Origin of the sequence: Cognatundibacterium curvum, assembly GCF_014284235.1 — a bacterium.
GTDB classification, from domain to species: domain Bacteria; phylum Pseudomonadota; class Gammaproteobacteria; order Burkholderiales; family Burkholderiaceae_D; genus Undibacterium; species Undibacterium curvum.
On sequence record NZ_JACOGD010000001.1, the window covers coordinates 1 to 57,671 of the forward strand.

52 protein-coding genes and 3 tRNA genes (1 of these 55 running past the window's edge) are annotated in these 57,671 nt (G+C 51.5%); 33 read left to right on the forward strand and 22 right to left on the reverse strand.

The window, feature by feature from the left end; all coding sequences use genetic code 11:
- Positions 1–518 (forward strand): hypothetical protein (locus H8K43_RS00005; protein ID WP_186901960.1); only part of this gene is annotated, 518 nt, incomplete at its 5' end.
- A 182-nt stretch (positions 519–700) separates the two neighbouring features.
- Here the strand turns inward: H8K43_RS00005 and pepF are convergent.
- The gene (gene pepF, locus H8K43_RS00010; RefSeq protein ID WP_186901961.1) at positions 701–2,569 is read right to left on the reverse strand and encodes an oligoendopeptidase F; all 1,869 of its coding nucleotides are present in this window, start codon (positions 2,567–2,569) and stop codon (positions 701–703) included.
- A 271-nt stretch (positions 2,570–2,840) separates the two neighbouring features.
- Between pepF and H8K43_RS00015 the strand changes: the two genes are divergently transcribed.
- Positions 2,841–3,806: a bile acid:sodium symporter family protein gene (locus H8K43_RS00015; protein WP_186901962.1), complete on the forward strand. Its 966-nt coding sequence runs from the start codon at positions 2,841–2,843 to the stop codon at positions 3,804–3,806.
- A gap of 47 nt (positions 3,807–3,853) precedes the next feature.
- On the forward strand, positions 3,854–4,651 hold the full coding sequence (gene otnI, locus H8K43_RS00020; RefSeq protein ID WP_186901963.1) for a 2-oxo-tetronate isomerase: 798 nt from the start codon (positions 3,854–3,856) through the stop codon (positions 4,649–4,651).
- Positions 4,652–4,726: 75 nt separating this feature from the next.
- Here the strand turns inward: otnI and H8K43_RS00025 are convergent, their stop codons facing one another.
- On the reverse strand, positions 4,727–7,324 hold the full coding sequence (locus H8K43_RS00025) for a collagenase (RefSeq protein WP_222610915.1): 2,598 nt from the start codon (positions 7,322–7,324) through the stop codon (positions 4,727–4,729).
- A 645-nt stretch (positions 7,325–7,969) separates the two neighbouring features.
- Positions 7,970–8,995 carry an NADP-dependent oxidoreductase gene (locus H8K43_RS00030; RefSeq protein WP_186901965.1) on the reverse strand — a complete coding sequence of 342 codons (1,026 nt, stop codon included), beginning with the start codon at positions 8,993–8,995 and terminating at the stop codon, positions 7,970–7,972.
- A gap of 283 nt (positions 8,996–9,278) precedes the next feature.
- Between H8K43_RS00030 and purU the strand changes: the two genes are divergently transcribed.
- Genes purU through H8K43_RS00045 form a run of 3 tightly spaced genes read left to right on the forward strand, consistent with a single transcriptional unit; the run spans position 9,279 to position 11,333 of the window.
- Positions 9,279–10,151: a formyltetrahydrofolate deformylase gene (gene purU, locus H8K43_RS00035; protein WP_186901966.1), complete on the forward strand. Its 873-nt coding sequence runs from the start codon at positions 9,279–9,281 to the stop codon at positions 10,149–10,151.
- Positions 10,151–10,693, forward strand: coding sequence for a YaeQ family protein (locus H8K43_RS00040; protein WP_186901967.1), 543 nt, complete (start codon positions 10,151–10,153; stop codon positions 10,691–10,693). Before purU ends, H8K43_RS00040 begins: the two co-directional genes overlap by 1 nt.
- Positions 10,694–10,697: 4 nt before the next feature.
- Positions 10,698–11,333, forward strand: a complete 636-nt coding sequence (locus H8K43_RS00045; protein ID WP_186901968.1) for a hypothetical protein — start codon at positions 10,698–10,700, stop codon at positions 11,331–11,333.
- On the opposite strand, the gene H8K43_RS00050 is transcribed toward H8K43_RS00045, so the two are convergent.
- From H8K43_RS00050 to yjgA, 4 genes are all read right to left on the reverse strand, one after another.
- On the reverse strand, positions 11,316–12,008 hold the full coding sequence (locus H8K43_RS00050; RefSeq protein WP_186901969.1) for a phytanoyl-CoA dioxygenase family protein: 693 nt from the start codon (positions 12,006–12,008) through the stop codon (positions 11,316–11,318). The two genes, H8K43_RS00045 and H8K43_RS00050, sit on opposite strands and share 18 nt — an antisense overlap.
- A gap of 93 nt (positions 12,009–12,101) precedes the next feature.
- On the reverse strand, positions 12,102–12,773 hold the full coding sequence (locus H8K43_RS00055) for an alpha/beta hydrolase (protein ID WP_186901970.1): 672 nt from the start codon (positions 12,771–12,773) through the stop codon (positions 12,102–12,104).
- Positions 12,774–12,841: 68 nt separating this feature from the next.
- A complete protein-coding gene (gene mog / locus H8K43_RS00060) occupies positions 12,842–13,459 on the reverse strand; it encodes a molybdopterin adenylyltransferase (protein ID WP_186901971.1) in 618 nt (205 codons plus the stop codon).
- Positions 13,452–14,054 carry a ribosome biogenesis factor YjgA gene (yjgA, locus tag H8K43_RS00065; protein WP_186901972.1) on the reverse strand — a complete coding sequence of 201 codons (603 nt, stop codon included), beginning with the start codon at positions 14,052–14,054 and terminating at the stop codon, positions 13,452–13,454. The genes mog and yjgA overlap by 8 nt, the downstream gene beginning before the upstream one ends.
- Positions 14,055–14,258: 204 nt before the next feature.
- Here yjgA and pmbA point away from each other — a divergent pair, with 204 nt between their 5' ends.
- Positions 14,259–15,611 carry a metalloprotease PmbA gene (pmbA, locus tag H8K43_RS00070; protein WP_186901973.1) on the forward strand — a complete coding sequence of 451 codons (1,353 nt, stop codon included), beginning with the start codon at positions 14,259–14,261 and terminating at the stop codon, positions 15,609–15,611.
- Positions 15,612–15,750: 139 nt separating this feature from the next.
- Here the strand turns inward: pmbA and H8K43_RS00075 are convergent, their stop codons facing one another.
- Together H8K43_RS00075 and argH are read right to left on the reverse strand one after the other, a co-directional pair.
- The gene (locus tag H8K43_RS00075) at positions 15,751–16,896 is read right to left on the reverse strand and encodes an ABC transporter substrate-binding protein (protein WP_186901974.1); all 1,146 of its coding nucleotides are present in this window, start codon (positions 16,894–16,896) and stop codon (positions 15,751–15,753) included.
- A gap of 139 nt (positions 16,897–17,035) precedes the next feature.
- Positions 17,036–18,430 (reverse strand): argininosuccinate lyase, encoded by a 1,395-nt coding sequence (gene argH / locus H8K43_RS00080; protein WP_186901975.1) that lies wholly within the window; start codon positions 18,428–18,430, stop codon positions 17,036–17,038.
- Between the two features lie 91 nt (positions 18,431–18,521).
- On the opposite strand from argH, the gene H8K43_RS00085 reads away from it, so the two are divergent.
- Together H8K43_RS00085 and H8K43_RS00090 are read left to right on the forward strand one after the other, a co-directional pair.
- Complete coding sequence (locus H8K43_RS00085) at positions 18,522–19,559, forward strand: sensor histidine kinase (RefSeq protein WP_186901976.1); 1,038 nt, start codon at positions 18,522–18,524, stop codon at positions 19,557–19,559.
- Positions 19,560–19,564: 5 nt separating this feature from the next.
- Positions 19,565–20,356: a LytR/AlgR family response regulator transcription factor gene (locus tag H8K43_RS00090; RefSeq protein WP_186901977.1), complete on the forward strand. Its 792-nt coding sequence runs from the start codon at positions 19,565–19,567 to the stop codon at positions 20,354–20,356.
- 15 nt (positions 20,357–20,371) lie between these two features.
- On the opposite strand, the gene H8K43_RS00095 is transcribed toward H8K43_RS00090, so the two are convergent.
- Together H8K43_RS00095 and H8K43_RS00100 are read right to left on the reverse strand one after the other, a co-directional pair.
- Complete coding sequence (locus H8K43_RS00095) at positions 20,372–20,599, reverse strand: hypothetical protein (RefSeq protein ID WP_186901978.1); 228 nt, start codon at positions 20,597–20,599, stop codon at positions 20,372–20,374.
- Positions 20,600–20,777: 178 nt separating this feature from the next.
- Positions 20,778–20,854: transfer RNA gene (locus H8K43_RS00100), tRNA-Met, on the reverse strand.
- A 252-nt stretch (positions 20,855–21,106) separates the two neighbouring features.
- Here H8K43_RS00100 and ppnN point away from each other — a divergent pair.
- The 3 genes from ppnN to H8K43_RS00115 all read left to right on the forward strand — a co-directional run bounded on the left by ppnN (position 21,107) and on the right by H8K43_RS00115 (position 24,481).
- Positions 21,107–22,483 carry a nucleotide 5'-monophosphate nucleosidase PpnN gene (ppnN, locus tag H8K43_RS00105; RefSeq protein ID WP_186901979.1) on the forward strand — a complete coding sequence of 459 codons (1,377 nt, stop codon included), beginning with the start codon at positions 21,107–21,109 and terminating at the stop codon, positions 22,481–22,483.
- Positions 22,484–22,760: 277 nt separating this feature from the next.
- Positions 22,761–23,717 (forward strand): chemotaxis protein, encoded by a 957-nt coding sequence (locus tag H8K43_RS00110; RefSeq protein ID WP_186901980.1) that lies wholly within the window; start codon positions 22,761–22,763, stop codon positions 23,715–23,717.
- Positions 23,718–23,809: 92 nt separating this feature from the next.
- Positions 23,810–24,481 (forward strand): hypothetical protein, encoded by a 672-nt coding sequence (locus H8K43_RS00115; RefSeq protein WP_186901981.1) that lies wholly within the window; start codon positions 23,810–23,812, stop codon positions 24,479–24,481.
- Between the two features lie 64 nt (positions 24,482–24,545).
- On the opposite strand, the gene H8K43_RS00120 is transcribed toward H8K43_RS00115, so the two are convergent.
- Positions 24,546–24,983 carry a hypothetical protein gene (locus H8K43_RS00120; protein ID WP_186901982.1) on the reverse strand — a complete coding sequence of 146 codons (438 nt, stop codon included), beginning with the start codon at positions 24,981–24,983 and terminating at the stop codon, positions 24,546–24,548.
- Between the two features lie 297 nt (positions 24,984–25,280).
- Between H8K43_RS00120 and H8K43_RS00125 the strand changes: the two genes are divergently transcribed.
- The 8 genes from H8K43_RS00125 (at position 25,281) to H8K43_RS00160 (ending at position 35,091) form a co-directional block, all read left to right on the forward strand.
- On the forward strand, positions 25,281–27,326 hold the full coding sequence (locus H8K43_RS00125) for a CocE/NonD family hydrolase (RefSeq protein WP_186901983.1): 2,046 nt from the start codon (positions 25,281–25,283) through the stop codon (positions 27,324–27,326).
- A 46-nt stretch (positions 27,327–27,372) separates the two neighbouring features.
- Positions 27,373–29,442, forward strand: coding sequence for a M13 family metallopeptidase (locus H8K43_RS00130; RefSeq protein WP_186901984.1), 2,070 nt, complete (start codon positions 27,373–27,375; stop codon positions 29,440–29,442).
- A 165-nt stretch (positions 29,443–29,607) separates the two neighbouring features.
- A complete protein-coding gene (nadA, locus tag H8K43_RS00135; protein ID WP_186901985.1) occupies positions 29,608–30,744 on the forward strand; it encodes a quinolinate synthase NadA in 1,137 nt (378 codons plus the stop codon).
- A 77-nt stretch (positions 30,745–30,821) separates the two neighbouring features.
- On the forward strand, positions 30,822–31,691 hold the full coding sequence (gene nadC / locus H8K43_RS00140) for a carboxylating nicotinate-nucleotide diphosphorylase (protein ID WP_186901986.1): 870 nt from the start codon (positions 30,822–30,824) through the stop codon (positions 31,689–31,691).
- A 212-nt stretch (positions 31,692–31,903) separates the two neighbouring features.
- Entirely contained in the window at positions 31,904–32,218 is a 315-nt protein-coding gene (locus H8K43_RS00145; protein WP_186901987.1) for a hypothetical protein, read from the forward strand.
- Between the two features lie 4 nt (positions 32,219–32,222).
- Positions 32,223–33,104, forward strand: coding sequence for a sensor histidine kinase (locus H8K43_RS00150; RefSeq protein ID WP_230403595.1), 882 nt, complete (start codon positions 32,223–32,225; stop codon positions 33,102–33,104).
- Positions 33,105–33,134: 30 nt separating this feature from the next.
- Positions 33,135–33,959 (forward strand): LytR/AlgR family response regulator transcription factor, encoded by an 825-nt coding sequence (locus H8K43_RS00155; RefSeq protein ID WP_186901989.1) that lies wholly within the window; start codon positions 33,135–33,137, stop codon positions 33,957–33,959.
- A gap of 37 nt (positions 33,960–33,996) precedes the next feature.
- Positions 33,997–35,091 (forward strand): RelA/SpoT domain-containing protein, encoded by a 1,095-nt coding sequence (locus H8K43_RS00160; RefSeq protein WP_186901990.1) that lies wholly within the window; start codon positions 33,997–33,999, stop codon positions 35,089–35,091.
- Positions 35,092–35,204: 113 nt separating this feature from the next.
- Here the strand turns inward: H8K43_RS00160 and H8K43_RS00165 are convergent, their stop codons facing one another.
- The 5 genes from H8K43_RS00165 to nadB form a co-directional block, all read right to left on the reverse strand.
- A complete protein-coding gene (locus H8K43_RS00165) occupies positions 35,205–36,437 on the reverse strand; it encodes an ABC transporter permease (protein WP_186901991.1) in 1,233 nt (410 codons plus the stop codon).
- On the reverse strand, positions 36,434–37,693 hold the full coding sequence (locus H8K43_RS00170; RefSeq protein WP_186901992.1) for an efflux RND transporter periplasmic adaptor subunit: 1,260 nt from the start codon (positions 37,691–37,693) through the stop codon (positions 36,434–36,436). Before H8K43_RS00170 ends, H8K43_RS00165 begins: the two co-directional genes overlap by 4 nt.
- The gene (locus H8K43_RS00175) at positions 37,690–39,642 is read right to left on the reverse strand and encodes an HlyD family secretion protein (protein ID WP_186901993.1); all 1,953 of its coding nucleotides are present in this window, start codon (positions 39,640–39,642) and stop codon (positions 37,690–37,692) included. The genes H8K43_RS00170 and H8K43_RS00175 overlap by 4 nt, the downstream gene beginning before the upstream one ends.
- The gene (locus H8K43_RS00180) at positions 39,639–40,313 is read right to left on the reverse strand and encodes an ABC transporter ATP-binding protein (RefSeq protein WP_186901994.1); all 675 of its coding nucleotides are present in this window, start codon (positions 40,311–40,313) and stop codon (positions 39,639–39,641) included. Before H8K43_RS00180 ends, H8K43_RS00175 begins: the two co-directional genes overlap by 4 nt.
- 186 nt (positions 40,314–40,499) lie before the next feature.
- The gene (nadB, locus tag H8K43_RS00185) at positions 40,500–42,107 is read right to left on the reverse strand and encodes an L-aspartate oxidase (RefSeq protein WP_186901995.1); all 1,608 of its coding nucleotides are present in this window, start codon (positions 42,105–42,107) and stop codon (positions 40,500–40,502) included.
- Positions 42,108–42,426: 319 nt separating this feature from the next.
- Between nadB and H8K43_RS00190 the strand changes: the two genes are divergently transcribed.
- The 13 genes from H8K43_RS00190 to H8K43_RS00250 all read left to right on the forward strand — a co-directional run bounded on the left by H8K43_RS00190 (position 42,427) and on the right by H8K43_RS00250 (position 53,015).
- On the forward strand, positions 42,427–42,699 hold the full coding sequence (locus H8K43_RS00190; RefSeq protein WP_162018311.1) for an HU family DNA-binding protein: 273 nt from the start codon (positions 42,427–42,429) through the stop codon (positions 42,697–42,699).
- 48 nt (positions 42,700–42,747) lie between these two features.
- Positions 42,748–42,823, forward strand: a tRNA-Val gene (locus H8K43_RS00195).
- A gap of 20 nt (positions 42,824–42,843) precedes the next feature.
- Positions 42,844–42,920, forward strand: a tRNA-Asp gene (locus H8K43_RS00200).
- Between the two features lie 87 nt (positions 42,921–43,007).
- Complete coding sequence (locus tag H8K43_RS00205; RefSeq protein WP_186901996.1) at positions 43,008–44,927, forward strand: SurA N-terminal domain-containing protein; 1,920 nt, start codon at positions 43,008–43,010, stop codon at positions 44,925–44,927.
- 208 nt (positions 44,928–45,135) lie between these two features.
- The gene (gene ccoN / locus H8K43_RS00210; protein WP_162018313.1) at positions 45,136–46,572 is read left to right on the forward strand and encodes a cytochrome-c oxidase, cbb3-type subunit I; all 1,437 of its coding nucleotides are present in this window, start codon (positions 45,136–45,138) and stop codon (positions 46,570–46,572) included.
- A 26-nt stretch (positions 46,573–46,598) separates the two neighbouring features.
- Positions 46,599–47,216, forward strand: a complete 618-nt coding sequence (gene ccoO / locus H8K43_RS00215) for a cytochrome-c oxidase, cbb3-type subunit II (RefSeq protein WP_186901997.1) — start codon at positions 46,599–46,601, stop codon at positions 47,214–47,216.
- A gap of 44 nt (positions 47,217–47,260) precedes the next feature.
- Positions 47,261–47,407 carry a cbb3-type cytochrome oxidase subunit 3 gene (locus H8K43_RS00220; protein WP_186901998.1) on the forward strand — a complete coding sequence of 49 codons (147 nt, stop codon included), beginning with the start codon at positions 47,261–47,263 and terminating at the stop codon, positions 47,405–47,407.
- Between the two features lie 2 nt (positions 47,408–47,409).
- Positions 47,410–48,387 (forward strand): cytochrome-c oxidase, cbb3-type subunit III, encoded by a 978-nt coding sequence (gene ccoP, locus H8K43_RS00225; RefSeq protein WP_186901999.1) that lies wholly within the window; start codon positions 47,410–47,412, stop codon positions 48,385–48,387.
- Positions 48,388–48,495: 108 nt separating this feature from the next.
- Positions 48,496–49,908, forward strand: a complete 1,413-nt coding sequence (gene ccoG, locus H8K43_RS00230) for a cytochrome c oxidase accessory protein CcoG (protein WP_186902000.1) — start codon at positions 48,496–48,498, stop codon at positions 49,906–49,908.
- A gap of 8 nt (positions 49,909–49,916) precedes the next feature.
- Positions 49,917–50,462: a FixH family protein gene (locus H8K43_RS00235; RefSeq protein ID WP_186902001.1), complete on the forward strand. Its 546-nt coding sequence runs from the start codon at positions 49,917–49,919 to the stop codon at positions 50,460–50,462.
- A gap of 112 nt (positions 50,463–50,574) precedes the next feature.
- Complete coding sequence (locus tag H8K43_RS00240) at positions 50,575–50,832, forward strand: hypothetical protein (RefSeq protein WP_230403596.1); 258 nt, start codon at positions 50,575–50,577, stop codon at positions 50,830–50,832.
- A 9-nt stretch (positions 50,833–50,841) separates the two neighbouring features.
- Positions 50,842–52,245, forward strand: a complete 1,404-nt coding sequence (gene hemN, locus H8K43_RS00245; protein ID WP_186902002.1) for an oxygen-independent coproporphyrinogen III oxidase — start codon at positions 50,842–50,844, stop codon at positions 52,243–52,245.
- Between the two features lie 2 nt (positions 52,246–52,247).
- Entirely contained in the window at positions 52,248–53,015 is a 768-nt protein-coding gene (locus tag H8K43_RS00250) for a sulfite exporter TauE/SafE family protein (protein ID WP_186902003.1), read from the forward strand.
- Positions 53,016–53,019: 4 nt separating this feature from the next.
- On the opposite strand, the gene H8K43_RS00255 is transcribed toward H8K43_RS00250, so the two are convergent.
- The 5 genes from H8K43_RS00255 to H8K43_RS00275 form a co-directional block, all read right to left on the reverse strand.
- Positions 53,020–53,370 (reverse strand): flagellar basal body protein, encoded by a 351-nt coding sequence (locus tag H8K43_RS00255; protein ID WP_186902004.1) that lies wholly within the window; start codon positions 53,368–53,370, stop codon positions 53,020–53,022.
- A gap of 23 nt (positions 53,371–53,393) precedes the next feature.
- Positions 53,394–55,400, reverse strand: a complete 2,007-nt coding sequence (locus H8K43_RS00260; RefSeq protein WP_186902005.1) for an MASE3 domain-containing protein — start codon at positions 55,398–55,400, stop codon at positions 53,394–53,396.
- A gap of 144 nt (positions 55,401–55,544) precedes the next feature.
- Positions 55,545–56,384, reverse strand: a complete 840-nt coding sequence (locus tag H8K43_RS00265; RefSeq protein ID WP_186902006.1) for a universal stress protein — start codon at positions 56,382–56,384, stop codon at positions 55,545–55,547.
- 127 nt (positions 56,385–56,511) lie between these two features.
- Positions 56,512–57,336 (reverse strand): helix-turn-helix domain-containing protein, encoded by an 825-nt coding sequence (locus H8K43_RS00270; protein ID WP_162018818.1) that lies wholly within the window; start codon positions 57,334–57,336, stop codon positions 56,512–56,514.
- A 116-nt stretch (positions 57,337–57,452) separates the two neighbouring features.
- Positions 57,453–57,671, reverse strand: partial view of a response regulator gene (locus tag H8K43_RS00275; protein WP_162018324.1) — the 3' portion only. Its footprint extends 138 nt past the window's final position; only the last 219 of its 357 coding nucleotides appear in the window; the start codon falls outside the window, past its right edge; the stop codon is at positions 57,453–57,455.

Consider the following 57,671-nt stretch of genomic DNA (forward strand, 5'->3'; position numbering starts at 1 on the left):
AGTTCCCTTGGCGTCATACCCTGGCAGGCAATGTTTCGCGTCTGATAGAGCTGGACAGTTATCAGGGCAATGGTGAGTTTGAAACCATCGCTGCCTGGGAGCTGTCGGTCTACCAGCAAGTCGCTGCGATGCGTGGTATTCCCGAGACTGCAATGTTCTGGTTCGAGGACAAGGCTGGGCAGCGTCATTACCTGTGGCTGGAATTTAATCTGCGTAAGCGGGCTGGACCTGAAGCCGATTTGCATGAGGTACGCGCAGCGTTTGATCAGTTGTACCCGGGACGGCAACTGGAAGACAACGCCTATCTGCCCGGGGACGACGATATGTCAGCGGTAGAGGTCACAGTGGGAGACGATCCGAATCAGATCACGGCAGCCCTGGTCAAGGGAACACACCGCATTCCTTTACCGGTAGGCCGGGTACAACGATTCGCGCTCAAACCCGGTGCCCACTGGAATGGTCAGGCCAGTCCTAAACCAGAGATCGTGCGCTTGTTTCAGACCGGGCCGGGGAATTAATCTGTATATCGCTTGCAGCATATCTGCGCTTACCCAATCTTTAGCTGTTTTTTAAACTGGAAAGCAGCGTCATGGTACAAACGCTGTGAACATGCAGCGACCAGCCATCCCCATGATGGAGCAGGCTGATCGCATCTATACCAAACCCAAGCTGCAATAAACTAAAACAAGCTGAAATTGCCTTAGCGCGCTTTTTTAGCCAGTATCCCTTCAATCTGATCCATGATGCTGTTCATGCGCTTGAACACCGCCTGATACGGGGCGGGTGAGGCGAGGTCGACGCCGGCTTGCTTCACCAGCTGATAGGGGTAGGCGGCGCCGCCGGTTTTCAGGATATTGAGGTAGTTGTCGCGCGCGCCTGGTGTGCCTTTCAACACTTCATCGGCAAACATCGAACCGGCAGCGATAGAGGTCGCGTACTGGAACACATAGAAGCGGGTGTAGAAGTGTGGGATGTAAGCCCATTCTGTGGTATACACCTCATCGATTTTCATGATGCCTTCCTGATCGCCATGGTAGCGTTTCAGAATGCCGCCATAGATCTGGCTCAGGCCTTCGCCAGTCAGGGATTCGCCTTTGTCGACCTTGGCATGGACTTCGCGTTCAAAGTCGGCAAACATGGCCTGGCGGAAGAAAGTGCCACGCAGGTTTTCTAATGCGGAACCCAGATACAGCAGGCGTTCATCATCCGATTTTGCGATTTTCAGCATGTGATCGAGCAGGAACACTTCATTGGTAGTGGAAGCGATTTCTGCGGTGAAGGTCGGGTAGTCTGATGTGATGAAGGGTTGCGCCTTATTCGCCAGATAGGAGTGCATCGCGTGGCCCCATTCGTGGCCCAGCGTGGAGAGCGACTCGTAATCATCGTTGTAATTCAAAAGGATGTAAGGGTGCACCTCATAGCCAGCGCCGGTCATGTAAGCGCCTGAGCGTTTGCGCGCGCGCGGGTAGACATCCATCCAGCGTTCGGTAGTCGCCTTGCTCATCGCCTTGGTGTAATCCTCACCCAGTGGCTTGACCGATTCCAGCATGTATTTCACGCCGTCAGTGATGCTGTATTTGAAGTCGCCCGATACCAGCGGCGGATAAATATCGTAGTAGCGCAGATCGTTTACACCCAGCATACGTGCACGCAGCTTGAAATAGCGGTGCAGGGTAGGCAGATTGGCCTGGGTCTGGCTGATCAGGGTGTCATACACCGCGCGCGGCAGATTATTGGCATCGAGTGCATGGGTCAGCGAATCCGGATAATTTCTGACCTTGGCATAGGTGCTGTCTTTTTTGAGTTGCTCATAAAACGTCACGCCATAGCTGCGTTCAAATTCCTTCCATTTGCCCCAAAACGCATCAAACACCAGCTTGCGGTCAGCACGGTTCGACGCGGCGCGGTATTTGGTGTAGGCCGCCTGGTCGATCACGACTTCTTCGCCATTCGATAATTTAACTTTAGGCCAGGGCATATCGGCATTCGACAGCGTGGAGTAAACCGCGCTGGCGGTGCCGGTTGCCATACCGAAGGTGGCGATCAACGCTTCCGACTTCTGATCCAGCGTGTGTTTGGCACCGCGCAGGATGTCATTGAGCGGGTGGCGGTAAATGCTCAGGGATTTATCTTTAGCCAGGAAGCCATCGATTTTTTTTGCGCCCAGGCTCAGCACTTCAGGGCGGATAAAGGAACTGGCTTCTTCAAATTTACTACCCAGGATGTCGGCGGTCTGCGCCAGATCCTGACCGGCGTTATTGCCAGTGTCCTGATCGCGGAATTGGGCGGCGTAGGTGCTCAGACGTGCATAGCGTTTTGCGATATCGGCATACAAGTCCATGCAGGATTTGAATTTCGGCAGTGTGTCGCCCAAATGGCCGCTGCAAGTCTGCAGTTGCGGCAATTGCGACTCCAGTTTTTTTGCATCGATATCCCAGGCTGCGCGATCCTGATACAGGTCTTGCAGATTCCAGCGATAGGCTTCGGTGTCATTCGGATGGTTGGCGTAGCTGCTGACAGGGAAGGCAAAGGCCAGGCCGATCAGTGCGGCTATCAGATTTTTTTTCATGTGGTCTCCAGTGTTGTAGCGTGCAAGCCGGGCAGCCTGCAGTCATGCATGATGCAAGGCCTGAAAATATACCGCGAACGCTGCGCTAATCCTAAGAAAAACCGGGTGCTTCAAGGCGTAAAAACAGAATTCCATAGAATCTTTGGCGAGCTGAAGGCGCCTGCTGTTTTTATATGAAAATTCCTTGCTGGGAGCTGGAATTCTTTGGTTGGCAAGTGGGATGGATGTCGCTTTCCGGTACAATCCCAAAACTCAGACTGCAGAATTCATCATGAAACACTTCCGTTTTTCTCCTGACCCGATGACCATGATGTTATTGGGGATGATAGCGCTGGCCAGTTTTTTTCCGGCGACCGGCGCTTATGCCCTGGCGTTTGACCGCTTATCGACGCTGATGATCGCTGTGCTGTTCTTCATGCACGGCGCACGTTTATCACGTGAAGCCGTGGTGGCTGGCATGATGCACTGGCGGCTGCATCTGCTGGTATTGGGCATTACCTTCGTGCTGTTCCCAGTACTGGGTCTGGTTTTGCGGCCGGTGCTGGAGCCGCTGGTGACACCAGAAATTTATTTAGGCATCCTGTATCTGTGTGTGCTGCCGTCTACGGTGCAGTCTTCAATCGCTTTTACCTCTGTCGCGCGTGGCAATGTTTCGGCTGCGGTATGCAGTGCTTCGGCCAGTAATATTCTGGGCATATTCATCACGCCTGTGCTGGTCAGTCTGATCGTGAAATCTGGATCAGGTGTGCCTTTTTCCTGGGAGCCGGTGCTGAAGATTGTGGTGCAGCTCTTGCTGCCTTTTGTTGCGGGTCAGTTGTTGCGTCCCTTGATACGGCAATGGGTGGACCGCTGGTCGGGTGCGCTCAAAAAGCTGGATCAGAGTTCGATTTTACTGGTGGTGTATGTGGCTTTTGGCGAAGCGGTGGTGCAGGGCATCTGGCAGCGTGTACCGCTGACGATGCTGCTGGTGATACTGATGATCAGTGCACTGCTGCTGACCATCATTATGCTGGCAACGACCTATGGCAGCCGGCGGCTTGGATTTTCTAAGGAAGATGAAATCACTATCGTATTCTGTGGCTCGAAAAAAAGTCTGGCCAGCGGTGTGCCTATGGCCAAAGTGTTGTTTGCAGGCGGCTCGGCCGGTTTAGTTTTACTTCCTATTATGTTGTTTCATCAGTTACAGTTAATGGTCTGTACTGTGTTGGCGCAGCGGTATGCCAATCGGAAAAGCTGAGCGGACAATCTCTTCCGTTCTCAGTCAACTCACTTAAGGATAGAAGCATGCCTCAGTTCGCCGCCAACCTCAGCATGATGTATCAGGAATATCCCTTCTTGCAGCGTTTTGCCGCTGCTGCGCAGGATGGATTCAAAGCGGTTGAGTATCTGTTTCCCTATGAATTTGATGCGCAGGAATTGCGTGATGCACTCGATGCATCGGGCTTGCAGCAAGTCTTATTCAATGCACCGCCGGGTGACTGGGCCGCTGGTGAGCGCGGTATTGCGGCTTTGCCCGGACGCGAGGCCGAATTCAGACAGGGCTTTGACCTGGCACTTCGTTATGCCGAAGTGTTGGGTAATCCGTTCATTCATGTGATGGCTGGTATCGTCGATGTGCAGCAAGACCCTGAGCGTTGCCGTGCGGTGTATCAGCGCAATCTCGCGTATGCGGCATTACACGCTGCACGGCATGGGAAGATCGTCTTGATCGAGCCGATTAATACCCGCGATATGCCAGGCTATTTTTTGAATTTGCAGGAAGACGCACAGCAAATCTGCCATGAAATCGGCGTCGAAAATCTGCAGCTTCAATTCGATATTTATCATTGCCAGATCATGCAGGGCGATGTGACGACCCGCATGCTGGAAGGCTTGCGACGTCAGGTCGGCCAGATCGCGCACATACAGATCGCCGGGGTGCCGGGACGGCATGAACCTTCGCTGGGAGAATTGAATTATCCCTATCTGTTCGCGCAACTGGATGCGGCGGGCTATGCGGGTTGGGTCGGTTGCGAATACCGTCCGGCGGCTGGCACCTCAGCCGGGTTGGACTGGCTGCGACCTTACTTAAAGCGTGACTGAAGCGCTTACTGCGATCTAAGCATGGGCGACAAAGCCCCGGCACTGCGGGCTTTGTCGCTTTCAGCGGGTTTATATTCAGTATTGCGTTGTGACTTTCAGACCCGAGAACTTAGTCACCCCATATAAGCTGATATAGATGTAACCGGCAGGCGGGTTGTTGATGATCACGCTTTCATTGTTACCCGGATTGACCGAGCTCGCATTGTAGTGGTCGCGTGAAGGCCAGCTGCCATTGGTGCTCACATACATATCCGCATTGCCGGTTCCGCCACTGGTGCTGATGGTCAGTTTGGTGGTGCCAGCCGGTACGCTGAGATACAGATAAGCGTAGTCGCCTGCCACACTGCTCACATTGCTGCGGCTGCAGTTTTTTCCGAGTGCAGCAGCGCTACCCGGGCATTCTGGTAAGTTTCCTCCGTTGCTGAGATTGATGGTTGTTGAGACTTTACTGCTGTCGCCCGCATTGTCTTTTACCGTCAAAGTAACCGTGTAACTACCCGGATTGCTATAGGTTTTCGAAGGGTTGCTGGCGCTGGAGCTGCTGCCATCGCCAAAGTCCCAGCTACGGCTGACGATGCTGCCATCACTGTCGGTCGAAGTATCGCTGAAACTGACGCTCAGGCCATTGATGCTGCTATTGAATGCGGCTAGCGGTGGTTTGTTTGCCGGTGGCACGGTTGAGCTGCATTGCGGTAAAGAGCCATTGTTCACGCAAGGCAGCCATGCGCTGAAGTCGGCATCCAGCGTGGTGTTGATGCCATTCATGTAGCTGGTGTAGGCGCTGTAATTCCCTGGCCGGAAATAGGAATTCAACAGCGTGCTGACCCGATTGCGCTGTTTCTCAAACATATAGCGTACTGCCAGATAACCCCAGTTATACACTCTGGTCTGGCCGGACGAATAATCGTTGTTGAAAATCTGACTCAGTTTATAGGCGCCGCTGGCTGCCTGAGTTTTAGCGTCGTTGTAATCGAGCTTACGATACGAGTAAGACATATACTCCGCAAAACCCTCTATCCACCAGATAGAATTGACACTGACGGCCGCATTGAAATCACCAGACATATTGAAACGCCCATCCAGGTAATGGATGTATTCATGGGTCAGATTCCAGATTTCAAAAGCAGGCAGCTTCCATTCGGCCTGGTAAGCGATAAAACGTGCCTGGTTATTCGCGGCGGAAGGATCACCTTCCAGATACATGCCGCCGTTATTGGTATCGATGCCAAAAATTGCACCGGCATAGGTGGCGTAGGATTTACTGCTATTGAAAATCACCATTTCCAGCTGCTTGTTATTGTCATTCGCAACCGGCACATTGCCAGACTGTACCTGCTGATGGAAATACGACTCTTCACCGCCGACGATGCTGCAGGCTTCCTGCAGTTGTGCGCTGGTCAGCGACTGTGCTTTGAGTTTCAGTGTCGGGGAGCAGCTATATCGTACCGGCAGCACATTGCTGTCCAGCGTAGACTGGAAATTACACAGATTGTAGTAAGCGCAATTTGCCTTATCGTAGTAATCGACCATTTCACCAAGCCCAACCCAGACAGCTGCAGTGCTACCCGTCACATTGCTACGGTCGAGCATGGTTTTTACGCGGGATTTGGCCAGATTTTTTAATGCGCCGCCTTCGCTATATTGCAGAAAGCGCGCCATTTCACGGCCTGCATTGGCAACCAGATAGTCGTTATCTGTCCCTAGCAAACCGAAGTTCGCATTCATGAAATTGTAGAGGCTGTCCACGATAGCAGGGTCAGACTGCACCAGCGACTTGAAGTCGGCATTTTGGTGCCCGCGAAACAGAACAGTGAATGCATTGTTGACAGCACTGCGCATATACCAAAAATTGAGGAAGCTGCTATTCAGGCTCAGCATGCGTTTGACCGCCGTGTTCAGGTAGCGTGCGTTCTCAGTTGCGCTGTCTATCAGGGTGATGAACTCAGACAGAATTTCACCGTGTACGTCATTAATCAGCGCAAAATTCGGATTCTTGATAAATGCATCTAAGGCTGCGCGTATCGCTGTCTGCAGATTCGTGCCATAGCTGCCCACTGCTGTATCGTAAAACTGCACATAGTAACCCGCACGCAAAAACATCACCATTTGCAATGCGCTACCCGTATTGCTGCCGTTATAGCTGGCCGCTTCGCTTTCAAACGCTTTGGCAATCGTGACCATTTGCGCTTCTTTAAAAATGGCATACGCCTGAGCGCCACTGACGCCGAATAAATCATTGATGCAAGCTGAGCTTGAGGACTTCACCAGACTTACCAGTGCGGCTCCGCTTGCCGAGGCAAACGCATTGCGATCACAGGCCGCCAGTGCTTTGTCCAGTGTTAAACCACGCGATGACTTGGCCAGTTCAGCTTTGGACAGATTCGTGCTCAAGGACGAGGGGCGGTTTGGAACAGCCGGCTGGTCTGCGCTGCCATAGCTGGTACGGGCGTTGATCTGGCTGGCCTGTTGCGGTGCACGTTCGGCAGCAGTGTAGGATTTTTTCTGGTGGTGCTGGCTGGAAGCCTGAGACTCCAGGCTGGCGGTTTTTTTGACTGGCGGGGATAGCTTGTCCTGAGCGTCAGTCGCATGACTTTCTGAAGCAAGCAGCGCGCCGCTGATCGCTGCGCAGGAAATAAGTAAACGGGGTAAGGCGGTGGAAAGATAGCGTTTCAATTGAGTCTCCTTTATTGGCATGGATGCTTGGTAGTTTGTCCATGACGTGTAGATGCTTAACTGTTTTGCACATCGTTGAAGCCTGTCAGTGTCCTCCTTGAGGTGAGTGGGTAAAATGAATATTTGTTTGTTTTTATTCGGAATGGCAGAGCTGAATTTTCTAATTATTATTTATTTGATACCAACAACCATGATTTAGGCATTAAAAATAGTAAATAAAGCAATAATTTCAAGAAAAAATTTGCATTGGTGCAATGATTAAATATATTTATATCAGATTTGCGAAAAGTCAAATATATTTAGCGTGCAAACCTAAAGAGCGTAGGGTGGGCAAGCCGTGCTCTTTTCAGCGCTTGTGACTGGTTTTTGTCATCGCGTTTGCAGACCGCAGGACAGAAAATAGCCTTGTAGCTAATTCAGGTTTGAGCCTTGAAGCTGCAGCGGCTGGCTGGTCTGAACCAGCCTTGCAAAAGAGATGGAGTCAGTGAGCCGGAGATAGCGATGGGGCGCTGATGTAGTGACAGGCGCGCTAAGCGCATACGCTGTATATGGATGAGGCAGTGCTGGTAAGTGGAAGAGCCGGCATCAGCCAGCTCCTCCAGTCCCTCCCGTTTTTGGTCGGCAGTTTATTTGCGGCTATCTGCTTTATTCTTCCGAGACTTGCAGTATCAGTTTGCCGAAATTTTTACCTTCAAACAGCATCAGCAGGGCTTGCGGGAACTGTTCTAAGCCTTGCACGATATCTTCGCGGGTATGGAATTGTCCCTGTTGCATCCAGCTGCCCATTTCAGCAACGGCTTCTGCATAGCGGCTCGCATAATCAAATACCACGATGCCTTCCATGCGTGCGCGGTTGACCAGTAAAGACAGGTAATTGGCCGGACCTTTGACCGGCGTGGTGTTGTTGTACTGGGAAATCGCGCCGCAAATGATGATGCGTGCTTTCAGGTTGATGCGGGTCAGCACCGTATCAAGAATGTCACCGCCGACGTTGTCGAAGTAAATATCCACGCCATTCGGGCAATGTGTTTTGAGTCCTTCTTTGACTGAGCTGTTTTTATAGTCTATGCAGGCATCAAAACCCAGTTCATTGACCACGAAATCACACTTCTCTTTGCCGCCTGCGATGCCCACCACGCGGCAGCCTTTTTGTTTGGCGACCTGGCCTACGGTTTGTCCTACCGCACCGGCGGCACCCGATACCACCACGGTTTCGCCCGCTTTAGGTTGTCCGACATCGAGCAAGCCGAAATACGCGGTCATCCCCGGCATACCCAGCGCATTCAGAAATTTTGGCAGTGCCGCCAGCTTCTTCGAGACCGGATAAAAAGCCGCGTGTTTGTCGCTGGCATCGCCTATCCAGTATTCCTGCACGCCGGTTCCGCCTGATACATAATCACCGGCTTTAAAACGTGGCGATTTGGAGTCAACCACCTGGCCGATGCCGCCCGCACGCATGACTTCACCGATGGCAACCGGGCGGATATAGGATTTACCTTCGTTCATCCAGCCACGCATGGCTGGGTCCAGCGACAGGTAAATGGTTCTGACCAGGATTTCGCCGTCCTGCAAGTCGCGCAGCGGCTCTTCGGTGAATTGCCAGTCGCTGGCTTGTGGTAAACCGACCGGGCGGGCAGCCAGACGGATTTGGTGGTTGATACGTTGGTTCATGTTGTCTCCGTTTTTTTAGGGGGATATCAGCGTGCACGTGCGGTGCGGATGAATCTCTTTTTTTGTCGCCGCACACAATATACATCAAATCAGAATAAATAGAACGATCGTACTTTTTAAATTTTTTTGATGAATCCAGATTTTGTCAGTGCCGCCAGCCTTGCCCGGCCTGAATAAAAACGCGTTCTCATGCGACAATGCACACTTTGCTGTTTGCAGAAATATCCGAATATTATTTGAAAACCCTATTCATCCGAATAGCCGAACCAACGAAAAATCGAAAATGAGTCAAAAACCTGAATTTATCCTGACCTTGTCCTGTCCCGATCAGCGTGGCATCGTGCATCGCGTCTCCGGCTTACTGAGTCAATATGCATGCAATATCATTGACTCAGCCCAGTTCGGCGATGCACAATCCGCCAGCTTCTTTATGCGTGTGCATTTTGCGGCAGAAGATGACAGCGCGAGTCATGCTAATTTGCATGCGGCATTTGCCGGACTGGCGCAGGAACTGGGGATGGAATGGCAGTTACATGACGCACATCATAAGCCGCGTGTGATGATACTGGTGTCACGTATAGGCCACTGTCTGAATGATTTATTGTTCCGTCATAAAAGCGGTTTGCTGCCGGTAGATATACGCGCCATCGTGTCAAATCATCCGGATTTTTACCAACTGGCCGCCAGCTATAACATTCCTTTCCATCATTTGCCCTTAGCTGCCGGGGCGCCGGAAGGTCTCAAGCGTGCGCAGGAAAAAAAGATACTGGAAATCGCTGAAGCGCAGGATGTAGAACTGGTTGTGCTGGCGCGTTATATGCAGATCCTGTCACAACAGATGTGTGAAGATCTGAAAGGCCGCGCCATCAATATCCATCATTCTTTCCTGCCCAGCTTTAAAGGAGCGAAACCGTATTACCAGGCGCACGAACGCGGCGTGAAGCTGATCGGCGCGACCGCGCATTTTGTCACCAGCGATCTGGATGAAGGTCCAATTATTGAGCAGGATGTGGCGCGGGTTGATCATGCGATGGGGCCGGAAGAACTCACCGCAATCGGGCGTGATGTGGAGTGCGTCGTGCTGGCACGCGCAGTCAAGTGCTTTGTGGAGCACAGAATTTTAGTTAACGGACATAAGACAGTCGTATTCAAATAATGGCATTAAAATCGATCATTTATAAAGCAGAACTCAATATTTCTGATATGGACCGCGGCTACTACGCGGATCACAACCTGACCATCGCAAGACACCCGTCGGAAACCGATGAACGCATGATGGTGCGGGTATTAGCCTTCGCGATTCATGCCGCAGAAAGGCTGGAATTCGGTAAAGGGATTTCGGATACAGAAGAACCCGATTTATGGGAAAAGGACTATACCGATGCGATCCAGACCTGGATAGAAGTCGGCCAGCCGGATGACCGCCGCTTATTAAAGGCTTGCGGCCGTTCTGATAAGGTGTATGTGTACAGCTATGCCAGTGCCAGCGATGTCTGGTGGAAGCAGATGAACAGCCGCTTAGACCGCGCGAAAAATCTGTGCGTCAGAAATATCCCGTCCGAACAAAGTCAGGCACTGGAAAAACTGGCACAACGCACCATGCAATTGCAATGCACGATACAGGATGGTCAGATCTGGCTGTCAGCCGGTGAGATATCGGTACAGATCGATGTGGAAACGCTGAAAGACTTTAGCTGATCCTATGCGTACACGCTGGCCAGCCAGACAGCATGGAGCACATGTGCTCATCCTGTTCTTGCTGGGTCTGGCACATTCAGGACTGATCGCTCTTTTGCTGCGCAGTCAGTTTGAGCCTTTGCGCTCTGGCTCCGCGACGCAAAGCCAAATCATGCAGCTGCTCTTGTCACCTGAGCCGCGTCAGCGCACGCTGACTGCACGCGACCCGGAGCAGCCAACTCTGCCAACTCAGTCACAGTCAGCCGGGCGGCGCCTGAGTCGCGCTGTATCGGCATCTGCATCCACATCTGCTCAGATCACCAATACAAATAACACCAGCAAAGCCAGCAATTCTGAATTAGCAGGCGATATTCAGCCAGCTGAACCAGCAGCACTGGACCTGCAAATTCGGCGTGACTGGCTGGTTCAGGATAAAGCCACGCCACAAGAGCTGGTGCGTAGCGATCCGCGCGCCAATTCAGTTAAACCTACACTTAGTGAACAATTTGCACTCAGACTCGGAACCCTGGAATGCGTTTTTCAGGAGCGCCTGCCCGATGGCCGCATCTATCGCGGCCCCGGCCGCTGGATCACAGTGCAGAACTTGCATAATGCGGTCAGTGGCGGTACTGGCAGTACGAAATTATGTGTGCGCTATTGATGGCATGCGCTCTGCCCACTGTAAGGGAAAGGGCAGTGAGGCTGCACTCATTTCAAGATGCAGAATTCGCCTTTGCTGACAGAGTCTGGATTTATCTGACGCATGTAGTAGCAAAGGCCGCATCAGTAATACATCGCCAGCCTGCAGCTCGCAGTAGTGACTTTGGTCAGCGGCGCTGCGCTGGCTGATTTCTTCCAGTGTCAATTTCCCTGCCTGATGACTGCCGGGGATCACCTTCAGTGCGCCATTATCCCGGTCGCTATCGTTAAGTGCGAAGCGCCAGGTCAGCATACTATTGAGGATATCTGCCGGTGGCTCCACATGAAAAATACCATTTTTCTGCGTCCATTTTTGATAGTCCCTCAATCTGGCTGAAGATGTATTGACGCAAATAGTCTTATCCTGGTGCCAGGGAACCAGCCAGTTGTGTGCTGCATTTTTATTGAAAAACAGACTGCGTACCGTGCTCGCTGCGCTCAGACCTAGCACGCTAAGCACCGCATGCATTGCTGAAACCGGAAGTGCAGCCTGAATTGCCGGATACTGTTGCAGCACTTGTCTGACGCCATACTGTTCCTGAATAGCAGTGCAGGCAGAACGTAAGGCTTCAAGTTCGGTAGAGTTCAGAAATTTTCTGAGAATGAAGTAGCCCTTTGCATGCAATTCCGTTTGCATGCTGGCTGAGCTGTGCTGAGAAATCATGTCTGAAGTGAGGTGCAGATAAGCGCAAAGCGTCTCTGGATGCCTTGCGCATATCCTCTAATCAGCTCAGTCTGCCAACACCTTAGTCAGCCAGTTGCCGATATCGACGATTTCTTCCGCGCAGACGGAGTGTGGCATCGGGTAGGTGTGCCATTCTATCTGGTAGCCGCATTGTTCCAGCAACTGACGCGATTGTTCTGCTCGCTGCAGAGGAATCACGGGATCAGCTACGCCGTGCACCAGGAATATCGGCGTATTCTGGTTAGCAGGGTGACGCTCGGCAGCGATGTGCGCGCTGAGTGGCACATAGCCCGACAAGCACAGCATGCCGCCCAGTTGCTGCGGGTAGCGCAAGCCAGTTTGTAAGGTCATGGCGCAGCCTTGTGAGAAACCAGCCAGGATGATGCGATGCGCAGGTATGCCGCGCTCGATTTCTCTGGCGATCAGTTTTTCTATTTCACCTTGTGACTGACGCAGGCCAGCTTCATCTTCACGTCTTGCGATGTCGGTGCCCAGTATGTCGTACCAGGCGCGCATGACGTAGCCGCCGTTGATGGTGACTGGCATGGTTGGCGCATTCGGAAACACAAAGCGGATGGGCGGACAGGCGCGCAAATCCAGCTCTTTGACGATAGGGACGAAATCATTGGCGTCCGCACCCCGTCCATGCATCCAGATGATGGAGGCAGTTACTTGCGGGGCGCTTTCCAGTTCTATGGTGGTCAGGTATTGGCTCATGACAGGCTGATGCTCAGTTTAAGTGTTAACGCGGTGTTGGGTATTGAAGCGGTGCTTACTATGCCGTTTCAGGCTGGGTCCGGCTGTTTGCGTATTGCTGATTTCGGGCGGAACGCCTGACATACAGCGGCATGGGTTTCCACATACGGGCCACCGATCAGATCGATGCAATACGGTACAGCCGCAAAGATGCCGGGCAACAGCAGCTTGCCATCCGCATCCCTTAAGCCTTCCAGCGTTTCTTTAATCGATTTGGGCTGACCCGGTAAATTCATGATCAGTGCGGCATGGCTGTCGGTTTCACGTATCACCGCAACCTGACGTGACAGGATGGCCGTCGGCACAAAACGCAGACTGATCTGACGCATTTGCTCGCCAAAGCCAGGCATTTCTTTGGTGCCCACCGCCAGTGTCGCTTCCGGTGTCACATCGCGCCGTGACGGGCCGGTGCCGCCGGTCGTGACCACCAGATCGCAATGCGCCTGGTCGACCAGTTCTGTCAGTGCTGCTTCGATCGCACTGCGCTCGTCAGGAATCAGGCGGGTTTCCAGATGCCAGGGCGTGGCCAGTGCCTGACTGAACCAGTCCTGCAAAGCGGGCAAGCCCTGATCCTGATAAACACCGGCCGAAGCACGGTCTGATACTGAGACCAGACCGATACGTAGAGCGCGTTCGGTATCACTCATCGAAGGCTTCGTCCTCGGCATCTTCTTCATCTGTCTCGTCCTGCGCGCCAGCTGGTTTTTTGCTGATCTGCTTCAGGATCTGGAAGATTTCGCGATAGGCTTTCGGCGCCTTGTTTTCCGCCTGCTCTTTACGCGCATTGCGGATCAGGGTACGTAACTGCTGTACATCCAGTTCCGGATGTTCAGCCAGCAATTCTGTGAGCGCATTGTCATCGGCCAGCAATTTGTCACGGCGGCGTTCCAACGCATGCATTGCTGCAGTCTCGGATTTAGACGCGCCTTTCCAGCTATCGATGGTTTTCTGTATCAGTGCGACTTCTTCTTCATCAAGCGTGCGCATTTTTTTGCCGACATATTGCATCTGGCGGCGGCGACCTTCGTGGTTCTTGATTTGCTGGCATTCCAGAATCGCGTCGCGCACGTCTTCTGGCATAGGAACGCGCTTGACACGGTCACGCGGCTGTTCAACCAGTTCTTCTCCCAGTTTTTGCAAGGCGGTCATCTCGCGCTTGAGCTGGGATTTTGATGGACGTTCGTACTCTTGTTCGAACTCGTTGGATTGGTAGCCACATGAGCCACGGTTTGGATTTGGCATAATTCTGCGCCTTTACTGTATAAACTTTATGAAACGGCTGCTATGATACCCGTTTTAGTGGGCGCCGCGACAAAAATGCCCATTCTGACAGCCGGGATGCAGTCGAAAAGCTGCCGCGCGCTGTCTGCAGTGCGCAGTTTCCGGTGTCGCATCGGCCTGAGAACTGGCAGCCCTATCCTCGTATTTATAGTAAAGAAAACGTCTATGAGCAAACCCGTGTTCTCCCATTCCCAGGATCAGTTGCGGCAGATCGCGAATGATATGTTACGTTTTGCGAAAGAAAAAGGCGCGTCGGATGCGGCGGTCGAGATCAGTGAAGGTGGTGGTCTGTCGATCAGCGTGCGCAAAGGGAAGGTAGAGACTATAGAGCTGAACCGCGATAAAGGCATAGGCATTACGGTCTATCTGGGTCAGCGTCGTGGTAATGCCAGCACTTCGGATTTTTCTGAGCGTGCGCTGCGTGACACCGTGGAGGCTGCGTACAATATTGCGCGCTTCACCGCCGAGGATGACTGCGCCGGGTTGCCGGATGCCGATATGCTGGAGCTGGCACCGCGTGATCTCAAGCTGTGCTACCCATGGCAGATCAGCGCGGAAGAAGCGATAGAAATCGCCCAGCGTACAGAAGCGGCTGCCTTTGCGGTCGATAAGCGCATCACGAACAGCGAAGGCGCCAGCGTACATGTACAGCAGTCGCATTTTGTGGCTGCAAATTCGCGCGGTTTCATCGGTGGCTATCCGATCTCACGCCATACCATTTCGGTAGCACCGATTGCCGGTAAGGGCGCAGCGATGCAGCGCGATGACTGGTACTCTTCACAACGTAATCCTGCCAAATTGGCTAAGCCCGAAGAAATCGGTCGCTTTGCCGCTGAGCGTGCACTGGCGCGCCTGCATGGACGCAAGCTGACAACCCGTCAATGCCCGGTCTTGTTTGAGGCGCCTTTAGCTGCAGGCATATTGGGTGCCTTTGTGCAGGCTACCTCGGGTGGAGCTTTATACCGTAAATCCAGCTTCTTGCTCGATAGCCTGGGTACACAGATTTTCCCATCGCATATACAAGTGCTGGAAGATCCGCATGTGCCGGGTGCGGTGGGCTCTTCTCCGTTTGATGACGAGGGTGTGCGCACCAATAAACGTGAAGTGGTTACGCAAGGCGTATTGCAAGGCTATTTCCTGTCCTCGTATTCGGCGCGTAAGCTGGGCATGCAAACTACGGGTAATGCGGGAGGTTCGCATAACTTGAGTCTGCTGTCGTCGCAAACCAAACGGGGTGATCATTTCGCCGGTATGCTTAAAAAAATGGGTACCGGTTTGTTGGTGACTGAGCTGATGGGGCAGGGCGTGAATTATGTGACGGGCGATTATTCGCGTGGCGCATCTGGCTACTGGGTGGAGAACGGCGAAATCCAATATCCGGTTGAAGAAATCACGATTGCTGGCAATATGCGCGATATGTTCCGTCAAATCGTCGCGATTGGTAATGACACACTGATCCGTGGTACCAAACAGACCGGCTCCATCCTGATTGAAAATATGATGGTGGCGGGGAATTAAGAAATTTAAGAATTAAATGCAGGGATGCAGCCAGACTGATCATGCAAGGAATATACACAACGGCAGGGATGAAAGTCCTTGCCGTTGTTGTTTGTGGTCCAGTCTGTATTGCCGGGTTTGTACAAACTTTGCGCAGATTTTATTTAAGTAAAACGAATTTGCCGCCTTTGGCAATGTTAACGATGGCCTCTTGCTGCGCATCGTAACCCGATTCCTTGCCATCTCTGGCAGGCGCTTTGCGGAACGCAAATTTACCCGTCGCACCTTCATGCCTTACCTGAGGCAGTGCATCGCGCAATGCGACACGGTCTTTAGCCAGGTCACCGCTTAAGCGTATCGTTTTGAGCGCTTCCGCCACAATGTACATCGCATCATAAGCCTGAGCGGCGAACTGATCGGGTTCAGTCTTGAATCTGGCGCGGTAATCGGTCAGGAATTGCTTATTGGCCGGGGTGACGTTTTCAACTGACCAGGGGCTGCCCATCAGCGTGTTATCGGCGGCATCTTTGGCTATATCAAACAGCTTAGATGAGTTAAAACCGTTACCGCCTATGAAGGGCTGCTTCATGCTCAGTGAGCGGGTCTGCAGGATGATGTTGGCGGCTTCTTCGGTCAGGCAAGAACATACGATGGCATCGGGTGCCGAATCTTTAATTCTGTTGAGTTGCGCTTTGAAGGACGTTTCGCCTTTGCTATAGGTCTCTGTGTTGGTGACCAGGACGTGTTGATCCGCCAGGGTGTTTTTGAACACATCATAGCCACTCTTGGTGAACGCATCGTCATTGCCATAAATGATGGCGACCTTCCTGATCTGGAACTGTCTGATCGCGGCGCGTACTGTAGTCGGTAACACGTCTGCTTCGGTGACGGAGTTACGGAAAGTGTAGGGTCCCATGGCTGTGATGCCATCAGCGGTATTGCTGGTTGCGAACACCACAGTTTTGGCCAGATTGGCGACGGGGTCAGCAGCGAATGCGGAGTTAGACAGGGTAGGGCCAAACAGCATCAATACCTTATCCTGATAAATCAGCTTTTTAAAGACATTGACTGCCTCTTCTTTTTTACCCTGTTCATCGGCAATCACCAATACCAGCTTATTGCCATTGATGCCGCCTTGCGCATTGATGCTGTCGGCAGCGAGCATCAGCCCATTCCGTATCGGGCCACCGTACTTGATGGTAGGGCCGCTCAATGCAGCGGCGAGGCCGATGCGGACATCGGCCGCCTGTACCATGAATGGGCACAGGCTCAAGAGTGCGGCATAAAGCTTAAACTGCTGCGACATTGTATCTCCGGACGCTTTTAATCGTTATCTGCTGATTGTATGGTGAAGTACAGATGTCGGCAATCAGGAATGCGGTTCCTTGTGTCGGAGAGTGCCTTAGATGACACGAACTGGTCCGCGCGAACGCGGACCAGGCATCTTAAGCCAGTTGCTGACGCGCACGCGCGATCGCCAGCCGCACTTGTGCGGGTGCCGTGCCGCCGACATGATTGCGCGCTGCTACTGAGCCTTCCAGTGTCAGTACTGAAAAAATATCAGCTTCTATCAAGCCTGAGTAAGTTTGCAGTTCGTCCAGTGACATATCACTGAGGTCACAGCCTTTTTCTACGCAGGTTTTGACTGCATGGGCAACAGCCTCGTGCGCATCGCGGAATGGCAAACCTTTTTTCACCAGATAATCCGCGAGGTCAGTTGCGGTCGCATAGCCTTGTAAAGCAGCGGCACGCATGGCTTCTGGCTTCACGCTGATGCCGGTGGCCATGTCAGCAAAAATCCTGAGGGTATCGACCACGGTATCAACCGTGTCAAACAAAGGTTCTTTGTCTTCCTGATTATCTTTGTTGTAGGCCAGAGGCTGGCCTTTCATCAGCGTCAGCAAGGCGATCAGGTGACCATTGACGCGACCTGTTTTGCCACGCGCCAGTTCAGGTACGTCAGGATTTTTCTTTTGCGGCATGATCGATGAGCCGGTGCAGAAGCGGTCGGCGATATCAATGAAGCCTACCCGTGGGCTCATCCAGATCACCAGTTCTTCCGACATGCGTGAAATATGCGTCATCACCAGTGCTGCGGCTGCGCAGAATTCAATCGCAAAATCGCGGTCAGAGACGGCATCGAGCGAGTTGTAGCAAACTTCATCAAAGCCCAGGGTTTTTGCCACGCGTTCACGGTCGATAGGGAAGGTGGTGCCGGCCAGCGCGGCGGCGCCCAGTGGTAAGCGGTTGACCCGTTTGCGGCAATCCAGCATGCGCTCGGTATCACGCCCAAACATTTCTACATAGGCCAGTATGTGGTGGCCGAAGGTGATCGGTTGTGCCACTTGCATATGGGTGAAACCAGGCAGGATCGTATCTGCATTTTTTTCAGCCAGATCAATCAGTGCCGAGCGCAAAGCGCGCAACAGATCGACGATATTGTCGATGGCAGAGCGCATATACAGACGGATATCGGTCGCGACCTGATCGTTTCTGGAGCGGCCGGTATGCAGGCGTTTGCCAGCGTCACCCACCAGTTCGGTCAGTCGCTTTTCTATATTCAGATGCACATCTTCCAGATCCAGCAGCCATTCAAATTTGCCAGACTCAATCTCACCCAGTATCTGCTGCATGCCGCGCTGAATATCGGCATAATCCTGCGCGCTGATGATGTGTTGCGCGCACAGCATTTCAGCATGTGCCAGCGAACCCTGGATATCAACCAGCGCCATGCGGTTGTCAAAGAAGACCGAAGCGGTGTAACGTTTGACCAGATCAGAAACAGGTTCAGAGAAGCGCGCCGACCAGGCTTCGCTTTTTTTATTGAATTGTGATGTCATAATGAATGGTTTGCCGTAATAGGCAGCGGTTTGCAGTAAGTTTTCAGCAGATTATAAAGCAAGCGCCTCATTTTCCCGAATAAAAGCATCGATGAGTAAGAAAACACCCGCCTCCAGCTTTGAGCCCTACATCCCGGATTGCTGCAATCTCGGTGTGGTTTTCCGCGTGCTGCTCACGGTGAGTGTGGTGGTGCTGGCCGGATTGTGGTCGCGCGGCGACAGTGTCTGGCTGGTGCTGGGTAATTTCATGGAGGCGTCAATACTGATAGAGCTGATCTGCCTGTGCTCGCTGTTTTTGCTGTGTCTGTGCCGGCGAGCACTGTATCAGGTCTATTTGCCACCGCTGCTGCAGCGTAGCCTGTGTGCGCTGTTGCCGGCACTGGTGAGCTGGCTGGCGATAGGTTCACTGCGCAGTATGGATTGGTTTGTTTTGATTTTCCCCAGGCTGGATCTGGCTTTCGTGGTATTGGCAGCGGCTTGTGCCGGACTGCTGTTTCAACAGTATTTTGAAATGCGTACGCGTGCCTTTTCGCCCGCACTCGGCGAGGCCAGGCTGCAGGCTTTACAGGCCCGTATCCGGCCTCATTTTCTGTTTAACAGCCTCAATACTGCACTGTCACTGATCAGAACAGATCCGCGCCGTGCCGAAGTGGTGCTGGAAGATTTGTCGGATTTATTCCGCATCCTGATGCGCGACACGCGCACCATGATCAGTTTGCGTGATGAATTGCGGCTGTGTGAGCAATATCTGGCAATAGAGACGTTGCGTCTGGGTGAACGCCTGCATGTGATCTGGGATAGGCCAGATTTGTCAGACGATGAAGCGCGCGAGGTGGAGATACCCTCTTTGCTGCTGCAGCCCTTGATAGAAAATGCGGTGCATTACGGCGTGGAGCCGTCGGCAGAAAAGTCTGACATTTCAATTCAATTGAAAAAAAGTTTAAATAAGATTGAAATCCGTATCAGAAACCCGCAGCATGCGCGATCCGGTACGCCATCTGGCAATCAGATGGCACTGGAAAACATCCGGCAGCGCCTGGCTTTGCTCTATGACGTGGAGGCAGGCATGAGCAGTATGGCTGCGGATGGCTACTTTGAAGTGAAACTGTATTTTCCGGCACGCCGCTGACGACCATGACGCCTATCCGTTTATACATAGTTGATGATGAATTACCTGCGCGCCAGCGGCTACAGGCTTTGCTCGGCGATATCGCTGTGGAATTGCCGCATCAATTGCTGGGTGAGTGTGGTCAGGTGATGGAGGCGCTGGCGCAAATCCAGGCGCTGAAGCCGGATGTGATTTTGCTGGACGTGCAAATGCCGGGATTGAATGGCATTGAGTTTGCGGAAAAACTGCATACCTTGATGGCACCTGAGGAAGTGCCGGACATTATTTTTGTCACGGCTTACGAGGAATATGCGCTACGTGCATTCGATGTGCATGCCAGTGATTATCTGCTCAAGCCGGTGCGTGCGACAAGGCTGGCAGAAGCCTTGAAGCGCGTTGCCAGTCGTGCGCAGACGCGGCAGCGGCAAATGACGCAGCAGTCAGAGTTAACAGACTCACGTCAGCATTTCTCGGTGGCCGAGCGTGGTCGCATTACTTTGGTGCCTGTAACGGATGTGTTGTATCTGAAGGCCGAGCAAAAATATGTGAGTCTGCACACAGCTCAAAAAGAATATCTGATCGAAGAATCCCTGACTGCATTGGAAGAAGAGTTCAGTGGTCTGTTTGTCAGAGTGCATCGCAATGCGCTGGTCGCGCGCGCAGCCATCGCCGGTGTGGAAAAAACCTTGTTAATTGCCGAATCTGGCAGTGAGCAGGAAAAGGTCAGTGAAGTCTGGCAATTGCGCATTATTGGCAGCGAAGAGAAATTACTGATTTCGCGCCGACAATGGGCGGTGATTAAGGCCTTGCTGAAGTAGTTGCTATCATCAGCCTCAGCGCCAGACCGGTAAGCCAGTCAGATCCAGATTCTCATCGTTGACCCAGGCTGGCAAACCACTGATATCGGTGGGTCCCAGATCGGCCAGTAAATCCAGTTGCACCTGTTTCATGACTTTGCCGCGCTTTGAATTTGCCTGCGATTTTTTGTGATCGCTGTTTTCATGCATGGGTTCGTTCAAACCCGGCAATTCCATCGTGGCGTTGTCTTTGTAATCTTTCATCGGACTAATTTGAACTGAGTGCAGAACACATAGGCATCAGCTGCCAGAATGCAGCACGTTGACATGATGCTCAACAGGCGGGTTCAGTTTGAAACTGAAGCGCACTTGATTCAACATCCTTCGTGCAAATAACAAAGCCACCTTAACGCTGCATAGCAGCCGGTGGCTTATGAAATTCTGGTTGCGGGGGCAGGATTTGAACCTACGACCTTCGGGTTATGAGCCCGACGAGCTGCCAGACTGCTCCACCCCGCGTCTGAAGAGGCCGAATAATACATGGCTGGGCTGGTATATACAAGGGGGTTGCCGGATTTATTTTTTATTTCATTCTTTTTGAATGCAATGTGAAGCGCTGTGCCCGACAGCATAGGAATTTTATCGCCGTCAAGGATTGCTTGTGCAGTGAAACCCTGCATAATGGGCAACATGGTTTTAGGAAACAGTTGGTCAGCGCAATGCTGTCTGGCTGTTGCATCACCGCAGGCTGATAAAAAAAGGAGAGCCATCATGAGCCAAGCTACTTACGATACCCAAATCTCGCCTGAAGGCAGAATGGAAGTCTTATCTAAAGCCGAAGTTGGACGCCTGCTCGACAGCAGTCATGGCGGGCTGTATCAGTTATTCCGCAATTGCGCCTTAGCGGTACTGAATTGCGGCAGCGGTCTGGACGACGGCAAGGAATTGCTGGAGCGTTATAAAAATTTTGAAATCAATATCATACAACGTGAACGCGGCATCAAGCTCGACGTGAAGGGTGCTCCCGCCAGCGCCTTCGTTGATGGTGTGATGATCAAGGGCATACAGGAACATCTGTTCGCCGTATTGCGCGACATTTTATTTATTAATGCCGAAATCGCGCAGGGCGCTAAATTTGATCTGAGTCACAGCGAGGGAATCACCGACGCGGTATTCCACATTTTGCGTAACGCAAATCTGCTGCGACCTCAGGTCAGCCCGAATCTGGTGGTGTGCTGGGGCGGTCATTCGATTTCAGGTACTGAGTACGATTACACCAAACAGGTTGGCTATCAGCTGGGTTTGCGTGGTCTTGATATTTGTACCGGTTGTGGTCCGGGGGCGATGAAGGGACCGATGAAAGGCGCAACCATAGGTCATGCCAAACAAAGAACCGGGCATGGCCGCTATATCGGTCTGACCGAACCCGGCATCATCGCAGCGGAAGCCCCTAATCCTATCGTCAATGATCTGGTCATCATGCCGGATATAGAAAAACGGCTGGAAGCCTTTGTGCGCGTCGGTCACGCAGTGATCGTATTCCCTGGTGGTGCCGGTACTGCAGAAGAAATTCTGTATCTGCTCGGCATACTGCTGCATCCGGAAAATGCCGGTTTGCCTTTCCCGCTGATTTTTACTGGCCCTGAGGGTGCAGTCGATTATTTCAGACAGATAGATCAGTTTATTGGCGATACCATCGGTGCGGAAGCGCAGAAACGCTACAAGATTATCGTTAACGATCCGGTGCAGGTCGCACGTGAAGTGGAGGCTGGAATCCGCGAGGTACGTGCTTTCCGTAAAGCCCATGGCGATGCCTATTATTACAACTGGATGCTCAAAATCGACAGTGAATTCCAGCATCCGTTTGAACCTACCCATGCCAATATGCATAATCTGGCGCTGCATAAAAACCAGCCCGCACATATGCTGGCAGCCAATCTGAGACGTGCTTTTTCGGGCGTCGTGGCAGGTAATGTGAAGGACCAGGGCATACGTGCGATAGAAAAACACGGCCATTTTGAATTGCGGGGTGATCCGGCTATTATGGATTCCATGGATACCTTGCTCACCGCGTTCATCGCGCAACACAGGATGAAACTGCCGGGCAAGGCTTATGTGCCTTGCTACCGCATCTTAAAGTCAGGCTAAATGGGATGTATATGCGGCTGGCAGCTGGTGTTGCTGCCAGCCGTAACCCATAGATGCAGGCTCGCATATAGTCGTTTTTGTACAATTCATGCATTTAAGTAACATTAGTTGACGGAAACAATGCAGTCTGGCTTGTTGCGTATGCTATAAATCACCTAAGATGTGAAAGCGACACATTGCGGTAAATATTTCTGTGGGGATATCAATTTCTTTGGGTTCGGCCTGTGAAATTGGTAAGATAGCTAAGTATGATCTTTTCACTATTGAGGAAACTAATATGAGTACCGTACAGCAAGAAGTTGATGAACGTACCAACCTCACAGGCTCCAATAAATTTGAGTTGTTATTGTTCCGTTTGGGCGGTGATGCCAGCGGCGACCGGTCCGAGCTGTTTGGTATCAATGTATTTAAAGTGCGGGAAATCGTTGCTATGCCGACTATCACGGCGGTGGCTGGTTCCTTGCCTCACATGCTGGGTGTGGTGAATCTGCGCGGGCAGATCATTCCTGTGATCGATCTGCCATCGGTGGTTGGCTGTACGCCTAAGACTGGCCTCAATATCATGCTGGTTACCGAATATGCGCGTACCACTCAGGGTTTTGCGGTCGAATCGGTGGAAGAAATCGTACGCCTGGACTGGAGCCAGGTCTTGTCCGCAGAAAGCAGTGCAGTCGGTGGCATGGTGACCAGTATTGCGCGCCTCGACGGTGATACAGAAAACACCCGGCTGGCACAAGTGCTGGACGTGGAGCAAATCCTGCGTCAGATCACGCCTTCCGATACGAAAGACGTCGATCCTGAAACCATAGGCGATAAACTGCATATGAAAGAGGGTGCAGTCATATTGGCAGCCGATGATTCCGGTGTGGCACGTAGTCTGATCGAGCAAGCACTGGGTGCGATCGGTGCGCCGTTTATTATGACTAAGACCGGTAAGGAAGCCTGGGATAAATTACAAGTCATTGCAGCAGCAGCCCAGAATGAAGGCAAACAATTGCGCGATAAAGTGGCGATGGTGCTGACTGATCTGGAAATGCCGGAAATGGATGGCTTCACGCTGACCCGAAAAATCAAACAGGATGAACGCTACAAACACCTGCCGGTGATCATCCACTCTTCTTTGTCTGGCACCACCAATGAAGAACATATCCGGACCGTAGGCGCTGACGCCTATGTCGCGAAATTTGTGGCAGAAGAACTTGCAGCGGCGATACGTAAGATACTCGCCAAGTAAATAGTTGTATTGTAAAGAAGGACGCTGGGTACAGTTTAGCCCAACGTCCTTTTTTTTGGCCGAAACGTTTTTATCTCAATTGAGCTTGGTGTATGAGCAGCAAATTCAGCTGTTTTGTTTGTGTTGTGTCAGGTAGCCAGCGCTTGCCTGGGGCGCTCCTGATCAGGGTGTGTTTATCCTTCGCCATTGCTTTGTGTTTGGGCTCAGTTGATATAGCCAGCGCTAAGCCATTCGATCTGGCCGATGCGGAGGCCAGGTTCAGCCATCTTGGTAAAATGAAACCCGGCGTTGAATATAATTTGGTTTCAGATCGCCCCTTGCTCGGTTCAGAGTCTGACTTTACGAACCGGAACGAATATGCCTTATACCAGCGTGTATGTTCGGCTGACTTTGTGGTTCGTGCCAGAAATCTTAATTCAATATCATTTTTTACTTCGGACCGGGGCCAGATACTGACCAGGTCAGAGTTTGTCATCAGTGAAGTGATGCGTGCCGACATGCCCATGTCAGCAGGCAGTCAGATAACGCTGGTGCAGTTCGGTGGCGAAGTGCGCGAACATGGCGTGCGTCTGGCAATGCGCAATGCCTCGGGCATCGATTTTCGCCCTAAGCAGGAATACCTGCTATTCCTGAATCGATCCGGCATTGCTTCTTCCGATAATTTTTACCCGGGCAAGCTCAGTATGAAGCTCTTGAATGGGCAGGTATTACGCCATAGCGGAGCGCTTCCTGCTGCCTATTCTGGAATTAGGTATAGCGATTAAAGGCTGAGCTGCAAAGACTGGAGCAATTGCATCCTTGCCCAGGTCAGACCGGGCAAAAAAAGATTTAGTTTTCTCTGCCGCCAGCAACTTTCTGCCAGCCGCCCGGACATTGTTTGATGGCGGGGTAGAAGCCGTCCGGCTCACGGCAATACAGCCATTCATTGGGGGCTGTGATAGGTGGCGCTGTGCGTATTTCATCCCTGTAGATGACAGTTGGCGCTGGTTCTATGCTGTAGCTGCTGGTGGAATACGTCGTAACCGGCTGGGTATATATTGTCCTGACCTCGACCGGAGCCGGGTACACAATATTGCGCGTGTACACAGGGCCATAATACACAGGTGCGACACCATAATAGGGCCGGTACCAGGGATGATGATGGTGGTGGCTGTAATGAACCGGCGTCAGATTGATGCGCAAGCCAGCGTGGACGCCAGCCTGTGCCTGTGTTGCTGCCCCTAAGCCGAGTAGCAGGGTGCCAGTGATCATCCAGGTTTTCATCATGCCTCCTATAGCCTTACTATTTTCCTGTGAATGGAAACTTATTGCGGGATTCGCAATCTGTGTACCTGTGCCAGAGATTCGAGTGTTTGGGCGGCCCAGGTTGCTGTATTTCTGCATCATAGCAGTAAATTGACACAGGGAATCAGCTTGCTGAAAGAGGCATCTGGTGTGCGCTATGGTGCTGTCTTCTGCTACTTTTTTGAGCGGGAAACAGAATTTTGTATAAATGGAAATGCCGGTTATCCGCGATCTCTGCGAAAATGAAAATAAATAAATAAGTTAACTTGGGAAACAATAATGAAAATAAACCTTAGCTTCAAATATAAGGTGCTCACGCTGGCACTGTTTGCAGTCACCCAGAGTTATGTCGGCCTGGCGCAAGCAGCAACATCTTCCGTTGTTGCCAACTCCGCTGCAGATGGCGCTGAAGCACCTGTCAATACAGTACGCGAACGCTACACCAAATACGAGTACCAGATTCCTATGCGCGACGGCATCAAGCTGTTTACTGTAGTGTATGTTCCAAAGGATAGTAGCCAGACTTACCCGTTTCTGATGCAGCGCACGCCTTACGGCTCCGGCGTGCATGCGGGTGGCGAGACGCACTATGGCGTTGATTTTTATCCCAACTCCCTCGGGCCGGGGCGTGATTTTGAGCAAAGTGGCTATATCTTCGTGAGCCAGGATGTACGTGGCCGTTACATGTCTGAGGGCGTCTGGCAGGAAATGACGCCACATGCCAAAGCCGCGCGCGCCGCTGGTGAGGGCATAGAGAGCCAGGATATGCACGATACGGTAGAGTGGCTGCTCAGGAATGTGCCAGGCAATAATGGCAAAGTCGGTATCTGGGGTATTTCTTATCCTGGCTTTTATACCTCGGCCAGCATTATCGATTCACATCCTGCGATTAAAGCGGCTTCGCCGCAGGCACCAGTGACCGATCTGTATATGGGGGATGATTCTTATCACGGCGGCGCTTTCATGCTGGCGGCTAATTTCGATTTCTATTCGAATTTCACTGTCGAAAAAAATCCGACGCCGCTGCCCAAGTCCTGGGGGCAGTTTGATTACGGTACCCACGATGGCTATCAGTATTTCCTCAAGCATCTGACGCTGGGAAATATCACTGCGCAACTCAGTGATAAGCAACGTGAGCTGCTGATGCCGACTATCGTGCACAGCACTTACGATGCTTTCTGGCAGGAGCGTAACATCGCGCCGCATCTCAAAAATATCCGTGCAGCAGTGCTGACGGTAGGTGGCTGGTACGATGCAGAAGATGTACAAGGGCCATTCACAACCTATCATGCGATACGCAAGCAGCAAGTCAAAAAAAATGGCGAACGTGCCCCGTTTAATGGTCTGGTAATCGGACCCTGGGTACACGGCGGCTGGGCTGGTGCGGATGGCAAATCACTGGGCCAGGTCAGCTTCGACAGCAAAACCGGCGAGTATTATCGCAAGCAGTTACTGTTCCCGTTTTTTGAACATCACCTGAAAGATGCCAAGATCAAATCCGTGGCGGAGGTGAATGCATTTGAAACCGGCACCAATATCTGGCGTCAGTATGCGAGCTGGCCGCCTGAGCAGGCGAAAGCAGCGACCTTGTATTTCGGTGCTGACGGCAAGCTCAGCTGGAAGCAGCCTGCTGCCGCAAATACTGCAAACGCCGCTAACACTGGTTTTGATGAATACATTGCTGATCCTAAAAAGCCGGTGCCGTTTATTTCTTACGTAGCGACCGGTGCGCCGCGTGAATACATGGTCAGCGACCAGCGCTTCGCCTCGGTACGGCCGGATGTGCTGGTGTATCAGACTGAGCCGCTGGAACAGGATGTGACCATCGCAGGTCCGATACAGCCACGCTTGTTTGTATCGACCACAGGCAGCGATGCGGACTGGGTGGTGAAACTGATCGACGTCTATCCTGATGACTATCCGGAACGCAGCGGTGGACGTGAACGTGGCAGTGATGTGCCGCCACCGTCAACGACGCTGGCCGGTTACCAGCAATTGGTACGCGGTGAGCCTTTCCGTGGCAAGTTCCGTGAGAGTTTTGAAAAGCCGCAGCCTTTTGTGCCAAATGAAGTCACGGAAGTGAAGTTCAGCATGCCCGACGTGTTGCATACTTTCCGGCGCGGTCATCGCATCATGGTGCAGGTGCAAAGTTCCTGGTTCCCGCTGACCGACCTCAATCCCCAGAAATTCATGGAAATACCACAGGCTAAACCTGAAGACTTCCAGAAAGCGACACAAAGGGTGTATCGTTTTGCCACCCAGGCTTCAGGTCTGGGCGTGCAGGTGATTACAAGCAATAAAAATCCTTTACCTCTGACACAATAAAAATAGCCAACTTATTTAGACTAATTCAGACTAATTCAGACCAAAAATGAAAACACCTTTACTCCGCTTAAAACGCAGTGCCCTGGCAGTGGCCTGTGGCTTGCTCAGCTTGTCCGCTGCAGCGCAGAGCCCCGCACAAAAGGCGACGCCTGCTGCGAGCAATGCCTTTGTGCTGGAAGCGCATACCATGGATTTGAAAGCCGATCCATGCACCAGTTTCTTTGAATATGCGAATGGCTTGTGGCTCAAAAATAATCCTATCCCGGCGGATCGTTCGCGTTACAGCGCGTACGATGAAGTGACTGAGCGTAATCTGCTCGCATTGAAAGAAATCGCAGAGCTGGCCGCTGCCAGCCAGTCACCGGATGCGCAACAGCGCCTGGTTGGTAATTTCTATGCAAGCGGCATGGATGAAGCCCGTATCGAGCGCGAAGGCGCCCAGCCTTTGCAGGCGCAGTTTAAGCTGATCGATGCCATCAGCGATAAAGCCGGTTTGATACGCGTCATCGCGCAATTGCACCAGCAAGGCGTGATGCCGTTGTTTGGTTTTTCCGTCGATCAGGATTTGAAAGACAGCAAGCGTTATATTCCGCAGCTGGGTCAGGGTGGTCTGGGTTTGCCAGACCGTGATTACTACCTGAAGAATGATGCGAAGACCAAGGAGATCCGCGCGCAATACCTGGCCTATATGAAGCAGATTTTTAGTTTGCTGGGTGAGGACGCGGCACAGTCTGCGCAGCATGCGGCACAAGTAATGGCACTGGAAACCCGGCTGGCGAAAGCCTCGCTGACCAAGGTGGAATTACGCGATCCGGCCGCCAGCTATCATCTGACCGATTTGGATGGTTTGCAAAAACAAGGTAAATCGGCTTACTGGAGCAGCTATTTCCAAACCATAGGACTGCAGCAGCCGGGGCAACTGAACCTCGCACATCCTAAATTCTTCAGCGAAGTCGATAAGATGCTGGATGCAGTTCCGCTCGCGCAATGGAAAACCTATCTGAAATGGGATGTCGCGAACAGTCGCGCCAATTTCCTGAGTCAGGCTTTTGTGAATGCGAATTTCGATTTCTATGGCAAAACCCTGGCCGGTACCAAGGAATTGCAACCACGCTGGAAGCGGGTGTTGGCCAATATCGATGCACAAGCAGGTGAAGCGCTGGGTCAGTTATATGTCGCGAAATTCTTTGGGCCAGAAGCCAAGGCGGGTGTGCAGGACATGGTGCGTAATATCCAGGCGGCGATGCGTGACAGCATAGGCAAGCTGGAGTGGATGTCCGAACAAACCAAACAGCAAGCCTACAAAAAACTCGACAGCATCGTCGTCAAGATCGGCTATCCGGATGTATGGCGCGATTATTCCAGCCTGCAAATCGATCGCGGCTCGTATGCGGATAATGTGGCACGCGCTTCGGCATTTGAATTTCAGCGTGTGCTGTCCCGTCTTGGCAAGCCGATAGACCGCAATGAATGGGGTATGACGCCACAGACCGTGAATGCCTATTACAACCCGACCATGAATGAAATGGTGTTCCCGGCGGGTATATTGCAACCGCCGCTATACCATGTGCAGGCGGACCCGGCAGCCAATTATGGCAATACCGGCGCAACCATAGGCCATGAGCTGACCCATGCATTTGATGACGAAGGGCGTCAGTTTGACGCGGCCGGTAATTTGAAAAGCTGGTGGACTGCACAGGATGAGAAAAAATTCCTGACCCGCGTTAAAGCGATAGAAACCCAGTTCAATGAATTCAATCCTATCGACAAATTGCATATTAATGGCAAGCTGACGGCAGGTGAAAACATTGCCGATCTGGGTGGCATGAAGATCGCCTTGCAGGCATTGCGTACTTCACTGCAGAAAAATCCTCAGCCAGCTTTGTTAGATGGCCTGACACCGGACCAGCGTTTCTTTATTGCTAATGCGCAAAGCTTCCGCAGCGCCATCCGTGATGAAATGTTACGTCTGAAAATCGCGACTGACCCACATTCTCCGGACAAGTACCGTGTGATTGCGCCACTTGCAAATATGCCGGAATTCTCGTCAGCCTTCAGCTGCCAGGGCGAACGTTCGCCCTTGCGTCAGGGGGCAAAGCGCGTAAACATCTGGTAACAGCGTATACTAGTGCTAAATTAGCGCTGAATTAACGCTGAGTTGTCTCTGCGATCAGACTGCAGCGGGGTGAAAATCATGATTTTTGCCCCGCTGTTTTATTGAAAGTTTGATACTTCATAGCGCAGCCCACAGCCAAACACCTTGTTATTTTGAGCCAGAACCATGATGGAAAACACCAAAGTCATCGAATTTGAACGCCCTCAGATGGAAGAGGGCAGCAGTTGTACCGCCAATGCCTGGGCACGTGTGCCGGAAGCACCAAGTGCTGAAGAAAAACAGGTACTGAAAGAAAAAATACGCCGCCTGCTCAAAGAAAAACAGGCCGTGCTGGTGGCGCATTACTACGTCGATGCAGAATTGCAGGACCTGGCTGAAGAAACTGGCGGCTGCGTATCCGATTCGCTGGAAATGGCACGTTTCGGACGCGACCATGCCGCCAAAACCCTGATTGTGGCCGGTGTGCGCTTCATGGGTGAAACCGCCAAAATCCTGAGCCCGGAAAAAACTATTTTGATGCCAGATCTGGATGCGACCTGTTCGCTTGATCTTGGGTGCGATGCCACCGAATTCGCCGCATTCTGCGATGCGCATCCTGACCGTACTGTAGTCGTCTATGCCAATACCAGCGCGGCAGTCAAAGCACGTGCCGACTGGATGGTAACTTCCAGCATAGGCCTCGATATCGTGGCACATCTGCATGCGCAGGGTAAGAAAATTTTATGGGCACCGGATAAACATCTGGGTGGCTATATTCAAAAGCAGACTGGTGCCGATATGCTGTTATGGCAGGGTTCCTGCCTGGTACATGATGAATTCAAAGGCATAGAGCTTGATGTGCTCAAGGCCGAATATCCGCATGCCAAGGTGCTGGTACATCCGGAATCCCCGGCTGCCGTGGTGGCACAGGCCGATGTGGTCGGCTCTACCTCGCAACTGATCCATGCCGCCCAGACGCTGGATGCACAGGAATTCATCGTCGCCACCGACAATGGCATCCTGCATAAGATGCAAATGGCCGCACCGGGTAAGCGTTTCATCGTTGCACCGACTGCGGGTAACAGCGCCACCTGTAAGAGCTGTGCGCATTGCCCGTGGATGGCAATGAATGGCTTGCGCAACTTGCTGGCTGTGCTGGAGCAGGGCAATAATGAAATTCAGGTTGAGCCTGCGACGGCGGAAAAAGCCAAGCTGTGCATTAACCGTATGCTGGATTTTGCGGCTGCGAAGAAAGCCAATGTACGTCCATCCGGCGACCTGGCTAAAGATGGTGCTCTGTTCCAGAACATAGGCCCGGCCTGATCCAGCGCCCGCCAGCAGACGGCAAACTAAGCACCCAATCAAACTGAAGACACTGAACAAGAACAGAATTCAATCATATGTCCAGCAATTTACAAAACAAACACTTCCCTTTTGATGCCGATTTACAGTCTGCGTTTGAGCGCAATGTGCGCGATGCGCTGGCTGAAGATGTGGGTGCTGCTGACCTGACCGGTTTGCTGGTGCCGACAGAACAAATGGTGCAGGCACAGGTTATCGTGCGTGAAGACGCGATACTGTGCGGAGCACCCTGGTTCGATGCGGTGATGCAGGCTTGCGATCAGCGCATACGCGTCGAATGGCAATATGCCGAGGGCGATGCAATGACTGCCAATTCCGTCGTTTGCAAAATCCAGGCACCTGCGCGTGCCTTGCTGACGGCTGAACGCTCGGCACTCAATTTCCTGCAAATGTTATCGGCGGTTGCGACAGCGACTGCGCATTATGTGGAACTGATTGCGGGTACCACGGCCTCCATTCTGGATACCCGCAAAACCCTGCCTGGTATGCGACTGGCGCAGAAATACGCAGTCCGTGTCGGTGGTGGTAAAAACCAGCGTCTGGCTTTGTATGATGGCATCCTGATTAAGGAAAACCATATCGCCGCCGCAGGCGGTATCGCACCTGCCATGCAGCATGCACTGGCGCTGAATGCGGGTGTCAGCATACAAATCGAAGTAGAAAACCTGGATGAGCTGCATGCCGCGCTGAATGCAGGTGCGACTTCTATTTTGCTCGATAACTTCAATACCGACATGATGCGCGAAGCTGTCAGCATCAATGCGGGCCGTGCCTTGCTCGAAGCTTCAGGCGGCGTCGATCAGCGCTCGGTACGTGCGATTGCTGAAACCGGTGTCGACCGTATTTCTATCGGCAGCCTGACCAAAGATATCAAAGCTACCGACTACTCACTGCGGGTACTGGCTTAATTGAGGCCGTCACTGCGCCTAACGTGCACTCCTGCTCAGCCTTGGTCTGTTTGTCTGAGCGGGCAGTGTGCAGATGGGCTCCCGTTTATCTGCTGTATCTACCACTTGAGCCAAAGCTGCTGCCACTGATCGCAGCGCGGATGTGATGCCTGTTTTGATTGTTTATGCTGTTCTCACTGACACCAGATTTCAATCACACTAAGGAGAACAGCATGAACACCACGAACGATACCAACAACACAAACAACACTAACAGTAACAAGGACAGCGCATCAAATCCGGTGCTGGACTTTTGCCTGAATCTGGGTGCTACCTTGCGTTACTTCTGGCAATCTTATGTGATCCGCGTTGCAGCGACCAGCTGGAAACGCTGTCTGGCTGCGTGTTTTCTGGCCTTGTTGTTGGGAGCAATGCTGGCTTTGCCTGGCCTGGTATTCATATTGGTACTCACGACGCTGCTGGTCAAATGCCTCGTTCCGCAAGCGGTAAAGGCGGTGGAAGTTATTGAACAGGATGGCAGGGAGTAAACACATGCAACCCAAAGATGACAATCCGGTATTGGATGCCGTACTGAATATGCTGGAAACGGTACGCATTCTGTGGTGGCGTTTTTTTGACTGGCTGGCCGTGGTGCCGTGGAAAAAACTGCTGTTGGTCTCGCTACTGGTGATGATCATAGGCGGCATGTTGGGATTAGGCGCTTTGCCACCGGTGCTGGTGTTGTCTTCGGTATTGATCAAGAGCCTGGCTGGTGGCAAGCGACGTGCCGAAATGGCCGCCACGGCAGCCGCCAGCCGCGCCGACCGTGAGGCGCTGGAACGGCGTGTAATAGAGGCTGAAATGGCTGCTTTGCAGGCGCAGATAGAGCCACACTTTCTGTTCAATACCCTGGCCCTGATCGGACAATTGATAGAAACCGATGCTGCGCGTGCTGCGCTGGTTCATGCCGACCTGATCCGCTATCTGCGTGCAGCACTGCCACAAATGCGCCAGCCCGGCATGGGCAGGCTGGGGCAGCAAATCGACTTGTCGCGCGCTTATCTGAACATTATGCAAGCCAGGATGCAGGAGCGCCTGAGTTATCAGATTGAGGTGCCTGAGGCTTTAGCGCAGGCGCAATTCCCTTCGATGATGATACAGACGCTGGTGGAAAATGCGATTAAACATGGCCTGGAGCCAAAGACTGATGGTGGCCACATACATATCCATGCCAGCAGCGATGCACACCATATCCTGCTGCGGGTCAGCGATAATGGTATCGGTCTGAATCCGCATGCCGAGGATGGGGTAGGGCTGAGTAATATCCGCGAACGGCTGCAGGCCTTATATGGTATCCGCGCCGCGCTGATCACTGAAATTCCTGAATCCGGCGGCGCCAGTTTTACGCTGCAGATTCCGCTGGAAGCCGCTTAGCAAAACACTGATGAATTTACTTCGGAGCGCATGATGCAAAGAACAGCAATGATCGTGGATGATGAAGCGCCTATGCGCGACCTGTTACGCAGCCGCTTGCGTACGGTCTGGCCGGACTTGCAGATAGTCGCTGAGGCAGCGAACGGAATTGCGGCGCTGGAACAGGCTGCGCTGAGTCAGCCTGACATCGTATTTCTGGATATACGCATGCCCGGTAAAAATGGCATAGAAGCAGCGGCGGAATTGGCTGGTAAGGCACAACTGGTGTTCGTGACAGCCTACAATGATTACGCGATTGCCGCTTTTGAGCGAGGAGCGATGGATTATCTGCTCAAGCCGGTTGAGACAGATCGTTTACAGCAAACCTGCGAGCGTTTGCAGCAGCGGCTGCAAGAGCGCGATGCCGCCAAAAGTGCAGCCAAGCCAGCAGATGCAGGTGCTGCGCCGCTTGTGACCGCTATCTCGGCCAAGGCGACGCAGGTCCAGGATTTACTGACCCAGCTGATGCAGCAGCAAGGCGCGAACAAAGAGTATCTGCGCTGGATACAGGCCAGTGTCGGCAATGCTTTGCGCATGATCAGCACCAAAGAAATTCTGTATTTTAAATCGGATGAAAAATACACCCTGGTGCAGACGGCACAGGCTGAATACCTGATCCGCAAATCGCTGAAAGAACTGGAAGATGAACTGGACCCGCAAGAATTCTGGCGCATCCATCGTTCGGCCATCGTGAGTGTGTCCGCGATTGCCGAAGTCAGCCGCGATTTTCGCGGCCGCTTGATGCTGAGCGTTAAAGGCCAGCCGGAAAAGCTGGAAGTCAGCCGCAACCACACGCATTTGTTTCAGCAGATGTAGTCTTCGACCTTAGACTTCAGATGGAGGTAGATAAAAAATGGTGAATCGCGTTTACGAAAGTCAAAAATGTAGTTTAAGGTTTTCAAAGAAAGACATCTCTAGAGCAGGGCATTCAATTAGGCATGGTTGCGTTGACGAAGAGCGCAGGCATGCTATTGAAAAAATTCAGAATTATCGCGAGATTCATTTGTACCCTTTGATGCTAATTAAGAATCATATTGATAGTGCAACAAAACGAGTATCAAAGAACGCAACTGTGGTGAGACGGTTGAAAATGCTTTCCACGATTATTCATAAATTAGAACGTCCAACTCTGGATGGGCAGAGGGAAAACGCGATTGATCTGACGCGAATGCAGGATATAGGTGGTTGTCGAGCAATAGTTGCAAACCTCCGGCAGTTGAATGAATTGCGCGAAAGGCTTGGTAAGAGTCGCTCAATACACAGAATAACAAAAACTTATGATTATTTAACTCCTAAAGAAAGCGGTTATGGTGGTGTGCATCTTGTGTACAGTTGTTTTTCTGGTGCAGAAATAGACAGTCAGTGGAAGAACACAAAAATAGAAGTGCAATTACGAACCGAACTTCAACATGCGTGGGCAACGTCATTAGAAATTATAGATACCCTTGAAAATTTTAATTTAAAGACTTCAGTTGATGGACACGTTGAATGGAGGCGATTTTTTAAAATTGCTGGGATTTTGGTGGCGCACAAAGAGGGGGCAGTTGTACTGGAGCAGAAACTACTCGATGAGAGTATTGATGAGTTAAGGCTTCTGGAAACTCAGCTAGAAGTTCGGAAAAGGCTTGCTAAATACAATGTAGCAATGCGGTTAACAACGGGTAACGCAAGTTTAACAATTAAAAAAGTTCGGCCTGATGACTTGTACTTAGTGAGATTGTTTAGGGTGGACGAATCTCGATTTAAAGGTACGGTGACACCATATCGGGCAAGAGATAAGAATGAGGCACTACAGAAACTCGCCGAAAGTGAATCTTCGAGTGACCTTGTGGCAGCGGTTATCGTTTCTGCCAAAAATGTTAAAAACTTAAAGAAAGCATATCCAAATTATTTGGGTTCAACAAAAGTGTTTAGGGATTTTTTAGTTTCATATCTTGATCCAAGATAACTTTGTTCAATGTTGGTAGCCCCATTCGGGAATGAAAGCAGCTTCGTATCTATAAATGGATTAAAGAAACTGTTTTCGGTTTTGGGAGCTAAATTCACTAATTGCAAAATAATTTAGTCACTGCGTAAAGCTGCAATCGGGTCCAGTTCCGCTGCTTTGCGCGCTGGGAATACGCCAAAACCCAGACCCACTGCGATACAGGCTGCGACCGCCGCGGCCAGGCTCAGTGGTGACCACGCGACTGACCAGCCTGCCAGTGCGGCGATGCTGTAAGCTGCGATGGCACCCAACAGCAGGCCGAGCAGGGCGCCGCTGCTGGCGATGACCAGTGCTTCGGCCAGAAACTGATCGATCACATCGCGCTTTCTCGCGCCCAGCGCGCGTTTCAGACCGATTTCTTTTTTGCGCTCCAGCACATTGGCCAGCATGATGTTCATGATGCCTATGCCACCGACCAGCAGCGACACAGCGGCGATGGAACTCATGACTATGGTGAACATTTTCTGGGTTTGCTGATTTTGCCGGTACAAGCCCATAGGTACAATCAGATTGGTGTCATCTGCACCCGCATGCCTGTCTTCCACCACTTGCTGTAACACGCGCGCAGCGGCTTCCGGTGCGACCTTGCCATCCAGTTGCAGGCTAATCGCGTCAGCTTCGTCATCTATCACCGGGAAGTGAAAGCGTGCCTGCGCCGCCGCCCAAGGCACGAACAGCCGTTCATCATCCAATCCCAGTTTGATGCCTTCGAATTCGGACTTGCTCAGGGTGCGGTCAGCCAGCACGCCCACCACCTCCAGCCAGGCATGATTGAGCTTGATTTTTTCACCTACAGCAGGCTGATCACCGAATAACTCTTTGGCTAATCTGGGGCCCAATACGCAGACCGCTGCCAGGCTGTTATTGTCTTCCTCGCTGAACCAGCGGCCTTTACCCATTTGCAGGCCGCTGTGCTGCATATACGTATTCGAGATCGCGTAGGCTCGCCCCTCAATGACGCGCGATTGGTAGACCAGCTGATCGACCTTGATTTCTTTGCGCAGCGCCACTGAGCGCGCGCCTGGGACTACGTTTAAGGCAGCCTGCGCATCTGCCTCACTCAAGCCTAATGAGCGGCTACGTAAATCTTTTTTGCGCTTGTAATCCATGGTCTTGCTTTCGACGATGATATTGTCGAGTCCCAGTTCAGCCACCAGCCGCAGCGCTTCGCGCTTGCTGCCTTCTCCGACAGCCAGCATGGCAACGATGGCGGCGACACCGAATACCATGCCGAGTAAGGTCAGGCCAGTGCGCAGCTTGCGGCGCTGCAGTTCTTCTACTGCTTCAAACAATAAAGCACGGTTCATGATTCGTCTTTTTCTTTGTTTTGTTTGTTATCTTTATTGTCTTTATTGGTTTTACTGTCGTCTTTCGGCAGTAAGATCACGCTGGCGCCTTTGTTCAGGCCCGAAAGTATCTCGCTGCGTGCGATGCCGCGTTGTCCTACCTGAACCGCTACCCGTCTTATCTGATTACTGTGCTGGATGTCGGCAAAGTATTTGCCACCTTGCTCAATCAGTGCAATATTCGGAATGCTGTGAGCTTTGGGTAAATCGATGAGATGGATGGTGCCGCGTATCGCTTGTCCCGGCCGGATGTGGTACTGGCTGATGCTGGCACTATCAAGCGCTGCTTCAACTTCTACATATTTCACCGGAGATTGTGCATGCTGGGCGCTGGCGGTGGTGCTGATTTTTGTGATCTGCAGCTTCACATCCTGTCCGCTGCCTGCCAGTCTGATGGTGAGTGGCAGACCGGTTTTGAGGCCAATTGCACGCGCTTCCGGAACGTTGAAGCTGGCCAGCAGTTTATCCATTTGCGGCAGCACGCCGAAATCGCTGCCCGGTGTCGTTGTCATACCCACCTGAGGCTTATTTCCATTCCAGGATTCAGCCAGTTTCAGCACGCCATCATGCGGTGCGCGCAACTCCAGTGCCGCCAGGCTTTTTTTCTGACGGTTGGCATTGGCTGCGATGGTTTCTACTTGCGACTTGAGTACGGCTTCATTGGCTAGCCGGCGCGTACTGACCTGAGTGTTTTTCCAATTGAGGAAGCGCTGTTTATTGTTCAGGAAAGTCTGATCCTGTATCGCATCCAGGACGCGGTTTTTAGAGAATAAGGCTTGCTCGGCACCGGCATAGCGTTCACTTAACAGCAGGTCGGCACTGACCTTGGACTGATCTGCGCTTAGCTCGGCCAGACTCTTGACTTCCATTGCCTGTAACTCTTGTTCGGCCAGTTCTTTGCGCAGCAGGTCAAACTCGGCCTGGCTCAGTTCCAGTCTGGAGTTGGGCGCGTCGAAGCGCGCAATCAGCTGATCTTTTTTAAGCAGACTGCCTTCTGCGACTATCTCGGTGATTACTCTGGTTTCCCAGCCTTCACCAGGAATCAGCAACTGGGTTTTTTCAGCGGCGCTGATTTCACCTTCTACGCTCAGGCTTTCCTGCCAGGGCTTTTCAGCAAATATTTCTGTCGCTGTTTGCGTCGCGCTCTGGTCGCTGCATGCTGCCAGAATCAGTGTCAGTACCAAAACGCTTGCGCTGATGTGGCTGGAGTTTTTCATGAGCCTTCCTTCGCGCTGCTTGTCGCATTACCTGGCACAGATGCCGCTTGCAACTGGATTTGCACCTGTACTGCGGAACCAGGCTTTAAGCTGGTCTGGCTGTTTTGTTCGAATTCCAGTTCGATATCGCGCACTATGCCCGGTTGGGTGGCAGATTTGCTGTGAAATACTTTGCCCAGCTGAGTGATGCGTGCGCGCAGTACCTGGTTCCCGCCTGGTACGCTGACTTTGGCTTCCTGACCTGTACGCAGGTAGACAGCCTGTGCCTCTGCAACCTGCGCATTCACAAACAATTGCTTAGGATCGGACAGGTTAGCAAGTGACTGGCCCATCCAGATTTTGCTACCCGAGCTAAATTTCTCTTCATTGAAATTATTTTTATAGATCAGGATGCCGGGCTGCTCTGCCTTGACCGTCATACGGGTCAGGCCCTGTTCCAGTATGTTGATTTTGTTCTGGCTTTGCATTAATTCAAATTCCAGTGCTTTTTTCTCAGCCAGTCGTGCGCGCTTGCGGGTCTCGTAGAGTTGTTTTTCGATGTCCAATAGCTTCAGCGATAATTCTTTATCGATCACCAGTTTGTCGTAATCCACTCTGCGGATTAACTCTTTAGGCATACTGGCTTTACGGGCCGCTTTATCCGCATTGGCTCTGGCTTCATCGACTGCCAGCGTGGCATTGCGTTCCGCTTCAGCCTGATCGAGTCTGAGTTTTTCCAGTGCACGCTGTTTTTCATTGAGTGTGCTCTTGTGTCTGGCTAAATGGGTCATGACCTCGGCTGCCTGAAACTGGGTAATCAGATCACCAGCTTTGAGCAGACTGCCCTCGGGCGCGAGCTGGGTGATGGTGTATTGCCAGATATGCGGAATCGCAGGCGGTACGACCGGCAAATTAACGCGTGACTGTACTTCGCCCTCAAGGGTGAGTTTGGCGGGTGCGATGACTTTATTGTTGCTGGCAGCCTTCTGATCTGCGGGCTGTATCAACACGCTCATGCCTGGTGCAGCCAATTGGCGGAACTGCTCAGGAACCGGGATATCTATCCTGAAATAACGTCCATTACCCCATTGGGCCTTGAGTTCCGGTGCCTGAGAAATTGTTTTGATTACGCTGTCTGCCTGTTGACCGGGCAGGGCGTCAAACTGCAGGCTGACGGCCATGTTTTCCCGTATATGCAGCCGGTCAGCTTCCAATACCCAGCCCTTCACTTCAATTTTCCCGGTTCCTATGATGGTGCCAGCCTGGGTGCCAGGATAGACGCTGGCGCCTTCGTCTATGCGTTCTTGCGGCCATTGATTGAAATTGTGGGTTACAAAGCCATCCTGGGTGGCGATGACTGAGGACAGAGCAATTTCCTGTTTGGTAAATTCAAGTTTGATGTGCTGCTTACGGATGTCCAGCTCACCATCCTGCTTCATGCGCAGCACCGCAGCCTGTGCGGTTTTAGCTGCAAGACGCCTGACTTCCAGATCGCGTATCGCTTTTTCTTTTTCAGTCTGGTTTTTGTCAAAGTCCAGTGCGCTAATCTGCGTCTTGGGCAAGGCTGCATCCACTTCAGCTTTGTCGCGTGCAGTCTGTGTGACAGCGAAGGCTTTGTCAGCTTCCAGTGCGGCCACTTCCAGTTTCGCCACTTCAGCATCTAGTTTGGCGCGCGTCTGTTCCAGCGTGGTCTGCAATTGCTCCAGTGTGCCTGCATTATGGGCTTCTATGCTCAATACCACATCGCCTTTGCGCACAAACTTTCCTTCACCCACAAATTTTCGTAATGAGACAGGTGAAGACTGGGATGGTGGAACAAAGATGAGTTGCGAATCTGCCGCGATCACTTCGCCTGTGATGAAGACTTTACGCTGTTTGACAGACGGTATCTTGCTTTGCGGATCAGCAGCCAGTGCTGGTGATAACAGTGCGAACAATAGGGCACTGTGGATATACGAAGTGAATTTCATGACTGTGCTGCCAAGATGCGTCCATCACTCAGATGAATCGTGGTTTGTGCCTGTTGCGCAATATGCGGATCGTGCGTGACCAGTACGATAGTTTGCCCGTCCTGATGGAGTTCTTTGAGCAGTGCGATCACATCCGCAGCGCTTTTGCTGTCCAGGTTCCCTGTGGGTTCATCGGCCAGTAACAGTGCGGGCTGATTTAGCAAGGCACGCGCAATCGCGGCGCGTTGCAATTGCCCGCCTGAGAGTTCTGTCGGCCTGTGATCAATACGATGCGACAGGCCTATGCGATTCAGCAGTGTGCGTGCTCTGGCTTCTGCTGCTTCCAAATCCGGCGTTTTGCTATAGCGCTGAGGCAGTAAGACGTTTTCCAGTACGGTCAGTCTGGGGAGTAAGTGAAACGACTGGAAAATAAAGCCAAGATAACGGTTGCGAATATCGGATGCGGCATCATCATCCATTTCGCTGACCGCTTGTCCAGATAAAATGTAGCGCCCGCGGCTGGGCCGGTCCAGCGCACCCAGTATGTTCAGCAGGGTTGATTTACCTGATCCGGAAGCGCCCATGATGGAGAGAAATTCACCGCTGCCTACCGTCAGGTCTATGCCATTCAGGGCATGGATTTCATTGCCGCCCTGGACATAGGTTTTATACAGTTGCTCTAGTCTGATCATGCTTTGCTTTTTTTCTGAAAGTCCGCTTCATCGTCTTTGTCGACGGAGGCGCAATACTACTTTGTGTAGAAAAAAAGTCAAATAATTTAGAGGCTAAACTCGGGTTTTGAAGTGTTGAATACGGCTTGGGCGGGCATAGAAAAAAGCCGGATCAGGTCCGGCTTCTTGCTTATCTGCGACAGGGTTTTATTTTTTTCGTTTAGGTGTGAGAACGGTAGGCAGTGCCTTCGGTAGTGTGTCCGGATAATCGCGGCTGAAATGCAGACCACGGCTTTCTCGGCGCGACAGTGCGCTGTTGACGATCAGTGAGGCGACTTCGACCAGATTGCGCAATTCCAGCAAATTATTCGATATGCGGAAGTTGGCATAGTATTCGTCGATTTCTTCTTTCAGCAAACGGATGCGGTGCTTGGCGCGCTCCAGGCGTTTGGTGGTGCGTACGATGCCTACATAATTCCACATGAAGCGGCGCAACTCATCCCAGTTGTGCGCGATCACGACTTCTTCATCGGCGTCAGAAACCCGGCTTTCATCCCAGTCTGGCAGAGCGATTGGTGTATCGCGGGTTTGCGATTCTATGTGGCCAGCAGCAGCTTTTCCTATCACCAGGCATTCGAGCAGCGAATTGCTGGCCAGGCGGTTAGCGCCGTGCAGACCGGTGTAAGCGGTTTCACCAACCGCGTATAAGCCAGGCAGATCGGTACGGCCAAAGTTGTCGGTGACGACGCCACCGCAAGTGAAGTGTACCGCCGGTACGACCGGTATCGCCTGCCTGGTAATATCGATGCCCAACTCAAGGCAGCGCGCATAGATAGTCGGGAAGTGTTCTTTCAGGAATTCCGGTGGCTGGTGACTAATGTCGAGTTCCACATAGTCCAGTCCGCGTTTTTTCATTTCAAAATCGATCGCACGTGCCACCACATCGCGCGGTGCGAGTTCCATACGTTCATCATGCTCAGCCATGAAGCGCTTGCCAGCGCTGGCGCCAGCTTCTGCCGGTAATTTCAGTACGCCGCCTTCGCCACGTACTGCCTCGGTAATCAGGAAAGACTTGGCATAAGGATGGTACAGGCAGGTAGGGTGGAACTGTATGAATTCCATATTGCCGACGCGGCAGCCTGCGCGCCATGCCATAGCGATGCCATCACCGGTCGCAGTGTCCGGATTCGTGGTGTACAGGTAGACTTTGCCCGCACCGCCAGTTGCCATCACGGTGTGCTGCGCCGCAAAGGTATCGACTTTTCCGGTCTTCACATTTTGCACATACAGACCCAGGCAGCGCGGCGTCGGAGAGCGGTCGCCCAGTTTGGCAGAGGTGATCAGATCGATCGCGTAATGGTGTTCAAACAGCGTGATATTGGGGTGGCTGCGGACTTTTTGTTCCAGCGTGACTTGCACCGCATGGCCGGTGGCGTCCGCTGCATGGATAATGCGGCGTTGACTATGACCGCCTTCGCGGGTCAGATGAAAGCCAAGTTCAGCGTCTTCATCGCGTGTGAACGGGACACCTTGTTCTATCAGCCAGTCTATCGCTTCCCGTCCGTGTTCGATAATGTAGCGGGTCGCACCTTCATCACACAGTCCGCCACCCGCGATCAGGGTGTCGGAAACGTGTTGCTCATGACTGTCATGCGAATCGAGTACTGCAGCAATACCGCCTTGCGCCCAGTTGCTGGCGCCATCGAGTAATTCGCGTTTGGAGATGATGGCGACTTTACGTGTCTGCGCCAGATGTAATGCGACGGAGAGTCCCGCCAGGCCGCTGCCGACGATGGCGACGTCAAAATTCTTCATTATGTCTGCTTCTCTGATCCGGCTACTGAGTCGGCTGCGCCGCTGTTCGCTCACAATTCTTTTGTTGTGCGCACCAGGCATATCGGGGTTTGTGACGCCGCAATACTGGCCGCTGAAATCTGTCCTGTGCTGATTATACTGAGTAATCTGCCGCTAAATGCAAACATTACATTGATTTTCCTGTAAAGCCCTTGACACAAGGCTTAGCGACTTGTTTTAATACCGGACGCAGATTTCCTGCTTGCCGTGATAGATGCACGACTTGGAAGATAATCGAATACATCGTCGCGAACTTCAAATTCTTGTGAGGGGGCTTTAAGTGAATAAAACTGAGTTGATCGATCATATTGCGAAAACAGCGGACATTTCTAAAGCGGCTTCGTCCCGCGCCCTGGACGCGCTGATCGGTGCGGTAAAAACAACTTTGAAGAAAAACGGTACTGTGACTCTGGTTGGCTTTGGTACGTTTTCTGTAGGCAAACGCGCAGCAAGAACAGGTCGTAATCCACGTACCGGTGAAGCAATCAAAATCAAATCTGCCAAGGTTCCTAAATTTAAACCTGGCAAAGCTTTGAAAGATGCTGTAAACTAATGCTCTTTCGCGACGCGTGACTGGCGTCGCGGAAGTTTATAAGGTGTGGGGCGCTTAGCTCAGTTGGTAGAGCGGAGCCCTTACAAGGCTTAGGTCGGGAGTTCGAGCCTCTCAGCGCCCACCAGATAAACTTCAGCAGTAATTGGAGCGGTAGTTCAGTTGGTTAGAATACCGGCCTGTCACGCCGGGGGTCGCGGGTTCGAGCCCCGTCCGCTCCGCCAGAAATCCAAAAAAGGCGAACGAAAGTTCGCCTTTTTTTATATTCGCAGTTTTGTGATTACTATTCTTAGTCATACGATCGGTTGAACATGTTTGAATATATTCGTACCCATCAGCGTTTAATGCAGTTCTTGTTATTGCTGATTATTTTCCCTTCCTTCGCTTTTTTTGGCATTGAGAGCTATACGCGTTCCCAGGCTGCTGCGGGTGCTAATGTGGCGACGGTTGCCGGGCATTCGATTACGCAGCAAGAGCTGGATAATGCCTTGCGCGAGCAGATGGATACCATGCGCCAGAATTATGGCCCACAGTTCGATCCTAAGATGTTCAATACGCCGGAAGTCAGACAAAATGTATTGGATGAACTGATCGCACGTAAGGCAGTGACTGAAGAAATCAGAAAGCAAAATGTGTCGATTGCTGATGCAACGCTGCAGCAGGAATTGCTCAGAGCGCCGGGTTTGCAGAACGCGAACGGTGCATTCGACAATGACAAATACAAGCAAGTTCTTGCCCAGCGTGGTATGACACCTGCGGTGTACGAGCAACGTATGCGTCAGAACATGGCGTTTGAGCAATTGCTGGGTTCAGTACAGAATACCGGCTTCCTGCCACGCGCTGTGGCTGAGCGCATTGCGCTGATCACAGAACAGGAACGTGAAGTGCAGGTACTGAATCTGAAAGCAGCCGATTTTGCCGCTCAGGTCAAAGTGACTGACGACATGATTAAGGCATACTACGATAAAAACGCTGCCTTGTTCGAAATTCCGGAAACGATGAAGGCGCAGTATGTCGTATTAAATGCTGAAGCCTTGGCGGCTCAGGTAACAGTCAGTGAAGACGATATCGCTGGTTTTTACAAAAGCAATACAAAAACTTACACCAGTGATGAACAACGCAAGGTCAGCCATATTCTGATCGGCTTTGCAAAAAACGCCAGCGACGATGTGAAGGCGAAAGCAAAAGCCAAGGCTGAAACACTGTTGGCTGAAGTGCGTAAAAATCCTGCGGTGTTTGCCAAGCTGGCCAAAGAAAATTCAGATGATCCAGGTTCCAAAGAGCAGGGTGGTGATCTGGGTGTGATGGTCAAAGATGCATTCGTCAAACCTTTCGAAGCAGCTGCACTGAAATTGAAGCAGGGTGAAATCAGTGAGCCTGTCCTGACTGATTATGGCTACCACATCATTTACCTGACGGAGTTGCGTGCTGCGGCTGTCAAGCCTTTAGATGAAGTGCGTGCACAAATCGCTGCGGACATTAAAAAACAGAAAGCTGCCAAGTCTTATTCTGAAGCAGCAGAAGCCTTTACCGATGCGGTCTATCAGCAGGCTGACAGTCTGCAAGCTGTGGCAGATAAGTGGAAGCTGAAACTGGAAGTTGCAGATGGTTTGAGTAAGCAAGGTAATCTAGGTGTGCCAGCGACTTCGCCGGTGAATAATCCTAAGTTCCTCAAGGCTTTGTTTAGCGATGAAGTCATCAAGAAAAAGCACAATACCGAAGCTGTAGAGATTGCGCCAAGTACGCTGATGGCAGGTCGTATGGTCGAATACAAGGCAGCGTCCAAGCGTCCTTTGGATGAAGTCAAGGCGGCGATTGTTGCGAAAATCACGCAGACAGAAGCAGAAGTGTTGGCCGAAAAAGAAGGTAAGGCCAAGCTGGCAGCACTGAAAGCTGCAGATGCGGTGGCAGGCTTCTCTGATGTGAAGGTGATTTCCCGCGCTAAGACAGAAGATGTCCCGCCACAGGCTTTCTCTGCCATCATGAAGGCCGATGTGCAAAAATTGCCTGCATTTGTTGGTGTGAATATGCCAGGTGCAGGTTACATGGTGTATCGCATCAGTAAAGTCAATGCTGGCAACCCGGATGCGGCGCGCCGTGCTTCGGATGCGCAGCAAATTGCGAATCTGGTGGCGCAACAGGAGCTGACGTCCTATATCGATTTATTGAAGAAAAAGGCGAAAGCCAGTGTCAATAAAGAGACATTGAAGGTAAGTCCTGAGACAAACTGATTCAACAAGTACGAATAAAAACGGCGCCCGGGTGGCGCCGTTTTTGTTTTGCAAAAACAAAGATTGAAGACTATTCTCAAGGGCGTTGCCTTTCGGAACATATCCATGTGGAATCTGGTAAGTTTTGATGTGAATCAATGTAGTTGTGCAGTGCGATTGTTATTCTGACGGTGTATTTTTACAACAAGTGTTACAACAGAGTGAGATCATGACGATAACTAAAGAAAACACATACAACTATAGGGTTGTGCGGCAATTTTCTGTCATGGCAGTGGTCTGGGGAATAGTTGGTATGCTGGTCGGCGTACTGATTGCAACTCAGCTTGCCTGGCCGGAATTCCTGGGCGGTATACCTTGGCTTAGCTACGGACGTTTGCGTCCTTTGCACACAAATGCGGTGATTTTTGCTTTTGGTGGCTGTGCCTTGTTTGCGACAGCTTACTACGTGGTTCAGCGTACTTCCAACGTCAGGTTGTTTTCTGATGGCCTGGCAGAATTTACTTTCTGGGGCTGGCAACTGGTCATCGTTGCAGCGGCCATTACTTTGCCGCTGGGTTATACCCAGGGTAAAGAATATGCGGAACTTGAGTGGCCTATCGATCTCCTGATCGCCGTGGTCTGGGTTGCGTTTGCAGTGGTGTTCTTCGGAACCCTGGTCAAGCGTAAGGTCGAGCATATCTACGTGGCGAACTGGTTCTACGGTGCCTTCATTATTGCGGTTGCAGTTCTGCATATCGTCAATAGCGCGGCGATGCCAGTATCGCTGTTCAAATCTTACTCTGCTTACTCAGGTGTGCAGGATGCGATGGTGCAATGGTGGTATGGCCATAATGCGGTTGGTTTCTTCCTGACTGCGGGCTTCCTGGGCATGATGTATTACTTCATTCCTAAGCAAATCGAACGGCCTGTTTATTCCTACCGTTTGTCCATCGTCCACTTCTGGGCACTGATTTTCACTTACATGTGGGCGGGTCCGCATCATCTGCATTACACCGCTTTGCCTGACTGGGCTCAATCGATCGGTATGCTGTTCTCCCTGATTCTGCTGGCTCCATCCTGGGGTGGTATGGTCAACGGTATCATGACCTTGTCCGGCGCCTGGAGCAAACTGCGTTCTGATCCTATCCTGCGCTTCCTGATCGTTTCTTTGTCCTTCTATGGTATGTCGACTTTTGAAGGTCCTATGATGGCGATCAAAACCGTGAACTCTTTGTCTCACTATACTGACTGGACAGTGGGTCACGTTCACTCCGGTGCTTTGGGCTGGGTTGGCTTCATCTCTATCGGTAGTTTGTATTACCTGATTCCGCGTCTGTTTGGTCAGACTCAGATGTATAGCAAACGCCTGATCGAGGTGCACTTCTGGGTTGCGACTATCGGTGTGGTTCTGTACATCGCTTCGATGTGGATCGCCGGTGTGATGCAAGGTCTGATGTGGCGTGCAGTGAATGAGGACGGTACATTGACTTACTCTTTCGTTGAGTCTGTAAAAGCGACCTTCCCGTACTACGTGATTCGTCTGACTGGTGGTGCGATGTATCTGAGTGGCATGCTGGTAATGGCCTACAACGTTGCGAAAACTTTGATGGGTGCTAAACCTGCCAACAATACTATTCCTGCTGTGCCTGCTGCGGCGCACGCCTGAATCAGAAAGTATTAAGGAGAAATTTGATGCGTAACTTTACACACGATCTGATTGAGCGGAATGTCGGTCTGTTGCTGGTGCTGGTCATTCTGACGATCAGTGTTGGTGGCCTGGTTGAAATCGTTCCTTTGTTCTTCCAGAAATCGACCACGCAGCCGGTACAAGGTCTGAAGCCTTATACACCACTGCAACTGGCGGGCCGTGACATTTATCTGCGTGAAGGCTGCTATGGCTGCCATTCCCAGATGATACGTCCATTCCGTGCTGAAACTGAGCGTTATGGTCACTACTCGGTGGCGGGTGAGTCTGTCTATGATCACCCATTCCAATGGGGTAGTAAGCGTACCGGCCCGGATCTGGCACGCGTGGGCGGTCGTTACAGCGACACCTGGCACCGTGATCATTTGAACGATCCGCGCTCTGTGGTGGTGGAGTCCAATATGCCTGCCTACCCGTGGCTGGCTAAGACTGCACTGGTACCGGAAAGTATCACGCCTAAGATGGCTGCCATGAAGACTCTGGGTGTGCCATATACCGATGCAGAAATCAAGGCTGGTCCGGACGAACTGAAGGACAAGTCCGAACTGGATGCCCTGATTGCCTACCTGCAGGTCCTGGGTACCGCAATTAAAAACAAAAACTAATAGAAGCCGCTCCTTGTTGGCGTGATATTTGGGAAGGAAAAAAGATGAATTTCACCATTTTGAGCAGTGTCGTGACGGTGATCAGCCTGGTCGTATTTCTGGGCATCGTGTACTGGGCATTCAGCTCTGGCAATAAGGAGCGCTTTGAAAAACTGGCTCGCTTGCCAATTGATAATGAGAATGGAAAATAGTCATGGCAGATTTTGTTAATGAATGGTGGGGCATAGGCATAGCCATCGTTGTCGCCATCAGCTTTGTCGCCTGTATTTTATTACTGTGGTCTCAATCCAAAGTGAAGGTGAAACTCGGTACTGACGGTAAGCCTTTACCGGCAGAAACCACTGGTCACGTTTGGGATGGTGACCTGATGGAGCAGAATAATCCACTGCCACAATGGTGGAAATGGTTGTTCTATCTGACCATCATATTCAGTATCGGCTACCTGGTGGTCTATCCTGGTTTTGGTGGTAATCAGGGTTCTTTCGGCTGGAGTCAGGTCGGTGCCTATGAGAAGGAAATGAAGGAAGGCGAAGCGCAGTATGGCCGTATCTTCAATAAGTACCTGGCGATGGATCTGAAAGATGTGGCAAAAGATCCGCAGGCGGTAGAAATTGGTCAGCGTCTGTTCCTGAATACTTGCGCTCAATGTCATGGCTCTGATGCGCAGGGCGGTAAAGGCTATCCGAATCTGACGGATAACGACTGGTTGTATGGTGGTGATCCGCAAGTGATCAAGACCACTATCACAGAAGGTCGCCATGGTCAGATGCCTCCTATGGGTGCTGCGGTCGGTACGGATGATGATGTACGCAATGTCGCTAACTACGTGTTGAGCTTATCGAATTCCGCCCACGATCCTATCAAGGCGGCATTAGGAAAGTCTAAGTTCGCAGCCTGTGCTGCCTGCCATGGTGCAGACGGTAAAGGTAATCAGGCATTGGGCGCGCCTAATCTGACGGATAAAATCTGGTTGTATGGTGGCAGCATAGACACGATTATGGAAACCATCAACAAAGGTCGCAATAATCAGATGCCAGCCCATAAAACCATACTGACTGAAGGCAAAATCCATTTGCTCGCGGCCTATGTATGGAGTTTGTCAAATAAAGGCGGCGCTCAGGTTTCTGATGCCGATGCCAATGCGATCAAACAGATCGCAGAAGTAAAGTAATTGCCCTGGTAATTGCTGTACTGATTGCTGTACTAAGTCCTGAATAGGCAACAGGAGCACTCCCGGTTTTCAATACGGGAGTGCTCTCACCCAAAGAAGATATTCGCAATGAAGCATATACCCATCGTCCCCGTTCCTATCGAAGAAACCGAACTTGCGCTGTTCGAGGAAAGAAAAAAAATATACCCGCGTTTTCAAAAGGGATGGTTTGCCTCCTGGCGGTGGACCTTGGTTGCATTGACACAGATTTTGTTTTACGGCACAGCCTGGCTCAATTGGAATGAGCGTCAGGCTGTTTTATTTGATCTGGTTGCCAGGAAGTTTTATATTTTCGGCTTCGTATTCTGGCCCCAGGATTTTATTTATCTGGCGGTCTTGCTGGTCATCTCCGCCTTATCCCTGTTCTTATTTACCGCAGTGGCTGGCCGCTTATTTTGTGGATATGCCTGCCCGCAGACGGTGTATACCGAGATATTTTTGTGGGTGGAGCACAAAGTCGAAGGCGACCGCAATGCGCGTCTTAAGCTGGATGCCGGCCCGCTCACAGCCAGAAAATTCTCGCTGAAATTTATTAAACATTTTATCTGGCTGGCCATAGGCTTATGGACTGGCTTTACCTTTGTCGGTTACTTCACGCCTATCCGCGAATTGTCCTTCTCGGTTGGCAATCTGACGCTGGGTCCCTGGGAAACCTTCTGGTTGCTGTTCTACGGCTTTGCCACCTATGGCAATGCAGGCTGGATGCGTGAGCAGGTCTGCAAATACATGTGTCCTTACGCACGCTTTCAGAGTGCGATGTTTGATAAAGACACGCTGATCGTTACCTATGATACCCAGCGCGGTGATCCGCGTGGTTCCCGCAATAAGAAGGTGGATTACAAAGCAAAAGGCCTGGGTGCCTGCGTCGATTGTGGTATCTGTGTACAAGTCTGTCCGACCGGGATAGATATCCGTAATGGTCTGCAGTACGAGTGTATCGCTTGCGGCCTGTGTGCAGATGGCTGCGATCAGGTGATGGATAAGATGGGTTATGAACGTGGCCTGATCCGCTACACCACGGAACATGCGGTCACACGCAAGCTGGACCGGGCTGCGATGTGGAAGCGCGTGTTCCGCCTCAGAACCTTGATCTACAGCGGTATTCTGGGCTTGATTATTCTGGCCAGCGCAGCTTCCCTGTATTACCACATGCCTCTGAAGGTGGATGTGATACGCGACCGGGGTATGCCGCGTGTGACCGAAACTGGCGAAATCGAAAATGTGTATCGCTTACAGGTCATGAATACCCAGGAATCTCCACGCCGCTTTAGCATTGCGATTCAGGGTGTAAATGGTGCGAGTATTGTCAATAATGCTGACATTGATGTGAAGTCAGCCACAACGAAGGCATTTCCGGTCAGAGTACGCGTACCTGCCAATGTATTGCCGACCGGATCAAATCGTATTCGCTTTGTCGTCAAAGATCTGGATAAGCCAGAAGTGAATGTGACAGAAAAAGCGGTTTTTATCGTCCCGAGATAGAGGTTGTTATGGAATCAGTATTAAAACCCCAAAAACGTCAGAGTGATAAATGGCATAAAGAACCTTGGCTATTGCTGGTCGTGGGTGGCCCTTTAATCGTCGTGGCTGCCAGCATATTTACCGGCTATGTCGCTTTCAGCGGTGCCGATAAAGTAGTCGCTGAAGACTACTACAAACAAGGCCTGATGATAAATAAAGACATACAGCGTGATGCCAAGGCGCGCGAGCTGCACTTGTCCGCAAACTTGAGTCTGCATGCGGCCCAAAGCCTGATACGGGTTGAGGTGACTGGTGCTGGCGAATTGCCTGAGCAGATACAGATGAGCTTAGCGAATGCTTCGCCCAATGCGGCCAAGGTCACGGAGATCGTGCACCGTATTCCTTTAATCCGGGTCGCACCTGGGGTGTACGAAGGTGAGTTAAAACAAACCTCGAATATTTCAGATAGTTCTGTTAAATTGTTCCATATCAAGCTGGAAACAACAGACTGGCGTCTGACTGGAGATTGGTTTGAGCCAGAACAAAAGGCAGCGCAGCTAAATGCATCAAAATAAATAGCGCTTCCTTGAGATTTCTTGACTTGGAGTTAGGGTCTGTTAACATTTAAATTGCACACGTAATTTAAATGTCAACAGGCCCTGGATAATCACTAGAGGGGAGACAAGAATGGAATACGCTGTTTCTGCACCAAGAAAAGTCTTACTCAGGCCCATGTTGATGATCGTACTGTGGCCTGCGTTTCTGATGGCTTGCGCTGCAACCGGTCTGGTTTTTAGTCTTGTCGACCCAATGGAGCTGATCGTATTGGATGACCGTCTGCAAATGCATTTGACGGGCGTTTATACCGTCGGCTTTTTTGCATTCTGGTTGCTAGGCATATTGTCGAGCGGACTGACTGCCTTACTCGTGCAAAAAGCACACTAACAGAAAAATATGATCACATCAGTTCCTGCAGCGTCGACGGAGTTGGATATTCCGGAGACGCTGATCCGTCGTTTTGATACGCTCGGACCACGTTATACTTCTTATCCGACTGCTGACCGTTTTCATACCGGTTTTACAGCGCAATCTTATGTCCAGTATTTGCAGCAACGTGCCGGTGCGCAGCAAAAACCGCCTTTGTCGCTGTACATCCATATCCCATTTTGTGCCTCATTGTGCTATTACTGCGCGTGCAACAAGGTGATCACTAAGGATCGCTCGCGTTCAGCCCGCTATCTGGCTTACCTGGAAAAAGAGCTAAAGCTGGTTTTGCAGCATTTGCCTGAGCGTGAGATAGTCAGCCAGTTGCATCTGGGTGGTGGTACGCCGACTTTTCTGAGTCACGATGAATTGCGCCAGCTGATGGCGATGCTGCGCGAGCACTTTGATTTTTCTGCGGATGCTGAAATTTCTATAGAAATTGATCCGCGTACTGTGAATGCAGAAACCCTGGCTTTATTGCAGCAACTGGGCTTTAACCGTACCAGTCTGGGTGTGCAGGATTTTGATGCCGATGTACAGAAGGCGGTGCACAGGATACAGGACTTTGCGATGGTGGAACGGACTATCCGTGAAAGCCGCGAGTTCGGATTTACCTCGATCAATTTTGATCTAATTTACGGCTTACCGAAACAAAATCTGGAGAGCTTTACCCGTACGCTGGATCAGGTGATCGAACTGGCGCCGGATCGCATCGCGCTCTACAACTATGCGCATTTGCCGACACGTTTCAAGCCGCAGCGCCGCATCGCGGAAGCCGATTTGCCGAGTGCCGAACAGCGCCTGCAGATTTTCCTGATGTCTTTGCGCCGCTTGCTTGAAGCCGGTTACGTGTATATAGGACTCGACCATTTTGCCAAGCCGGATGACAGCCTGGCGCGTGCGATGGCAGATGGCAGTCTGCACCGTAATTTCCAGGGTTACACCACCCGTTCAGACTGCGATCTGATCGCCTTGGGTTTGTCTTCTATCGGTAAGCTGGGGCAGTCTTATGTGCAAAACCTGAGAACGCTGGACGAGTATTATCAGGCGCTGGATGAAGGCGTGCTGCCGGTAGAGAAAGGTATTCATCTGATCGATGAAGACGTGCAGCGGCGCGAAATTATCATGGATCTCATGTGCAGTAATGGTTTGAATTATGCGCAACTGAGTCAGCGTTTTCAACTCGATTTCGAAAGCCACTTTGCGCAGGAATTACGCATGCTGCGCACTTATGAAGAATTCGGTTTGTTGAAGTTTGAACAGGATGGCGTACAGGTACTGCCCAAAGGACGTTTTTTTGTGCGCGCGTTTGCCATGATCTTTGATCAGTTCTTATCCGAGCAAACCACGGCAAAGTATTCCAAGCTGATCTGAGTATGCTGACCTTGCCACTCGTCATCGCAGCCCTGACCGCGGGACTGGCGGGTGGCGTGCATTGTATCGGTATGTGTGGCGGGATCACAGTGATGCTGAGCCAGCCCGCATCCAAAGACGAACGAGTTATTCCTATACACGCAGCTGCCGCCACAGTAGCACCGGCACAGCCCTCTGTCACCAGCGAAAATACAGCGTTGATGCGACGCGTCTGGCTGCATGCCGGACGTATTTCTGTTTATATGTTGGTTGGTGCGGTGTTTGGGCTGATGGGTGCGGCCGGGATGATGATACGGCCATCCGCATTACAGCATCAGATACTGTTCATGCTGGGTAATGCTGCGCTAATTCTGCTGGGTTTAAAACTGCTTGGCGTTGCGCTGCCTTTGCACAGACTGAGTGGCAAGATCGCTGTCTGGCAGCAAAGATTTTTCTCTTCGATACCGCTGTTGTCTGCGCCGCGTGCACATCCTTATGTGAAGGGGCTGATGTGGGGCTGTTTGCCCTGTGGTCTGCTATACAGCGTTGCGCCGTTTGCCTTATTTTCCGGCAGCGCCTGGTCTGGCGCGGTGTTGATGCTGGTGTTCGGCATCGCGGCCTTGCCGCATTTGTTGCTGGCGGAGGGATTGGCACAGTTTGCGCGCCGCTCTCAATTGACATCCTGGATCAGGTATGCAGGAGCAAGCGCATTGATCTTGATAGGTATGCTGGGAATCTGGTTTGCCGACATGAAAAACATGCCGGATTTTTTATGCGTACTTCCAGCCTGAGGCTTCAGGCCTTGGTGTTCACCAGCGTACCCAGCATTTCATCTGCAGTCTTGACCATCTTTGCATTTAAATCGAACGTAGCACGAAACTGCAGGCTATTTACCATCTCAGTCGCTGCATCAGTGCCACTTGCGGCCGCTTCAGGCTTGCCAGCAGTATCAATAGACTCAGCAGACTCAGCAGCCGTTGCCCTGACCGCAGTGCTGACACCACCGGTGCTGTTTTCGCTCTGTACGATTTGTTGAGGCTTAAAGCCCTGCGTATTCATATTGGCAATGTTGTGCGAAGAGACATCCAGCGCGGACTGAGCCGCACGCATGCCTGACAGGCCATTGTTGAGTGCATTGGTGATCATGTTTTATTCCATTTTTGCGCGAATTAGTGTTTCAGATCCTGCTGGATCAGCATAGTATGGAATTCACCGGTTTGCATTCTTTTTTCATGATCCGCATGGAGGCGCGGCAATTTTATGCTTAAGCAAGTCCCTTCGCCGGTATTGCTGTGGACGGTGAATGTCCCATGCATCGCTTTTACGCGTTCACGCATGCCGACCAGGCCGAACGAACGCGTTTTGCGGATATCTTCTTCCTCTATGCCGCGGCCATCGTCGCAAATAGTGAATTTCAGATGGGTTTCAGTTTCAGAAAACTCTATATGGACGGTTTCTGCCTGCGCATGGCGGGCGACATTGGTTAAAGACTCTTGCACTATCCTGAAAATGGCGGTGCTTTGTGCGTCATCCAGTATCAGTTGTTCTTCATCAGCGATCAGTTCACAATGGATCTGATGTCTTTGTGAGAATTCTTTTTGCAGGGTCTGCAAGGCAAAATACAAGCCGCCTTCATCCAGTGCGCGTGGCCTCAGGTCAGTTGCAATACGGCGTAAAGTGGTAATTGCACTCAGGATTAACTGATCCATGCTTTGTATCGTGGACTCATTCCTGGCAGTGAGCTGGTTGTCACGCTGCAGCAAGGACAGATCCATGCGTAAGGCAGCAAGTAGCTGGCCTAAGTCATCATGAAGTTCCCGCGCAATATGTTTGCGTTCTTCTTCACGGATGGATTGCAAAACGCCGGAAAGCTGGCTGAGTTCTTCGTGATAAGCCGCCATTTTTTCTTTGGCGATTTTACGGTCGGTGATGTCGCGGAAAATCACGGTATAGAAGCGCTTTCCATTCTCTAACTGATGCGCAATCGAGGCTTCTATCGGGAATTCCCCGCCATCGGCACGGCAGCCAGTGACATAAAAATCTTCGTAATGGGTGCCCATTTTCCTGCGGGTGACACCGGTTTCACCAAACTTTTTGACATGGCTGCCATGTGCGTGACGATGGCGCATAGGAATCAGGCGATCGAGTGAAGACCCCTCCAGTTGCCCGACTTCATAGCCAAAAATGCCTGCTGCAGCCGGATTGATCAGGATAATCTTTTGTTCTTCATTGACCGTGATAATGCCGTCGATCGCAGTATCTATCATACGGCTCAGGCGTTCACGCTCAATACGCAATTCTTCTGCTGATAATTCCAGCTGTTTACTGCTTTCCGCCAGTTGCGCATACGGGGTATGGATATTGACTGCCACCATACTGCGGTAAATCGCGATGGCCGCCATCAGTTGCATCAGATGACCAAGCACGATATTGACGTCATTGGTTTCGGTATAGATGCAGAAATAGACTTCAGACACTGCCAGCAACAGGCTCGCCAGAAACAAGGGCAGGCGGTTGATATGTAAATGCTCTGCCGAATTGCTCGTTTCCAGCTTACTTGCATGTTGATAGAACAGATAAGCTGACAGCAGGTTGATCCCTATCAGTCCCACTTCACAGGCGACTTTGAACCAGGTTTGACCCAGGTGTTCAACGTAAGTCAGCGGTATCATGTGCGGGAAAAAGAAAATCAGTCCAGCCCAGAGTGCGGTGCCGGTCAATGCGCTCAGTAAGATGGCGTAAGACTGACTTTGTGATATGTCAGCATCTTCAGGATCAAATGCCAGGCCTAGCAGGGTCGCTGCGACGATAGCCCGGCTCGCCAGCCAGGCGCTGAATGATTTGTGCATATCGATAGCCGTATCGAAGCCTGGCATGCCCATAAAACTGATGGCATGGGCAAAGCCGAGTATGGCAGTGCATAGAAAGGCGACAGCGAGAATGACACTGCTGATTTTTCGGGTGCTGCCAAAGGCATTCCAGCAAACGATGAACACCGAGGTAAAAATAATGATCGTGACGGTTTCCAGTAAGGTGTGTACCGGAAGCGGATTGCTGACTATAAATTGGGAAAGAAATGCCTGGTTCATCCAGCCTGCAAGCGAAAAGAAGATGAGTAATACAGCGAGCAGACGTGCCCGGTTCAAATTCGGGTGGTGTTTTCCTGAGCTGGACATGGGAATGCGGTTTGGACTAAAAGCAATATTTTAACTTGTCGCTAAGCCGCCCAGTTAATTTCCTGGTAATAAAAAAGCACCCTGATCCAGGGTGCTTCCAAGCTGCCATACTCCAAACAGAATTCAGAACCGCGCTGTGCCTGATCAATGGGACATAAATACAGGAACGGTCATGCTCTCCAGTATGGTTCTGGTCACGCCGCCCATGATCATTTCGCGGAAACGTGAATGCCCGTAACCACCCATCACCAGCAAGTCGCTGTCGAGATCATGGGACAGCGAAAGCAGCGCATTCCCGACATCGGTATGGGTAGTGTGCACAGAGACTTCCACTTTTACGCCATGCCTTGCGAGGTAAAGTGCAATATCAGCACCCGGCTGTTCGCCATGCGCACCTGGATTTTTCTTAGGGTTGAAGATGGCGACCTGTACCAGATCCGCCTGTTTTAACAGTGGCAGCGCATCGGTTACGGCGCGGGTTGCCTCGCGGCTCGCATCCCAGGAAATCAGCGGGCGTTTGCCTATAGAGGGAAAGTCGCCGGCATAAGGAATAATCACAGCCGGTCTGCCTGCATTCATGACTATGTATTCCGGGAAATCCGGTAAAACTGAGGGGGAGGGCTCGTCCGGATTGGTCTGGCCGATGACCACCAGATCACTGTAACGCGCTTGTAAGCCTATGCTGCCGCCTGCTTCATCGTTGGCGATAGAACTTTCGAAAGATTGCAGACTGGTCTGGCGCACTACGGTCTCAAAACTGGCAACCGCTTTTTCTGCACGCTCCCGCAAAAACTTCAGATGTATCATCAGATTAGGATCACTGGCGCTGATGTTCCCATCCTGGTAAATGAAGCGGGAAACACCAGTGACTGCAGTACCGATTAAATGCGCTTCTTCTTTCGTGGCAAGCTGGGCTGCAAACTTTACCCGTAAATCGGATCTTTCGGTTTCGTCTATGTGGACGAGTATCGTTTTATAAGTCATTGCAAGGCTCCTTGAAGTTCCCGGAGCTCATGGTTCCGGGAATGTTACTGGGAATTGCGAGGTTGCTAGAGTGCGAGAATGCTAGAGTGCGACTGAAGCCGGGCAGATGCCCGGCCCGTCGCTGACATTATGCGGCAACTGCGGCTTCGCCACTCCAGCTTGGCATTAATTTTTTACCTACCAGCGCAGATACTTTGTCTGTGACCTTGTTTCTTGCTTTTGCCGGTGGCAGGCGGCGCAAAGTTTTCAGTGAGCTCGGATCCAGCAGGGAAATTTCACGCTGATCCACGCTGATCAGTCCCATTTCATTGAAAGCCGACAAGGTACGGCTGACAGTTTCCAGTGTCAGGCCCAGATAGCTGCCAATTTCATGCCGTGTCATACGCAGATTAAACGACTTACCTGAGTAACCGAGTTGGCTGAAGCGTTCGCCCAGATTCGTCAGGAAACGAGCTACCTTGGCTTCTGCGCTCAATGCACTCAGCATGCCTATCATGCTTTGTTCGCGTACCAGTTCGCGGCTCATTACGCTGAACATTGCATGTTCCAGTTCTGCATAGCTGCGTCCCAGTGCGGCAAAGGTTTTGTAAGGCATCAGGATAATGTCGCAATCAGATAAGGCAACGGCTTCAGAAGCATGATGCAGCGAGTGTATGCCATCGATGCCGAGCAGATCGCCTTTCATCGGGAAACTCAGTACCTGTTCATTACCATATTCATCGATCAGCACTGTTTTCAGGAAACCGGAATTGACGATGTACAGGGTGTCGAAGTTCTGGCCTATGGTATGGATGCGCTGACCCGCTTTGAAGCGTACATGCTGGAACAGCACTTCTTCATCGGCACTCACAGCAGGAGCCGGGATATGCAACAGATCACACACCTCGCGCAAATTGGACCACAAATTACCGTGGCAGCGCCATCCGGCTTCCTGATTGCCATGGCTGGCCATTGCTCTCATTTTGGTGTTGGCTGACAGAGTGGACTGTGATTGAAATGCTGTTGTCATTTGAGGCTCCACGAGATAAATTGAAAAATTTGTAATTTTGAAATCTTGGTAAAATTCTTTTATTGCCATCGCAGCAAATAATCGGGAATCTGTGCAAAGTCTTTTGACTTATCCAGAAATCCATCTGCTCCTGCGCGCATTGCCTGAGTGCGATTGTCATCAGTTGAGTGATTTGTCAGCACAACCACCTTAATCGCCGGTAAATTCTCTTTCACTTCCTTTAGCAACTGCAGACCGTTCTGGTCGCCAAGTTGCAGGTCCAAAAGCATGGCATCGGT

Bases quoted from the DNA above. Each gene is read 5' to 3' on its own strand.
- pepF (WP_186901961.1), bottom strand. From the start codon at position 2,569: ATGAAAAAAAATCTGATAGCCGCACTGATCGGCCTGGCCTTTGCCTTC.
- H8K43_RS00015 (WP_186901962.1), top strand. From the start codon at position 2,841: ATGAAACACTTCCGTTTTTCTCCTGACCCGATGACCATGATGTTATTG.
- otnI (WP_186901963.1), top strand. From the start codon at position 3,854: ATGCCTCAGTTCGCCGCCAACCTCAGCATGATGTATCAGGAATATCCC.
- H8K43_RS00030 (WP_186901965.1), bottom strand. From the start codon at position 8,995: ATGAACCAACGTATCAACCACCAAATCCGTCTGGCTGCCCGCCCGGTC.
- purU (WP_186901966.1), top strand. From the start codon at position 9,279: ATGAGTCAAAAACCTGAATTTATCCTGACCTTGTCCTGTCCCGATCAG.
- H8K43_RS00040 (WP_186901967.1), top strand. From the start codon at position 10,151: ATGGCATTAAAATCGATCATTTATAAAGCAGAACTCAATATTTCTGAT.
- H8K43_RS00045 (WP_186901968.1), top strand. From the start codon at position 10,698: ATGCGTACACGCTGGCCAGCCAGACAGCATGGAGCACATGTGCTCATC.
- H8K43_RS00050 (WP_186901969.1), bottom strand. From the start codon at position 12,008: ATGCAAACGGAATTGCATGCAAAGGGCTACTTCATTCTCAGAAAATTT.
- H8K43_RS00055 (WP_186901970.1), bottom strand. From the start codon at position 12,773: ATGAGCCAATACCTGACCACCATAGAACTGGAAAGCGCCCCGCAAGTA.
- mog (WP_186901971.1), bottom strand. From the start codon at position 13,459: ATGAGTGATACCGAACGCGCTCTACGTATCGGTCTGGTCTCAGTATCA.
- yjgA (WP_186901972.1), bottom strand. From the start codon at position 14,054: ATGCCAAATCCAAACCGTGGCTCATGTGGCTACCAATCCAACGAGTTC.
- pmbA (WP_186901973.1), top strand. From the start codon at position 14,259: ATGAGCAAACCCGTGTTCTCCCATTCCCAGGATCAGTTGCGGCAGATC.
- H8K43_RS00075 (WP_186901974.1), bottom strand. From the start codon at position 16,896: ATGTCGCAGCAGTTTAAGCTTTATGCCGCACTCTTGAGCCTGTGCCCA.
- argH (WP_186901975.1), bottom strand. From the start codon at position 18,430: ATGACATCACAATTCAATAAAAAAAGCGAAGCCTGGTCGGCGCGCTTC.
- H8K43_RS00085 (WP_186901976.1), top strand. From the start codon at position 18,522: ATGAGTAAGAAAACACCCGCCTCCAGCTTTGAGCCCTACATCCCGGAT.
- H8K43_RS00090 (WP_186901977.1), top strand. From the start codon at position 19,565: ATGACGCCTATCCGTTTATACATAGTTGATGATGAATTACCTGCGCGC.
- H8K43_RS00095 (WP_186901978.1), bottom strand. From the start codon at position 20,599: ATGAAAGATTACAAAGACAACGCCACGATGGAATTGCCGGGTTTGAAC.
- ppnN (WP_186901979.1), top strand. From the start codon at position 21,107: ATGAGCCAAGCTACTTACGATACCCAAATCTCGCCTGAAGGCAGAATG.
- H8K43_RS00110 (WP_186901980.1), top strand. From the start codon at position 22,761: ATGAGTACCGTACAGCAAGAAGTTGATGAACGTACCAACCTCACAGGC.
- H8K43_RS00115 (WP_186901981.1), top strand. From the start codon at position 23,810: ATGAGCAGCAAATTCAGCTGTTTTGTTTGTGTTGTGTCAGGTAGCCAG.
- H8K43_RS00120 (WP_186901982.1), bottom strand. From the start codon at position 24,983: ATGATGAAAACCTGGATGATCACTGGCACCCTGCTACTCGGCTTAGGG.
- H8K43_RS00125 (WP_186901983.1), top strand. From the start codon at position 25,281: ATGAAAATAAACCTTAGCTTCAAATATAAGGTGCTCACGCTGGCACTG.
- H8K43_RS00130 (WP_186901984.1), top strand. From the start codon at position 27,373: ATGAAAACACCTTTACTCCGCTTAAAACGCAGTGCCCTGGCAGTGGCC.
- nadA (WP_186901985.1), top strand. From the start codon at position 29,608: ATGATGGAAAACACCAAAGTCATCGAATTTGAACGCCCTCAGATGGAA.
- nadC (WP_186901986.1), top strand. From the start codon at position 30,822: ATGTCCAGCAATTTACAAAACAAACACTTCCCTTTTGATGCCGATTTA.
- H8K43_RS00145 (WP_186901987.1), top strand. From the start codon at position 31,904: ATGAACACCACGAACGATACCAACAACACAAACAACACTAACAGTAAC.
- H8K43_RS00150 (WP_230403595.1), top strand. From the start codon at position 32,223: ATGCAACCCAAAGATGACAATCCGGTATTGGATGCCGTACTGAATATG.
- H8K43_RS00155 (WP_186901989.1), top strand. From the start codon at position 33,135: ATGATGCAAAGAACAGCAATGATCGTGGATGATGAAGCGCCTATGCGC.
- H8K43_RS00160 (WP_186901990.1), top strand. From the start codon at position 33,997: ATGGTGAATCGCGTTTACGAAAGTCAAAAATGTAGTTTAAGGTTTTCA.
- H8K43_RS00165 (WP_186901991.1), bottom strand. From the start codon at position 36,437: ATGAACCGTGCTTTATTGTTTGAAGCAGTAGAAGAACTGCAGCGCCGC.
- H8K43_RS00170 (WP_186901992.1), bottom strand. From the start codon at position 37,693: ATGAAAAACTCCAGCCACATCAGCGCAAGCGTTTTGGTACTGACACTG.
- H8K43_RS00175 (WP_186901993.1), bottom strand. From the start codon at position 39,642: ATGAAATTCACTTCGTATATCCACAGTGCCCTATTGTTCGCACTGTTA.
- H8K43_RS00180 (WP_186901994.1), bottom strand. From the start codon at position 40,313: ATGATCAGACTAGAGCAACTGTATAAAACCTATGTCCAGGGCGGCAAT.
- nadB (WP_186901995.1), bottom strand. From the start codon at position 42,107: ATGAAGAATTTTGACGTCGCCATCGTCGGCAGCGGCCTGGCGGGACTC.
- H8K43_RS00205 (WP_186901996.1), top strand. From the start codon at position 43,008: ATGTTTGAATATATTCGTACCCATCAGCGTTTAATGCAGTTCTTGTTA.
- ccoN (WP_162018313.1), top strand. From the start codon at position 45,136: ATGACGATAACTAAAGAAAACACATACAACTATAGGGTTGTGCGGCAA.
- ccoO (WP_186901997.1), top strand. From the start codon at position 46,599: ATGCGTAACTTTACACACGATCTGATTGAGCGGAATGTCGGTCTGTTG.
- H8K43_RS00220 (WP_186901998.1), top strand. From the start codon at position 47,261: ATGAATTTCACCATTTTGAGCAGTGTCGTGACGGTGATCAGCCTGGTC.
- ccoP (WP_186901999.1), top strand. From the start codon at position 47,410: ATGGCAGATTTTGTTAATGAATGGTGGGGCATAGGCATAGCCATCGTT.
- ccoG (WP_186902000.1), top strand. From the start codon at position 48,496: ATGAAGCATATACCCATCGTCCCCGTTCCTATCGAAGAAACCGAACTT.
- H8K43_RS00235 (WP_186902001.1), top strand. From the start codon at position 49,917: ATGGAATCAGTATTAAAACCCCAAAAACGTCAGAGTGATAAATGGCAT.
- H8K43_RS00240 (WP_230403596.1), top strand. From the start codon at position 50,575: ATGGAATACGCTGTTTCTGCACCAAGAAAAGTCTTACTCAGGCCCATG.
- hemN (WP_186902002.1), top strand. From the start codon at position 50,842: ATGATCACATCAGTTCCTGCAGCGTCGACGGAGTTGGATATTCCGGAG.
- H8K43_RS00250 (WP_186902003.1), top strand. From the start codon at position 52,248: ATGCTGACCTTGCCACTCGTCATCGCAGCCCTGACCGCGGGACTGGCG.
- H8K43_RS00255 (WP_186902004.1), bottom strand. From the start codon at position 53,370: ATGATCACCAATGCACTCAACAATGGCCTGTCAGGCATGCGTGCGGCT.
- H8K43_RS00260 (WP_186902005.1), bottom strand. From the start codon at position 55,400: ATGTCCAGCTCAGGAAAACACCACCCGAATTTGAACCGGGCACGTCTG.
- H8K43_RS00265 (WP_186902006.1), bottom strand. From the start codon at position 56,384: ATGACTTATAAAACGATACTCGTCCACATAGACGAAACCGAAAGATCC.
- H8K43_RS00270 (WP_162018818.1), bottom strand. From the start codon at position 57,336: ATGGCCAGCCATGGCAATCAGGAAGCCGGATGGCGCTGCCACGGTAAT.